40 protein-coding genes and 1 pseudogene (2 of these 41 running past the window's edge) are annotated in these 57,671 nt (G+C 40.4%); 12 read left to right on the top strand and 29 right to left on the bottom strand.

Going from position 1 to position 57,671, the window contains the following annotated elements; translation table 11 throughout:
- The 4 genes from AB3G73_RS22735 to miaA form a co-directional block, all read left to right on the top strand.
- Positions 1–1,148, top strand: the 3' portion of a protein-coding gene (locus AB3G73_RS22735; protein ID WP_148364309.1) for a bifunctional UDP-3-O-[3-hydroxymyristoyl] N-acetylglucosamine deacetylase/3-hydroxyacyl-ACP dehydratase. 238 nt of this gene lie to the left of the window's left edge; the window shows 1,148 of its 1,386 coding nt (coding positions 239–1,386); its start codon lies beyond the left edge, outside the window; it ends in the stop codon at positions 1,146–1,148.
- 19 nt (positions 1,149–1,167) lie between these two features.
- Positions 1,168–1,935 carry an acyl-ACP--UDP-N-acetylglucosamine O-acyltransferase gene (lpxA, locus tag AB3G73_RS22730; protein WP_148364308.1) on the top strand — a complete coding sequence of 256 codons (768 nt, stop codon included), beginning with the start codon at positions 1,168–1,170 and terminating at the stop codon, positions 1,933–1,935.
- A gap of 21 nt (positions 1,936–1,956) precedes the next feature.
- Positions 1,957–2,511, top strand: coding sequence for a plasmid pRiA4b ORF-3 family protein (locus AB3G73_RS22725; RefSeq protein ID WP_148364307.1), 555 nt, complete (start codon positions 1,957–1,959; stop codon positions 2,509–2,511).
- 135 nt (positions 2,512–2,646) lie between these two features.
- On the top strand, positions 2,647–3,549 hold the full coding sequence (gene miaA, locus AB3G73_RS22720; protein WP_004304526.1) for a tRNA (adenosine(37)-N6)-dimethylallyltransferase MiaA: 903 nt from the start codon (positions 2,647–2,649) through the stop codon (positions 3,547–3,549).
- Positions 3,550–3,555: 6 nt separating this feature from the next.
- Here miaA and AB3G73_RS22715 read toward each other — a convergent pair whose 3' ends face one another.
- From AB3G73_RS22715 to AB3G73_RS22705, 3 genes are all read right to left on the bottom strand, one after another.
- Complete coding sequence (locus tag AB3G73_RS22715; RefSeq protein WP_367745657.1) at positions 3,556–5,673, bottom strand: TonB family protein; 2,118 nt, start codon at positions 5,671–5,673, stop codon at positions 3,556–3,558.
- Between the two features lie 23 nt (positions 5,674–5,696).
- Positions 5,697–6,065 (bottom strand): BlaI/MecI/CopY family transcriptional regulator, encoded by a 369-nt coding sequence (locus AB3G73_RS22710; RefSeq protein ID WP_367745656.1) that lies wholly within the window; start codon positions 6,063–6,065, stop codon positions 5,697–5,699.
- Between the two features lie 139 nt (positions 6,066–6,204).
- Positions 6,205–6,507 (bottom strand): hypothetical protein, encoded by a 303-nt coding sequence (locus AB3G73_RS22705; RefSeq protein WP_004304524.1) that lies wholly within the window; start codon positions 6,505–6,507, stop codon positions 6,205–6,207.
- A 154-nt stretch (positions 6,508–6,661) separates the two neighbouring features.
- Here AB3G73_RS22705 and AB3G73_RS22700 point away from each other — a divergent pair, with 154 nt between their 5' ends.
- The 3 genes from AB3G73_RS22700 to AB3G73_RS22690 all read left to right on the top strand — a co-directional run bounded on the left by AB3G73_RS22700 (position 6,662) and on the right by AB3G73_RS22690 (position 10,902).
- Positions 6,662–8,872 carry a S9 family peptidase gene (locus AB3G73_RS22700; RefSeq protein ID WP_195648484.1) on the top strand — a complete coding sequence of 737 codons (2,211 nt, stop codon included), beginning with the start codon at positions 6,662–6,664 and terminating at the stop codon, positions 8,870–8,872.
- Complete coding sequence (gene lipA, locus AB3G73_RS22695; RefSeq protein WP_259022294.1) at positions 8,872–9,720, top strand: lipoyl synthase; 849 nt, start codon at positions 8,872–8,874, stop codon at positions 9,718–9,720. The genes AB3G73_RS22700 and lipA overlap by 1 nt, the downstream gene beginning before the upstream one ends.
- A 63-nt stretch (positions 9,721–9,783) precedes the next feature.
- Positions 9,784–10,902 (top strand): hypothetical protein, encoded by a 1,119-nt coding sequence (locus tag AB3G73_RS22690; protein WP_148364303.1) that lies wholly within the window; start codon positions 9,784–9,786, stop codon positions 10,900–10,902.
- On the opposite strand, the gene AB3G73_RS22685 is transcribed toward AB3G73_RS22690, so the two are convergent.
- Genes AB3G73_RS22685 through AB3G73_RS22675 form a run of 3 tightly spaced genes read right to left on the bottom strand, consistent with a single transcriptional unit; the run spans position 10,868 to position 13,498 of the window.
- Positions 10,868–11,572, bottom strand: a complete 705-nt coding sequence (locus AB3G73_RS22685) for an SAM-dependent methyltransferase (protein ID WP_148364302.1) — start codon at positions 11,570–11,572, stop codon at positions 10,868–10,870. The genes AB3G73_RS22690 and AB3G73_RS22685 overlap by 35 nt on opposite strands.
- 54 nt (positions 11,573–11,626) lie before the next feature.
- Positions 11,627–12,634, bottom strand: a complete 1,008-nt coding sequence (locus AB3G73_RS22680) for a gliding motility lipoprotein GldB (protein ID WP_148364301.1) — start codon at positions 12,632–12,634, stop codon at positions 11,627–11,629.
- A 6-nt stretch (positions 12,635–12,640) separates the two neighbouring features.
- The gene (locus AB3G73_RS22675; protein ID WP_004304518.1) at positions 12,641–13,498 is read right to left on the bottom strand and encodes an enoyl-ACP reductase; all 858 of its coding nucleotides are present in this window, start codon (positions 13,496–13,498) and stop codon (positions 12,641–12,643) included.
- A gap of 216 nt (positions 13,499–13,714) precedes the next feature.
- Here AB3G73_RS22675 and AB3G73_RS22670 point away from each other — a divergent pair.
- The 3 genes and pseudogenes from AB3G73_RS22670 (at position 13,715) to AB3G73_RS22660 (ending at position 18,632) form a co-directional block, all read left to right on the top strand.
- Positions 13,715–15,378 (top strand): annotated as a pseudogene (locus AB3G73_RS22670) (glycoside hydrolase family 28 protein).
- Positions 15,379–15,581: 203 nt separating this feature from the next.
- Positions 15,582–16,808: a DUF4861 domain-containing protein gene (locus tag AB3G73_RS22665; RefSeq protein WP_148364298.1), complete on the top strand. Its 1,227-nt coding sequence runs from the start codon at positions 15,582–15,584 to the stop codon at positions 16,806–16,808.
- Positions 16,809–16,955: 147 nt separating this feature from the next.
- Entirely contained in the window at positions 16,956–18,632 is a 1,677-nt protein-coding gene (locus AB3G73_RS22660; protein ID WP_148364297.1) for a glycoside hydrolase 43 family protein, read from the top strand.
- Between the two features lie 85 nt (positions 18,633–18,717).
- On the opposite strand, the gene AB3G73_RS22655 is transcribed toward AB3G73_RS22660, so the two are convergent.
- Both AB3G73_RS22655 and AB3G73_RS22650 read right to left on the bottom strand, forming a co-directional pair.
- Positions 18,718–19,146 carry a DUF6575 domain-containing protein gene (locus AB3G73_RS22655; protein WP_195648662.1) on the bottom strand — a complete coding sequence of 143 codons (429 nt, stop codon included), beginning with the start codon at positions 19,144–19,146 and terminating at the stop codon, positions 18,718–18,720.
- Positions 19,143–19,517 carry a hypothetical protein gene (locus AB3G73_RS22650; protein WP_217721554.1) on the bottom strand — a complete coding sequence of 125 codons (375 nt, stop codon included), beginning with the start codon at positions 19,515–19,517 and terminating at the stop codon, positions 19,143–19,145. The genes AB3G73_RS22655 and AB3G73_RS22650 overlap by 4 nt, the downstream gene beginning before the upstream one ends.
- Positions 19,518–19,696: 179 nt before the next feature.
- Between AB3G73_RS22650 and AB3G73_RS22645 the strand changes: the two genes are divergently transcribed.
- The gene (locus AB3G73_RS22645; RefSeq protein ID WP_367745655.1) at positions 19,697–20,344 is read left to right on the top strand and encodes an HAD family hydrolase; all 648 of its coding nucleotides are present in this window, start codon (positions 19,697–19,699) and stop codon (positions 20,342–20,344) included.
- A gap of 143 nt (positions 20,345–20,487) precedes the next feature.
- Positions 20,488–21,627 carry a glycoside hydrolase family 88 protein gene (locus AB3G73_RS22640; RefSeq protein WP_148364295.1) on the top strand — a complete coding sequence of 380 codons (1,140 nt, stop codon included), beginning with the start codon at positions 20,488–20,490 and terminating at the stop codon, positions 21,625–21,627.
- A 61-nt stretch (positions 21,628–21,688) separates the two neighbouring features.
- On the opposite strand, the gene AB3G73_RS22635 is transcribed toward AB3G73_RS22640, so the two are convergent.
- The 21 genes from AB3G73_RS22635 to AB3G73_RS22535 all read right to left on the bottom strand — a co-directional run.
- The gene (locus tag AB3G73_RS22635) at positions 21,689–25,975 is read right to left on the bottom strand and encodes a two-component regulator propeller domain-containing protein (RefSeq protein ID WP_367745654.1); all 4,287 of its coding nucleotides are present in this window, start codon (positions 25,973–25,975) and stop codon (positions 21,689–21,691) included.
- Positions 25,976–26,871: 896 nt separating this feature from the next.
- Positions 26,872–28,824 (bottom strand): discoidin domain-containing protein, encoded by a 1,953-nt coding sequence (locus AB3G73_RS22630; RefSeq protein WP_234131872.1) that lies wholly within the window; start codon positions 28,822–28,824, stop codon positions 26,872–26,874.
- A gap of 23 nt (positions 28,825–28,847) precedes the next feature.
- Complete coding sequence (locus tag AB3G73_RS22625) at positions 28,848–30,449, bottom strand: O-antigen ligase family protein (RefSeq protein ID WP_298045816.1); 1,602 nt, start codon at positions 30,447–30,449, stop codon at positions 28,848–28,850.
- Between the two features lie 76 nt (positions 30,450–30,525).
- On the bottom strand, positions 30,526–30,900 hold the full coding sequence (locus AB3G73_RS22620) for a DUF1573 domain-containing protein (protein WP_122135712.1): 375 nt from the start codon (positions 30,898–30,900) through the stop codon (positions 30,526–30,528).
- Positions 30,893–31,726: a DUF4369 domain-containing protein gene (locus AB3G73_RS22615; protein ID WP_122135677.1), complete on the bottom strand. Its 834-nt coding sequence runs from the start codon at positions 31,724–31,726 to the stop codon at positions 30,893–30,895. The genes AB3G73_RS22620 and AB3G73_RS22615 overlap by 8 nt, the downstream gene beginning before the upstream one ends.
- A gap of 26 nt (positions 31,727–31,752) precedes the next feature.
- Entirely contained in the window at positions 31,753–32,568 is an 816-nt protein-coding gene (locus AB3G73_RS22610) for a DUF4369 domain-containing protein (RefSeq protein ID WP_122135676.1), read from the bottom strand.
- A 15-nt stretch (positions 32,569–32,583) separates the two neighbouring features.
- The gene (locus AB3G73_RS22605; protein ID WP_148364291.1) at positions 32,584–33,093 is read right to left on the bottom strand and encodes a DUF4251 domain-containing protein; all 510 of its coding nucleotides are present in this window, start codon (positions 33,091–33,093) and stop codon (positions 32,584–32,586) included.
- 294 nt (positions 33,094–33,387) lie between these two features.
- Complete coding sequence (locus AB3G73_RS22600) at positions 33,388–34,113, bottom strand: DUF4369 domain-containing protein (RefSeq protein ID WP_148364290.1); 726 nt, start codon at positions 34,111–34,113, stop codon at positions 33,388–33,390.
- A 16-nt stretch (positions 34,114–34,129) separates the two neighbouring features.
- Entirely contained in the window at positions 34,130–34,642 is a 513-nt protein-coding gene (locus tag AB3G73_RS22595; RefSeq protein WP_148364289.1) for a DUF4251 domain-containing protein, read from the bottom strand.
- A gap of 43 nt (positions 34,643–34,685) precedes the next feature.
- Positions 34,686–35,396 (bottom strand): hypothetical protein, encoded by a 711-nt coding sequence (locus tag AB3G73_RS22590; RefSeq protein WP_148364288.1) that lies wholly within the window; start codon positions 35,394–35,396, stop codon positions 34,686–34,688.
- 193 nt (positions 35,397–35,589) lie between these two features.
- Positions 35,590–35,925 (bottom strand): hypothetical protein, encoded by a 336-nt coding sequence (locus AB3G73_RS22585; RefSeq protein WP_148364286.1) that lies wholly within the window; start codon positions 35,923–35,925, stop codon positions 35,590–35,592.
- 30 nt (positions 35,926–35,955) lie between these two features.
- The gene (locus AB3G73_RS22580) at positions 35,956–37,365 is read right to left on the bottom strand and encodes a glycoside hydrolase family 28 protein (RefSeq protein WP_259011381.1); all 1,410 of its coding nucleotides are present in this window, start codon (positions 37,363–37,365) and stop codon (positions 35,956–35,958) included.
- Between the two features lie 33 nt (positions 37,366–37,398).
- Positions 37,399–40,662 (bottom strand): DUF4450 domain-containing protein, encoded by a 3,264-nt coding sequence (locus AB3G73_RS22575; protein WP_367745651.1) that lies wholly within the window; start codon positions 40,660–40,662, stop codon positions 37,399–37,401.
- 15 nt (positions 40,663–40,677) lie between these two features.
- Entirely contained in the window at positions 40,678–42,789 is a 2,112-nt protein-coding gene (locus AB3G73_RS22570) for a hypothetical protein (protein WP_367745725.1), read from the bottom strand.
- A gap of 118 nt (positions 42,790–42,907) precedes the next feature.
- Positions 42,908–44,590, bottom strand: coding sequence for a RagB/SusD family nutrient uptake outer membrane protein (locus AB3G73_RS22565; protein WP_148364285.1), 1,683 nt, complete (start codon positions 44,588–44,590; stop codon positions 42,908–42,910).
- Complete coding sequence (locus AB3G73_RS22560) at positions 44,590–47,733, bottom strand: SusC/RagA family TonB-linked outer membrane protein (protein WP_148364284.1); 3,144 nt, start codon at positions 47,731–47,733, stop codon at positions 44,590–44,592. Before AB3G73_RS22560 ends, AB3G73_RS22565 begins: the two co-directional genes overlap by 1 nt.
- Before the next feature lie 21 nt (positions 47,734–47,754).
- Positions 47,755–49,419 carry a hypothetical protein gene (locus tag AB3G73_RS22555; RefSeq protein ID WP_234131866.1) on the bottom strand — a complete coding sequence of 555 codons (1,665 nt, stop codon included), beginning with the start codon at positions 49,417–49,419 and terminating at the stop codon, positions 47,755–47,757.
- A 3-nt stretch (positions 49,420–49,422) separates the two neighbouring features.
- Positions 49,423–51,147 carry a DUF5108 domain-containing protein gene (locus AB3G73_RS22550; RefSeq protein WP_148364568.1) on the bottom strand — a complete coding sequence of 575 codons (1,725 nt, stop codon included), beginning with the start codon at positions 51,145–51,147 and terminating at the stop codon, positions 49,423–49,425.
- 17 nt (positions 51,148–51,164) lie between these two features.
- The gene (locus tag AB3G73_RS22545) at positions 51,165–52,706 is read right to left on the bottom strand and encodes a RagB/SusD family nutrient uptake outer membrane protein (RefSeq protein ID WP_234131864.1); all 1,542 of its coding nucleotides are present in this window, start codon (positions 52,704–52,706) and stop codon (positions 51,165–51,167) included.
- Between the two features lie 13 nt (positions 52,707–52,719).
- On the bottom strand, positions 52,720–55,977 hold the full coding sequence (locus AB3G73_RS22540) for a TonB-dependent receptor (RefSeq protein ID WP_122135667.1): 3,258 nt from the start codon (positions 55,975–55,977) through the stop codon (positions 52,720–52,722).
- A gap of 20 nt (positions 55,978–55,997) precedes the next feature.
- Positions 55,998–57,671, bottom strand: partial view of a fasciclin domain-containing protein gene (locus tag AB3G73_RS22535; protein WP_367745650.1) — the 3' portion only. Its footprint extends 588 nt past the window's final position; 1,674 of the gene's 2,262 nt are visible here — the last part of the coding sequence; its start codon lies off the right edge, out of view — the gene reads right to left on this strand; it ends in the stop codon at positions 55,998–56,000.

Below are 57,671 nucleotides of genomic sequence, written 5' to 3'. Positions count from 1 at the left end.
TGGCAGCCCTCTACGCACTGGGCATTGATAACTGCCTCATCCAGGTTAACGGACCGGAATTTCCTATTTTAGATGGTAGTGCACAATATTATGTACAAGAAATAGAACGTGTAGGAACCGTAGAACAAAATGCCGTCAAAGACTTTTATATTATCAAGTCTAAAATTGAGTTCCGGGATGAAACGACAGGCTCTTCTATCATTGTACTTCCTGACGAGAATTTCAGTCTGAATGTACTGGTTTCTTACGATTCAACCATTATTCCGAATCAGTTTGCTACACTCGAAGATATGCATAATTTCAAAGACGAAGTGGCTGCGAGCCGTACTTTCGTCTTTGTTCGCGAAATAGAACCGCTGCTTTCCGCCGGATTGATTAAAGGGGGTGACCTGGACAATGCAATCGTAATCTACGAGCGTAAGATGTCACAGGAAAGTTTCGACAAGTTGGCAGATGTGATGGGAGTACCTCACATGGACGCTGAACAATTAGGCTATATCAACCACAAGCCGTTGGTTTGGCCCAATGAATGTGCCCGCCACAAGTTGTTGGATGTGATCGGTGACCTTGCTTTAATTGGTAAACCGATTAAAGGTCGTATCATTGCTACCCGTCCCGGACATACTATCAATAATAAGTTTGCACGCCAGATGCGGAAAGAAATCCGTTTGCACGAGATACAGGCGCCAAGTTACGACTGTAGTCGTGAGCCGGTAATGGATGTAAACCGTATCCGCGAATTATTGCCGCACCGCTATCCTTTCCAACTGGTTGACAAAGTGATTGAGATTGGTGCTAACTACATTGTAGGTATCAAAAATATCACGGCTAACGAACCTTTCTTTCAGGGACATTTCCCACAAGAACCTGTGATGCCGGGAGTACTTCAAGTAGAAGCAATGGCACAAGTCGGTGGTTTACTTGTCTTGAATTCAGTAGACGAACCCGAACGTTATTCTACCTATTTCATGAAAATAGATGGAGTGAAATTTCGCCAGAAAGTAGTGCCGGGAGATACTATTATCTTCCGTGTAGAAATGCTGGCACCTATCCGCCGCGGCATTTCTACTATGAAAGGATATGCATTTGTTGGCGAGAAAGTTGTTTGCGAAGCAGAGTTCATGGCACAAATAGTGAAAAATAAGTAATAATTGATATATTAAAAGCATGATAAGTCCTTTAGCGTATATTCATCCCGAAGCTAAAATCGGGGAAAATGTAGAAATTGCGCCTTTTGTATTTATAGATAAGAACGTAGTTATCGGCGACAACAATAAAATTATGGCTAACGCCAATATTTTATATGGTTCACGTATTGGTAACGGAAACACTATTTTTCCGGGTGCTGTTATCGGAGCCGTTCCGCAGGACCTTAAGTTTCGCGGTGAAGAATCGACAGCCGAAATCGGGGATAATAATCTGATTCGTGAAAATGTAACAATCAACCGTGGTACAGCAGCTAAAGGGCGCACGATTGTAGGAAATAACAATCTACTGATGGAGGGTGTACACGTAGCACACGACGCATTGGTTGGTAACGGATGTATCATCGGTAACTCTACCAAGATGGCAGGTGAAATCATCATTGATGATAATGCGATTGTCAGTGCTAATGTATTGATGCACCAATTCTGTCATGTAGGGAGTCATGTAATGATTCAGGGCGGCTGCCGCTTCAGTAAAGATATTCCTCCTTACATCATCGCAGGACGTGAACCGATTGCTTTCAGTGGAATCAATATCATCGGTCTGCGCCGTCGTGGTTTTGCCAATGAAGTGATCGAAAGTATTCACAATGCATATCGTATCATTTATCAAAGTGGTTTGAACACGACAGAAGCATTGAAGAAAATAGAAGATGAATTTGAAAAAAGTCCGGAAATTGACTATATTATTGATTTCATCCGTAATTCAGAACGTGGTATCATTAAATAAACAGTTCAAAATAGTCATATTATGATATACAGATTTACTATCATATCTGATGAAGTTGACGATTTTGTCAGAGAAATACAAATTGATCCGGAAGCTACTTTTTATGACTTCCATGAAGCAATACTGAAATCAGTAGGGTACACAAACGACCAGATGACTTCTTTCTTTATCTGCGATGACGATTGGGAAAAAGGAAAAGAAGTAACCTTGGAAGAAATGGACGACAATCCGGAAATGGATAGCTGGGTAATGAAAGACACCGTTATCAGTGAACTGGTGGAAGATGAAAAACAGAAACTGCTATATGTATTCGATTACATAACAGAACGTTGTTTCTTCATCGAACTATCCGAAATTATCACCGGAAAAGATATGAATGGCGCCAAATGTACCAAGAAATCAGGAGATGCCCCTAAACAAACGGTAGATTTTGAAGAAATGGCTGCTGCCAGCGGTTCTCTTGATCTGGATGAAAACTTCTATGGTGACCAAGATTTCGACATGGAAGACTTCGATCAGGAAGGATTCGACATAGGTGGCGACGCAAGTACTCCATACGAAGAAGAAAAATTTTAAGTATTAAGTATCAAGTATTAGGTATTAATTGCTATGCAGCGCCAAGCAGTTAATACCTAATATTTTTTAGTTCCCCACACATCTTAATACTTAATACTTAATACTTGATACATAATACTTAATACTTAAAGCCCAATGCCTACTCTCATTGTTCTAATAGGTCCTACAGGTGTAGGGAAAACGGAATTGAGCCTGCGCTTAGCAGAAACTTTTCAGACAAGTATTGTATCTGCCGACTCGAGACAGCTTTATGCCGAATTAAAAATAGGCACGGCAGCTCCTACTCCCGATCAACTTAAACGTGTCCCTCATCAATTGGTCGGTACGCTCCACCTTACAGACTATTACAGTGCCGCCCAGTATGAAATAGAAGCGTTGGAAATTCTGGAAAAATTATTTACACAACATGAAGTTGTGATTCTCACAGGTGGCTCAATGATGTATGTAGACGCTATCTGTAAAGGTATCGACGATATTCCTACCGTTGATGCGGAAACCCGTCAACTCATGCTACAGAAATATGAGGAGGAAGGACTTGAACAACTCTGTGCAGAACTTCGCCTGCTAGATCCGGAATATTATCGGATAGTGGATCTGAAGAATCCCAAACGTGTAATTCATGCATTGGAAATTTGCTATATGACCGGACGCACTTATACTTCTTTTCGCACCCAACAAAAAAAGCAACGTCCTTTCCGTATTCTAAAAATCGGTCTGACTCGCGACCGGGAAGAGTTGTATGACCGTATTAACCGTCGGGTAGATCAGATGATGGAGGAAGGATTACTGGAAGAAGTACGCTCGGTACTTCCCTATCGCCACCTCAATTCGCTCAACACAGTAGGTTATAAAGAACTGTTCAAGTATCTGGATGGAGAATGGGAACTCCCCTTTGCCATAGATAAAATCAAGCAAAACTCCCGTATTTATTCGCGTAAACAGATGACTTGGTTCAAAAGAGATGAAGAAATACAATGGTTCCATCCGGAACAAGAAACGGAGATACTAGCGTACCTCCGTCAACAAATCAATGCATGATTTCTTCTATTTCTTGTTCTGACGAGTCTGATATTCCTCATCCGTCAACATTTCTACAATAATTACCCCATTCTTTCCTTTATCGCCATAAACGGCCTGTGCTGATTTATCTTTCAGCACAGAAATACTCTTTATATGGTCCGGTACGAGCTTGGATAAGGCATCTTTATCCATAGCTTCTTTCCCGTCAATTATGACCAAAGGCTGTTCACCTTTTATCCCATATATAGATACACCATTAACACCCTTAGTTCCGGAACTTACATTTAGCGCACTGCCTGAAAGTTCAGGGAACAGTTTAACGACCTCCTGCTCCATCCGTATATTCATCGTAGAAGTTACAGGAGCTTTTACAGGCTTATATCCGATAAACGAGAACCACAGATTGCCGTCTTTTATTGCTTTTAGACTAAAATGTCCATTTATATCCGTTATCGTACCATGATTTGTATTAGGTACAATAATACTTACCCCAGCTTTTGGACGTCCCTCTTCGTCAACAACAGTTCCACTGACAGGGAAATCGGGTATAGCATCCGCATTAGTTGCTTTCTTAGAAAAACTGATTTCTATATTGTGTTTTTTATCCTTACTGCCTCTTTGAGTATTCACAAGTATCACCCCGTTTGCTCCACGTTTACCGTACACTTTTATTGAAGCAGAGTCTTTCAACACAGATAGACTTTCGATTGTTGACGGGTCTAACTTTTCCATAGCTTCCATGCTAATCTCCTTGCCATCAGACAAAATCAAAGGCGGTTTATTCTCTGCAAATCTGAAACTTCCGAATCTTACAGGGATAGTATATTTCACCGGCACAGGTCTGCCACGTTGCTTTCCGGGAATCCAATCCGGCATTTCACTGACAATTCTTTCTGCTTCCCGATTCAATGCCTCCTCATCCGACTGAAGTACATGTACATCCTTTATCTTCCCTGTTTCAGCTACCGTAAAACCAACCATCACTCTGCCACCTGCTTTACCTTTCATAGGAGAATTGGTTATTTTATCCATCAGATACTTTTGCAATGCATTCATACCACCAGGATATTCCGGCATCTGCTCCACAACTTCAAAGACGATAATTTCTTCTTCCGCTTTAGACTTCACTCCAGACACCACTACGGCATCTTTCTTCTCATCTTTTGATACTTTCACTGTATCTTGCAGCACCTTTTCTTGCACAATTTCCGCCAAATCATTAACTTTGACAGCAGAAATCTCTTCCATTTTTTCAGAGATTTCAGGACGGGCAAAAGCAGTTACTGCAATAGCTGCCAACGGAAGTACATACAAATACTTCAACCGTGCCCACGGATTCGATTTTTCTTTTAACATCATAGTGATACGTTTTTTAAGTTTACTGTGATTAAAGCTGTTGGCCATAGAGTAGAGCCTTGTGCCAACAGCTTTTTTTATTAATAATAGTTGATATTCCTTCGCGTTTACACCCTCATTGATTACAGTCTCATCCGCTTCGTACTCATGAATATTCTGCAACTCCTGTTTCAACAACCACGCACCAGGGTTGAACCATTGGAAAAAGATGCAAATATCCGCCACCAATAAGTCAACTGAATGACGATGGTGAATATGAGCCATTTCATGAATAAGGATTTCCCTCCCGTTTTCCTTCAGGTCTTTCCGGCTGATGACAATATACTTCATCCAACTGAACGGAGCTATCTCCTGATTGTGCACCACAAGTGTACCCCCCTTTTCCAACTTCTCATGTTTACCGGAATGTATCAACCGAAAGAGACAAATCAAAGAATAGATATTGCGACAGGCAAGAAACAGAATACCCGCCAAATAAACCAGCAGAACCACCTGTACCCAAGATATAGCCGACGTCTCCTGCACTACATCAGCATCAACAGGGGTAGCTTCCAACTCTGCCATCAGTAGCAACTGCTCGATGGAAAGCATAGCCTGTTGCACCTCAACCTGATGCCGGGTAGTTACTTCGATACAAGGAATGAGTAATGAAAAGAACAACACTCCCAATAAAGCCATTCGATTGAAACGATGAAAAGTTTCCTTGCTAAGTAATAACCTGAAAAACAGGTAAAACAAAACAAGACAAACTGACGATTTTAATATATAGATGAAGAAAACTCCCATAGCATAGATTTTCGTTAAAAAGATTAGTGTTTCTTATCAGCCTGTTCCACTTCGTGAATGAGGTGTTTCAATTCATCCAACGAAATATCTTCCTCTTTAACCAAAGAAGAAACAGCATTCAGATAAGAATTATTAAAATACTTGCTAATCACATTCCGCAACGTTCCTTTACGAAAATCCTCTTCACTGACTACGGGATAGTATTGATAAGTATTCCCAAAAGTATAGTGAGCTAAAAAACCTTTTTCTTCCAGCCCACGCACAATCGTAGATAATGTATTAAAATGAGGCTTGGGCTCTTCATAGAAAGCCAACATTTCTTTCACAAACAAGGGGCCTTTTTCCCAGAAAAAGCCCATGATTTCTTCTTCTTTTGCTGTTAATCCTTTCATATCTGCAACTTTGTTTGCTGCAAATAACGAAAAGTTTTAGTTCATAAACTAATTTATCTAGTTAAAGTAAACTAAAAGCTATAGTTAAGAAGAAAATCTTACTATTAAATACCTGTGAAACAGAATTTCGACTAATCCTTTAGCCCCACAGTTTATTCACAATAAAGTTGCCGATATAGAATAAGTCGCCCATAAAAACAATACTGAATACCAGAAAAGTGAAACAAGTACTCCATCGGGCTCCTCCATCCTCTTCGCCGCGTTTGATACGGAGCAAGGAACTATGCAAACAATCACCTGCTATGAACAGCACAAACAAACTCGGTATCAAGTCACCCCACGATACCAACCACAGATTATCCCCCTTCCCTAACAGGAATGTCAATGCTACGGCCAATAAGAAGACAGAAGCATATTGCAAATCTTTTCTTTTTGAATTCATAGTGGTAATGTTTAAAGTCCTTTTCACAAAGATATTGAATCTCACCCAATAATCCTTATCAAATCTATATAAAAATCGGTCAGGCTTTGTTGAATCTAAGTTTATTGTTACTTTTGCAAGTACGAATTAAAACCAAAACCGATTATAAAAGCAGATGAAAAAGATCAGCATCACTTTATTACTCTGCCTTCTCTGTCTGACCGGAATGGCACAAGGACAAAAGGCACTCGATTTAAAAGATATCACCTCCGGACGTTTCCGCCCGGAAAATATCCAGGGAGTAATCCCCATGCCTGATGGCGAACACTACACGCAGATGAACGCTGACGGCACGCAAATCATTAAATACTCTTTCAAAACAGGCGAGAAAGTAGAAGTGATTTTCGATGTAAGCACTACACGCGAATGTGACTTCAAGAACTTCGACAGTTACCAGTTCTCGCCCGACGGTCAGAAATTGCTGATTGCTACTAAAACGACACCTATATATAGGCATTCATACACAGCTGTACATTACATTTACCCTTTGAAACGAAATGATAAGGGCGTTACGACAAACAACATTATTGAACGGCTGTCTGACGGTGGACCTCAACAGGTCCCCGTCTTTTCTCCAGACGGTACAATGATTGCTTTTGTCCGCAACAATAACATATTTCTTGTTAAGCTGCTTTATGGCAACAGTGAAAGCCAAATCACGGAGGATGGCAAACAGAACTCTGTAATCAACGGCATCCCCGACTGGGTGTATGAAGAAGAGTTCGGTTTCGACCGTGCTTTGGAATTCAGCGCTGACAATACACTGATCGCTTTCATCCGCTTCGATGAGTCAGAAGTTCCCTCCTATTCTTTTCCGGTATTTGCCGGGCAAGCACCCCACATTGATGCTTTAAAAGATTATCCGGGTGAATATACCTACAAGTATCCGAAAGCCGGATACCCGAATTCGAAAGTAGAAGTACGCACGTATGACATCAAGTCACATGTCACCCGTACGATGAAACTCCCGCTGGATGCAGATGGATACATTCCGCGTATCCGTTTCACAAAGGATGCCAACAAATTGGCTATCATGACATTGAACCGTCATCAAGACCGTTTCGATCTCTACTTTGCCGATCCTCGTTCAACACTTTGCAAACTAATACTCCGTGATGAATCTCCTTATTACATAAAGGAGAATATTTTCGATAACATTCAGTTCTATCCGGAATATTTCAGCCTGCTTAGCGAACGTGACGGTTACAGTCATCTCTATTGGTATAGCATGGGAGGTAACCTGATTAAAAAGGTTACTAATGGTAAGTTCGAAGTGAAAGATTTCCTGGGATATGATGAAGAAGACGGCTCTTTCTATTATACCAGCAACGAAGAGAGTCCTCTGCGCAAGGCTGTCTATAAAACAGACAAGAAAGGCAAAAAGACCAAATTGTCTCAACAGGCAGGAACCAATACACCGCTTTTCAGCAAATCGATGAAGTATTATATGAACAAGTTCTCCAGCCTGGATACTCCTTTGTTAGTTACCTTGAACGATAATTCGGGCAAAACGCTCAAAACGCTTATTACAAATGATGCGTTGAAACAAACATTGTCCGGATATGCAGTACCACAAAAAGAGTTCTTTACTTTCCAGACTACAGATGGCGTGAAGTTGAACGGCTGGATGATGAAACCGGTTAATTTCTCCGCATCCAAAAAATATCCGGTACTGATGTATCAATATAGTGGCCCGGGTTCCCAACAGGTATTGGATACTTGGGGAATCAGCTGGGAGACATACATGGCAAGCCTCGGTTATATCGTGGTATGTGTAGATGGTCGTGGCACTGGAGGCCGTGGAGAAGCTTTTGAGAAATGTACCTATTTGAAAATCGGAGTCAAAGAAGCCAAAGACCAGGTGGAAACAGCGCTTTACCTAGGCAAACAAGCGTATGTGGACAAAAACCGCATCGGTATCTGGGGTTGGAGTTATGGCGGATACATGACTCTTATGAGCATGAGCGAAGGAACTCCCGTATTCAAAGCCGGAGTAGCAGTAGCCGCACCGACCGACTGGCGTTTCTATGATACGATTTATACCGAACGTTTCATGCGCACTCCCAAAGAAAATGCGGAAGGATATAAGGAATCATCAGCCTTCACCCGTGCCGATAAACTTCATGGAAATTTATTGCTGGTACATGGTATGGCAGATGACAATGTTCACTTCCAGAACTGCGCAGAATATGCCGAACAGTTAGTCCAGCTTGGAAAACAATTTGATATGCAAGTGTACACGAATCGTAATCATGGAATATATGGTGGCAATACCCGCCAACACTTGTACACACGGTTAACCAACTTCTTCTTGAACAACTTATAATGACGGATAGAGTACGTAAGCCCGAATGGCTGAAAATTAATATCGGTGCCAACGAACGATACACCGAAACAAAGCGAATTGTCGACTCCCACTGCTTGCACACTATATGCAGCAGTGGGCGTTGCCCTAATATGGGGGAATGCTGGGGAAAAGGAACTGCCACCTTCATGATTGGCGGTGATATCTGCACACGTAGCTGTAAATTTTGTAACACACAGACAGGACGTCCCCATCCGTTAGATGTAAACGAACCGACGCACGTAGCAGAGTCCATCGCACTGATGAAACTGGATCATGCCGTCATCACCTCTGTAGACCGGGATGATTTACCTGATTTGGGAGCAGCACATTGGGCACGTACCATCCGGGAAATAAAACGGTTGAATCCACAGACAACCATTGAAGTACTGATTCCGGATTTTCAAGGCAGAATGGAGTTGGTAGATTTAGTAATTGACGCCCGCCCCGACATCATATCACACAATATGGAAACTGTGCGCCGCATTAGTCCACTAGTGCGCAGTGCAGCAAATTATGATACAAGCTTACAGGTTATCAGGCACATTTCCGAAAAGGGAGTCAAATCTAAAAGCGGCATTATGGTCGGACTGGGTGAAACTCCGGAGGAAGTCGAAACATTGATGGACGATCTGTTAGCAACCGGTTGCCAGATCCTTACCATAGGTCAATACCTGCAACCGAGTCACCGGCATTATCCTGTTGCGGCATACATCACTCCGGTGCAATTCGCGAAATATAAAACAGTTGGTTTAGAGAAAGGGTTCAACATCGTAGAGAGTGCTCCCCTTGTTCGTTCCTCCTACCATGCAGAGAAACATATTCGTTAGAAAACAAAACACATACACTATTTGTTTTATAGATAGAACCGACAAATAAACATAAATATAGAGATGGACCATAAAGGAATACTTTCTTCCGCATTTAACATGTCGCTGGGTTTTATCCCCGTTATTATTTCCATTTTGTTGTGTGAACTTATAACGCAAGACACGGCTATTTACATCGGTACAGGTATAGGTATTATAGGAATATACCTTTCTTATCGACGTAAAGGATTGTTAATTCCTAATTTTATCCTCTATATAGCGACCGGAGTGTTGGCACTATTATCCGTAGCAGCTCTCATTCCCGGTGATTATGTTCCCCCCGGTGCGCTACCACTGACTCTGGAAGTCAGTATTCTCATTCCGATGCTAAGTCTTTATATGCATAAGAAAAGGTTTATCAACCACTTCTTAAAACAGATAGGTTCTTGCAACAAACGTTTATATGCTCAGGGAGCAGAAGCCGCCGTTGTATCTGCCCGCATTGCCCTGATTTTTGGAATACTGCATTTCATTATAATCAGCATCACTGTCATTTTGCAGGACCCACTTAGTAAGACAAGTCTGTTTGTACTCTATAAAGTATTACCTCCTACGGTCTTTCTCATGAGCATCCTGTTCAACCAGATCGCTATCCGTTTCTTCAATCACTTAATGTCTCACACAGAATATGTTCCTATTGTGAATACAAAAGGAGACGTAATCGGGAAGACCCCTGCGATAGAGGCTGTTAATTATAAGAACGCATACATCAATCCGGTGATAAGAATTGCCATATCCACTCACGGAATGCTATTCCTTTGCGACAGATCGTCAACAGCAATTTTGGACAAAGGAAAAGTGGATATTCCCATGGAATGTTATCTCCGTTACGGAGAATCTTTGGAGGCAGGTGCCACTCGTTTGATAAACAATGCTTTCCCGCATGAGAAAGATATCAAACCAGAATTCAACATCGTTTATCACTTTGAAAATGAAGTAACCAACCGTCTTATCTACTTATTCATCGTTGATATCAAGGATGATTCCATCCTTTGTACCCCTCGCTTTAAAAACAGTAAGCTATGGAGTTTCAAACAGATAGAGGAAAACTTGGGAAAAGGCTTCTTCAGTAGCTGTTTCGAAGATGAATATGAACACCTGAAAGGCGTTATTTATATAAGAGAAAAATACAGGGAATCTTAGACAGTTCAGGCACATGTCCCTTCCAGTCCTTCACTGTACGCGTCTGTATATACTCTCCTTCACACGTAATATCGGCAGCAATACAAAGCTTTGTTTGAGGACGGCAGTTTAATAAAATATCTTCTATCATCTTATGATTCCGGTAAGGCGTCTCAATGAAAAGTTGTGTCTGATTTTCAGCATACACACGCTGCTCCAATGTTTTCAGTTTCTTGGCACGTTCCCCCGGTTCAATCGGCAGATAACCATGAAACGCAAAGCTCTGCCCGTTAAAGCCCGAAGCCATCACGGAAAGAATAATCGAAGAGGGTCCGACCAAAGGAACGACCTTCAGTTTTTTACGTTGTGCGATGGCAACCACATCCGCTCCCGGATCAGCTACCGCCGGACAACCGGCTTCGGAGATAACTCCCATTGAAGCTCCGCCTACCAAAGGTTGCAGATAACCGGAAATATCTTCAGGTGAAGTATGTTTGTTCAACGGATAAAATGTCAACGCATCAATATCAATCTCCCGGTCCACCTTTTTCAGGAAACGACGGGCAGAACGAACATCTTCGACTATAAAATACCGGATACCGGAAATAATTTCCTTATTATAGGAAGGCAATACCTTTTCAATCGATGTATCGCCTAAAGTCACGGGCAACAAATAAAGGGCAGTTTCCACTTATTAAATTGAGAATTGAAAATTAAAAATTGAGAAATAAGAAAGAGAAACGATTCAGGAAGCCAGGTAGTTGGATTCACTTAACATTTCGTGGTAATCAGTAAATTCCAGAAGATCTTTCAGCTTCATATCCTTATGCTTTTTCATGTAAGAAGCAATGATTCTTGCTCCCACCCACGTACCTATCAATGCCGGAGCTTGAGCACCCAACATATCAACAGCAGGAGCAGGCTTCATATAATAGCGAATCACCATCGGGTCACGAGCATGCAGATGATCGTTGGTACAGATATAATTCCATATCTCCTTTTCATTATCCTTGCACCAGTCGCTTTCCTCCTTGGAATACCCCATTGCTTCACCTATATCACTATATCCCAATAAGTTCTGCACTACGTAATTGATCTTCCCCGTATGCATCATCAAGTCAATCAGACAAGTACCTTCATGATAGTTCATACCGTAGCGGCTCAAAAGATAAAAAACAAAACAATCCGGCACAATCCGTTCCGGACGCATCGAGCGACACTGATAATCGTAATAGAAACGCTTATAAAGAGGATAATCTTCCCCCATATATTTATCAAGACTGATTCCCAATAAAGAATCCACCAAAATAATAGATTCGTTGAAAGCGGATACTTGCGAATAGATAAACGGCACTTTCGTATCAGGCACTTCCTTTTTCAGTTTCCGAAATCCTTTGCTAAGTCCTTTTTCCACTTCATCCAAATTAGGATATTTTGCTTCTACATCGCTAAGCAAACGAACCAAAGTCGTATCCGAATAGAATTTTTGCAGACGTTGCGAGATGGTATCATCTTTCACCGTGCCGATAGACAATACATCCTCAATCAGGATCTTCGTCGGCATACGGTAGTCCATCGTCAACTTCTGCATGGCAGAAAAGCTGTTGGAGCGAACATATTCACTCAACAGCTTATCATATCTCAGAACAGAAATCTCTTCTTCCTTCTGCTCCATACCCTTTCCTGTGCTTATCCCGCAGGAGGTGAAAAGCATACTCATTAATATAATAAGAAGAGAGATCCGTAGTTTCATAATCTTTTATCCGTAAATGATGTTACCATTTTCGTCCATGTACTCATCGAGTCCTTTTTCGTAAGTAGCCATGGCACGAAGACTCATACCTACGCTGGAGAATCCACCGTCATGGAATAAGTTCTGCATAGTCACCTTACGGGTAAGATCGGAGAACATCACGATGCAATAATCGGCACATTCGTCAGCCGTTGCATTTCCGAGCGGAGACATACGGTTGGAGAAGTCGAACAATTTGTCCATACCCTTCACGCCCGAACCGGCAGTAGTAAATGTAGGCGACTGTGAAATCGTGTTCACACGTACGCTATGTTCGCGTCCGTAAATGTAACCGAAGCTGCGAGCAATAGACTCCAACAAAGCCTTTGCATCTGCCATATCATTATAGCCATAGAAAGTACGCTGTGCGGCTACGTAGCTCAAAGCAACGATAGAACCATAATCAGCAATAGCATTCAGTTTCTTGGCCGACTGAATCATTTTGTGGAATGAAACAGCTGAAATATCCAATGTCTTATCCAACATCCCATAGTCAAGGTCATCGTAAGTACGTTTCTTGCGCACGTTGGGAGACATACCGATAGAGTGGAGTACAAAATCAATTTGTCCACCCAGTATATCCATGGAGGTCTTGAATACATTCTCCAAATCTTCTACGCTAGTGGCGTCTGCCGGAACAACCTGGCAATTTAATTTTTCGGCCAAAGCATCGACTTCTCCCATACGGATAGCCATCGGAGTATTTGATAATGTAATGGTTGCACCTTCTTCTACGGCACGCTCTGCCACTTTCCAGGCAATAGACTGATCGTTCAAAGCACCGAAGATAACACCTCTTTTTCCTTTCAACAAGTTGTAACTCATATCTTTTAATAGTTAAATTTTGTGCAAAGATAGGAACTTTCTGCATAAAAACACGAGAAGTGTGCAAATAATAGACAGAAATGACAAAAAATACACGTAATCTATCAATTAGTCCACATCGCCTTAGGCTTTCCCACCTATCTTTGCAATCGATAATTAAGAGGTTTTTTCAAGAAAAACAATAGATGTATAACCCTATAGAAATTAAGTTACTAAATGAACACATTGACAAAAAGACTCTTCTGGATAGCCGTATGCTGTTTACCGTTTATTGCATCGGGATGTAAACAAAGCAAGACTGCTGTAAAAGAAAGCTCAATCAGTGACGCTCTTTACCAGAATTTACCTTTTGAAATGCCGAAAGTACAGCAACCGGTTTTTCCTGCTTACGAAGTAAACATTGAGAAATTCGGAGCCAAAGGAGACGGTCTGTTCCTGAATACCAAAGCTATCAACGATGCTATTAAAGACGTGAATCAACACGGAGGGGGTAAAGTGATTATCCCGGAAGGTGTCTGGTTGACTGGTCCGATCGAGCTGTTGAGCAATGTAAATCTATATACGGAACAAAATGCGCTGGTACTTTTTACCGGTGATTTTGAAGCATATCCTATCATTGCCACTTCTTTCGAAGGACTTGAGACTCGTCGTTGCCAATCGCCGATTTCAGCACGCAATGCAGAAAATATCGCTATCACCGGACATGGTACATTTGACGGAAACGGTGACTGCTGGCGTCCGGTGAAAAAAGGAAAGCTGACTGCTTCACAATGGAAAAAGCTGGTAAATTCAGGAGGTGTTCTCGACGAGAAACAAGAGATATGGTATCCTACTGCCGGCTCACTGAAAGGTGCAATGGCTTGCAAAGACTTCAATGTACCCGAAGGTATCAACACAGATGAAGAATGGGCAGAAATCCGTCCGTGGTTGCGTCCGGTACTGTTGAGTATCGTCAAAAGTAAAAAGGTACTGCTGGAAGGCGTTACTTTCAAAAACTCACCAAGCTGGTGTCTGCACCCCTTGTCATGCGAAGATTTCACAGTAAATAATATCATGGTCATCAACCCCTGGTATTCTCAAAACGGTGATGCTATCGACTTGGAATCCTGTAAAAACGCTCTGATTATCAATAGTGTGTTTGATGCGGGAGATGATGCCATCTGTATCAAATCCGGTAAAGACGAAGATGGACGCCGTCGTGGAGAACCTTGCCAGAACGTGATCGTGAAAAACAATACAGTATTGCACGGACACGGTGGATTCGTGGTAGGTAGTGAAATGTCCGGCGGTGTGAAGAATATCTATGTAGAGGACTGCACATTTATGGGTACAGATGTAGGTTTGCGTTTCAAGAGTACCCGCGGACGTGGCGGTGTGGTAGAAAACATCTACATTAACAATATCAACATGATTAATATCCCGAATGAACCTTTATTGTTCGACTTGTTCTACGGTGGAAAAGGTGCCGGTGAAGAATCGGAAGAAGATCTGTTGAACCGTATGAAGACTGCCATTCCTCCGGTGACGGAAGAAACACCTGCTTTCCGCAATATTCATATTTCCAATATTGTTTGCAGAGGTTCGGGACGTGCCATGTTCTTCAACGGACTGCCGGAAATGCCCATCAGCAATATTACCGTTAAAAACGTTGTGATGACGGAAGCTACGGATGGAGTCGTTATCAGCCAGGTGGACGGAGTTACTCTGGAAAATATTTATGTAGAATCTTCTAAAGGCAACAACATATTAAATGTTAAGAATGCCAAGAATCTGACTATAGACGGAAAGGTTTATGAGGAATTAGGAGCAAAAGAGGAGATTTTAAGTCTCAAATAAGGTTCACCACAGAGGACACGGAGGACACAGAGGATTCTGTTTAATAAAATAAAATCCATTTACTGCATATTTATTCCTCTGTGTCCTCCGTGTCCTCTGTGGTGAAAGAAAAGAAAACCACAATATCATTATATAGAGTAAAAAGCTCAAATAGCAGACTATAATCTCCTCAAAAGAGACACAGTCTGCTATTTTTTCTGCTATTTTTGCAAGGAGAAATACGACGTATAATTTCAGCCTTAGAAACATGAAGAAGAATCTTTTTATTATTACTTTCTTTTTAGGAGCTTTCAGTCTGTCTGCCCAAGCGCAGAAACAGGAGAAAACCATCACAGTTGAAGTGCAGAACAACTGGAATCAGGCAAAAACGGATGCTCCGATTGTCATCAATTTGCATGAACTGCATACTGGTTTCAAAGTAAAATCTGCCATTGTCATGGAAGGGAGCAAAGAAATAGCTTCCCAGTTGGACGATCTGAACAGAGACCGTAAGATGGACGAACTGGCTTTTGTTGCCGATCTTCCTGCTCATGGTAGAAAAACATTCCAGATTACACTTTCTTCAGAAAAGAGTACAAAGACTTATCCTGAACGAGTTTATGCCGACATGTTTATCGTAGACAACCGGAAAGGAAAGCATCAGCGGGTACAAGCTATCACTGTTCCCGGCACTAGTAATATATACAGTATGGTACGTCCTCACGGTCCGGTATTGGAATCGGAACTGGTAGGATACCGCCTTTATTTCAATGAGAAACAGACGCCGGATATTTATGGCAAGTTCAACAAAGGGCTGGAAATCAAAGAATCGCAGTTCTATCCGACGGATGAGCAGTTAGCTAAAGGATTCGGAGATGACGTGCTCCGTGTGTTCGACAGCTGCGGACCGGGTGCGTTGAAAGGTTGGGACGGACAGCAAGCTACACACATCACTCCGGTAGATACCCGCACGGAACGTATCATCTCTTACGGACCGGTACGCGTGATTGCTGAAATTGAAGTGACCGGATGGAAATATCAGGATACGGAACTGAATATGATGACACGTTATACGCTCTATGCAGGACATCGCGATCTTCATATTGAAGCATTCTTTGACGAACCGCTCAATAAGGAAGTTTTCTGCACAGGTGTACAAGACATAGTAGGTACTTCCAAGTCTTTCTCCGATCATAAAGGGCTTGTAGGAAGCTGGGGAACGGACTGGCCTGTAAACGACACAGTGAAATATGCTAAAGAAACCGTAGGACTGGGCACTTGCATTCCTCAACGTTATGTGAAATCGGAAGAAAAGGATAAAGCTAACTTCCTTTATACGATTACCGCTCCGGGAAATAAATATTTCCAGTATCATACGACTTTTACTTCGATGAAAGAAACTTTCGGATATAAAACACCGGAAGCATGGTTTGCCTATCTTCGTGAATGGAAAGAAGAGTTGGCTCACCCGGTAACCGTAAAGGTGATAAGGTAGATACATATACAACTAAACAAAAATTACGAGGTTTCTACCAATTTTTCTATGACTCTGCACAAATATTCCTCCTAGTGCAGAGTCTTTTTTTCTACCTTTGTCACCGGATAAAACCAGCAAATCACTTATATAATTATAATCTATAACATGAAACGATTGACACAGACTTTAGCTTTTTGCCTATTAACGGTCTTCACCGCAGTAGCACAAAAAAACTATGTATCTGAGGTATGGGTTTCCGACCTCGGAAACGGTAAATACAAAAATCCGGTACTTTATGCCGATTACTCCGATCCTGACGCTTGCCGCGTAGGAGATGATTTCTATATGACTTCATCCAGTTTCAACTGTTTACCCGGATTACAAATCCTACATTCCAAGGACTTGGTGAACTGGACGATTATCGGTGCCGCCGTCCCCAATGCCCTCCCTCCCATCGAAACTCCGGAACGGCCGGAACATGGCAACCGTGTCTGGGCCCCAGCCATTCGCCATCATAACGGAGAGTTCTATATCTTTTGGGGGGATCCTGACCAGGGAGCTTTTATGGTGAAAGCCAAAGACCCGAAAGGTCCGTGGAGCGAACCAGTCTTGGTGAAACCGGGAAAAGGAATTATTGACACCTGCCCGTTTTGGGATGAAGACGGGAAAGTGTATATGGTACATGCATACGCAGGAAGTCGTGCCGGACTGAAAAGTGTAATCACCATCTGCGAACTAAATGCAGAAGCAACAAAAGCCATCACTCCTTCACGCATAATCTTCGATGGTCATGAAGCACATCAGACTTGTGAAGGTCCTAAAATGTATAAAAGAAATGACTATTATTATATCTTCCATCCGGCCGGTGGCGTACCAACAGGCTGGCAGGTTGTACTACGTTCTAAAAACATCTATGGTCCCTACGAATGGAAAACCGTACTTGCGCAAGGCAACTCTCCTGTCAACGGTCCTCATCAGGGTGCATGGGTAGATACTCCTACCGGAGAAGATTGGTTCCTTCACTTTCAGGATGTGGGTGCTTACGGACGTATCATGCATCTTCAGCCTATGAAATGGGTAAACGACTGGCCTGTGATCGGCATAGACAAAGACGGTGACGGCTGTGGCGAACCTGTTCTGACTTATAAAAAGCCGAATGTAGGTAAAACATATCCTATCTGCACTCCGCAGGAAAGTGACGAGTTCGACGGATATACCCTCTCTCCACAATGGCAATGGCATGCCAACATCAATGAAAAATGGGCATACTATGCAGGTGATAAGAGCTATGTAAGATTATACTCCTATCCGGTTTTGAATGACTATAAAAATCTGTGGGATGTAGCCAACCTGCTTCTACAGAAAACGCCTTCTGACAATTTCACTGCAACAATGAAACTTACGTTTACCCCTAATCCTAAAAATAAAGGTGAACGCACCGGACTGGTTGTAATGGGTAGAGATTATGCCGGAATCATTCTGGAAAATACAGATAAAGGTCTGGTCCTGTCTCAAGTTGAATGTAAAAAAGCAGATAAAGGAAAACCGGAACAGGCAAATGCTTCTGTGGATCTTTCTCAAAATACTGTTTATCTGAAAGTTCGTTTCAGCTATGACGGCAAGAAGATCAAAGGCAGCGAAGGCGGACACGATCTCATTGTGATGTGTAACTTCAGCTACAGCCTTGACGGAAAGAAATATCAGCCACTAGGCAATCCTTTCCAGGCAAGAGAAGGACAATGGATTGGCACAAAGGTCGGAATGTTCTGCACACGACCGGCTATCGTCACTAACGACGGAGGATGGGCAGATGTAGACTGGTTCCGGATTACTAAGAAGTAATCAATGTATATATAATGATGAAGAAGAAGATTGTCCCACTACTTTCCAACAGAAGTAGGACAATCTTCTTTATCATTATATAAACTCACATACAAGCCCAACCAAATTTGCGAACAAGCTCCGCTAGCAGGCTACGGTCTTTCATTGGCAAATTAATAACCACATTCTCTCGCTTCTCTCCAGACAAAACATATCCCTCAGCCGGCAATTTATCTTCCGACAAGGCACTTTCCTTTAATAGCGTTTTCTGATATTCACCCGATTGAAACACAACATCGTAATACTCATGTTCACTTTCAGGCTGCAGATAGAGCAAACGCAAATCCGCTTCACCCACTAAAAAAGATTCAAGCCTATGTGTAGAGATACGAATTCCCGTATAGCGACAAACCGTCTCATCATCGTACAAAAGGCAAAGATACAGTGTATCAAAGGCATCTCTTGCCACAAAAAGTTGCGGCACATCACAGAAATCCAATATCCTGTCTATCCTTAATACATCTTCCATAATCAGACTATTTTAGCTTGTAAAACATTAAATTCCTTCGTTCTCCACCAAGAATAATGTGCTATACCGAAGGTTTTCTTTAACACTCCATCTTTTGGTTCTAAGGTGACTAAAGCAATACTTGCCTTCTTAAACTTAGGAAGTTTCAATCTTTTCTCCGCTTCTTCCCTTTCCGAAAATAGAGAGACTGCCCTTGTTACGCATTCATCTATTCCTAATCCTTTAAAGACTTTATCCGGCTGCATTTTTCTTTGTGAAAAGAAATCTTCTGTTGTAGCAGGATTACCATTTGCAATTCTATAATAATAGCCTTCGCACTGCTTCGCATCTGTAGGAGGGCATTGTTCGGGCAGTGTCTCAAACCATTCTGCATTCATTATTCTTTAGTTTTTCGCAAAGTTAAGTCAATCCGGTAAAATAACAAATATATTTCCAGCTTTGTTTGTCATTGGATATTCTCTAAACTATTGCTCCACTCTTCCCTATCTCACTTTTTTAGTATACCTTTGCAAATCGGGAGATTTAAGTATAAGATTAACAATAAACCAAAGACTCAATGAAGAAACTAGTTATATTTGACCTGGATGGAACATTGCTGAATACCATCGCCGACCTTGCCCACAGCACCAATTATGCTTTAAATAAATTAGGATACCCCACTCATGAAATAGAAAAGTACAACTTCATGGTAGGCAATGGTATCAATAAACTCTTTGAACGCGCATTGCCCGAAGGTGAAAAGACGGAAGAAAATGTACTTCGTGTACGCAATGAGTTCGTTCCTTATTACGATATTCACAATGCAGATGATAGCCGACCTTATCCGGGCATTCCGGAACTGTTATCCTATCTGCAGTCTGCAGGCATCCAAATTGCCGTAGCATCCAACAAATATCAGGCTGCCACAGAAAAGCTGGTTGCCCATTACTTTCCCGGTATTCACTTTACAGCAGTTTTCGGCCAACGGGAAGGAATAAATGTCAAACCCGATCCGGCAGTTGTTTTTGATATATTAAAACTGGCCAATGTACAAAAGGAAGATGTCCTTTATGTAGGCGATTCCGGTGTAGATATGCAAACGGCTGCCAATGCAGGAGTTACCGCTTGCGGAGTGACTTGGGGATTTCGTCCACGCACGGAGCTGGAAAAGTTTGCTCCTCAACACATCACAGATACTGCTGAAGAGATAAAACAGTTCCTCTAGGCCGGTAAAGTCTAATATTACATATTTTCCGTACAAATTTCAATATTACTTTCCTTACAATGCATTTTCTTTGCAACAGGTAAAGAAAGGTTCACTTTTGTGCACCTAAATCTAAGAACAGTAGTAATTTAATTTATTATACAATGAAAAAGCATCTTATACTATTTTTTATCGGAGTAATATTGAGTTATGGGAACATAAAAGCACAGACAGTTCCCGATAAAAAAGAAATTCTCAAAGTAACCCTCCAGGTGAACGACTATTTTATGAAGAAATATGCTGATTATCGCACTCCTTCTTTTGTCAAAAAAGTGGTTCGTCCTAGTAATATCTGGACACGGAGTGTGTATTACGAGGGTCTAATGGCACTCTATTCCATCTATCCTGCAGACGAATATTACCTCTATGCCAAGGAATGGGCAGATTATCACCAATGGGGATTCCACCGGGGAACAACCACCCGTAATGCTGATAACTACTGCGCCAGCCAAATCTATCTCGATTTATACAACATTTGCCCTGATCCTGAAAAAATACGGAAAACGAAAGCCAATATGGATATGCTGATCAACACTCCACAAGTAAATGACTGGTGGTGGATAGATGCCATCCAGATGGGGATGCCGATATTTGCCAAAATGGGAAAACTTACGGGCGAACAGAAATACTTTGATAAGATGTGGGACATGTATGAATATACCCGCAACCAGCATGGAGAAAACGGAATGTTCAACCCCAAAGACGGTTTATGGTGGCGAGATCATAATTTCGATCCTCCGTACAAAGAACCGAATGGTAAAGACTGTTACTGGAGCCGTGGAAACGGATGGGTATATGCAGCTTTAGTACGAGTTATGAATGAAATTCCATCCGATGAAAAACATCGTCAGGATTACATCAATGATTTTCTGACTATGAGCAAAGCACTGAAACAATGTCAGCGTGAAGACGGCTTTTGGAATGTCAGCCTCCACGACCCGACAAACTTTGGAGGCAAAGAAACTTCCGGTACAGCCCTTTTCGTATACGGCATGTCCTGGGGGGTACGTAACGGGCTATTGGATAAAAAGACATATCTGCCTGTAATCATAAAAGCATGGAATGCCATGGTGAAAGATGCAGTTCACCCGAATGGTTTTCTTGGCTATGTACAGGGAACCGGCAAAGAACCGAAAGACAGTCAGCCTGTCACTTATGATAAAGTTCCTGATTTTGAAGATTTCGGTACAGGCTGCTTCCTGCTTGCCGGAAGTGAAATCTACAAATTAGACCTCCATATATAGTTGATAAACAATCTTACGTTGAATCTGGTCAACTTTTCATAGACCGGATTCAACGTAAACTCTAAGCTTTATTTCTTTCTCCTTTCTGGTAAGCAGAAGGAGATACTCCAAACTGTGCCTTAAAGCATTTACTGAAATAAAGGGGATCGTTAATACCAACTTTATAAGAGACTTCCGCAACAGTCAGATTCCTTTCGGTTAAAAACAATTCGGCAGCCTTCTTCATTCGGACAACACGTAAATACTCATTCGGTGAGTATCCTGTCACTCCGCGTAATTTCTTATAAAACACAGTTCGTCCCATCCCCATCATTTGCGCAAATTCATCAATAGAAATATTGTATTGAGAATAAATCTTTTCGACTACAGCTACCAACTGGTCTGCAAATTCCTTGTCCCGGTCCGTGTTACATAAAGCAGGACGTACTATTCCCGGTTCACTGGAGAATTTCTTCCGCAACTTTTCACATTGCTCTATCAGCCGGAACACTTGCGCAAGCAAAAGCTTAAAGCTAAATGGCTTCGCAATATAAATATCCGCTCCCGCCTCAAGACCTTCCAGATGTTTATCCGGCGAAGTCAATGCAGTCAGTAAAATAATGGGAATATGGCTTGTCGCAAAGTCTGCTTTCAATTTCCTGGTTACTTCAAAACCGGTCATTCCGGGCATCAACACATCACAGATAATCAGATCAGCATCATAGTTGCATGCCTTTTCAAATCCGGATATTCCATCTGCTGCCACTTCTACTTCAAAATAAGCACTTAGTTCCTCTTGCAAGAATCCACGAATATCATTATCGTCTTCAATTACTAATATTTTATGTTTTCTCGATGAAGTAACAGCCTTCTCATGTTCCTGATATTCTTCTGAAAGTTCCTGCAAATGGTGAGCTTGCATATTCGCTTCTTCCAACAGAACATTGCCGGGCACCAGAAAATCTTTTTCCGAATAAACCGTTTTATCGGTTGGAATACATACGATAAATACAGAACCTCCTCCTTCATTATCTTCATATTCAATGGTTCCTTTATGTACCTGCACCAATTCATGGCTCAAATGAAGCCCTACCCCAATGCTATCTCCGGAGAAACTGCTTTGCATAAAGCGCTCAAACAGTTCACTCTGCTTCTCTTTAGGGATGCCTACTCCCGTATCGGCTACCTGAATCTGCAAGCACTTCTTTGCCTCATCCACATTTACAGAGAACAGAATTGTTCCACCCGAAGGAGTATATTTAAAAGCATTTGAGAGCAAGTTATAAACCACTTTATCCAGGTTTCCTTTATCAATAAACATTTTGTAGGATGGCACTGACGGCAAAAAGCGGAAATCCATATTTTTCTGTTCTGCCACGTCACTGAAACTTAGATATATTTCATACAGGAAAGCAACTACATCTGTTTCCTGCAGAGAAAGAGCCAATTTGTTATTCTGCATCTTCCTGAATTCCAGCAACTGATTAATCAGCCTCAACATGCGCTGGGTACTTTTATCCATCACCTTCAAAGGATGCAATAATGCCTGAGGAATATCGTCTATCCGGTACATTTTCTCCAATGCTCCCTGAATCAACGTAAGCGGAGTACGGAATTCATGAGAGATATTCGTAAAAAATATCAGTTTATATTCCGTCAATTGCTTTTCAACGTTGATGCGGTTGCGCAGTCTATTGAAATTAATGATGATACGATATGTGAAATACAAGGCTATTAATATCAAGATGAAATATCCAAGCATAGCCCAACTTGTTTTCCAGAACGGCGGTACGATGACAATCTTCAAAGTTGTTTCGGTATCATTCCAAATGCCGGCGCCATCACAGTATTTCACATGGAATATATAAGTGCCCGGCTCAAGATATTTATAAGAAGCAAAGCTCAAAGAAGATGGAACATTCCATCCTTTATCATAGTTCTCCAGCCAGTACATATACTTGATTTGTCCATTATCCGAATAATCGAGAGTAGAAAAATCAAGCATGAAAGAGTTTTGGAAATATTTCAATGTGATCTTATCCGAATAAGCCAAAGATTCCTGCAAAGGAGAACCCGGCATATTAGGCTTCACCTGAATTCCATTGACAGACAGTCCGGTAATAACAATCGGGGAAAGCAGTCTCTCGGTTGGAATCTTTTTCGGGTCAATAATGGTTAATCCATAGTTTGTTCCAAAAATGAGTTTCCCGTCTGCTCCCATACATGCACTGTTTTCGCTATACACATTTCCCAATGTATAGGATGAGAAGAAATAGTTTTCAAAAGAATGACTATTCGGGTTGAATCTTGAAATCCCATATTCCGTGGCAATCCATAATTGCCCCGAATGATCTTCCTGAATAGCCTGAACCATATTATTGACCAGTCCTTCTGATATTCCATAATGCGTATATTTCAAAGATTGGCAATCATCTGTCAATTCACATAGATTCAAACCGGCCCCCGAGGTTCCTACCCACATACGCCCTTTACTGTCACGAAACAAGCAGCGAATCTCATTGCTACAAAAGTTGCCATCCGTATAGCTAAACAAACGATAGTTGTCTTCATCAGCTATCAATGAATCCGGATGGAAAATACAAATTCCTTCACTTGTACCCATCCATATCATTCCTTTTTCATCTTCTGCCATCACCCGGACTATCCGCAAACCATATTTTTTTTGTTGGAAGAAACGACGGAACTTATATTGTCCGCCCGCAGTTTGTTCGGCCAGATCTAATCCGCCTCCAAATGTTCCCACCCACATACGGTTCTTTTTATCACGAAGAATGGAATAAATATTAGAATGAGACAAAGCAAAAGGATTAGACGGATCCGGTTTATACCAAGTGTCTCCTACTTTTAGTCCGTCTCCCCGGGTTCCTATCCATATATTCTCCTGACTATCTTCTGAAATCGCATAAATATTATAGGGCAAATAATGATTATCTATCTTAGTTTTCAGATGAGAATCATAATTATACAATCCACCTCTTCGCGTTCCTACCCATATATCTCCATTCGACATTTTAGTCAGTAACCGAATTGTATTCGAACGGTCAAAAACATCCGGTGATTCTGGATAGACATGCGTAATGCCTTTATTTGAAATGGAAATATGAGACAAACCGGAATATTCGGAGCTTACCCATATTCCTCCTGTCCTGTCTTTCATCAAACATAACAAGAAATCTGACCCTATAGGTCCTGCATTCTTCCCTTCGGAAACAAAGTGTTCCAACCGGTCTTCCTGAATATCATAAGTGAAAAGTCCGTTCCCATAAGTCGAAATCCACACTATTCCCCGATCATCACGAACCACATGATAGCGTTCATAATCTATATATTTCATCTTCTCTTCCGGGATCAACTGGAAGTCCTTTATTTCTCCGCTCTTCACGTTTATATAATAAATCCGTCCCGTATTATTGTAAGCCCAACAATCTCCGTAATTGTCATGAATAACTTTCCCATTATTTATTTTCAACTTCCGATAAGGAGTTATTTGGATAGTTTGAAAATCAAACTCATACACTCCCTCGTTTGACGTAAATATAACCCATTTGTCTTTTATCAATGAATGTGCACTGACGGATGTATTACCGGCAATCGTAGAAAGAGATGCTAAACAATCTATCTTTTTCGAGCCATTGACACAGCGATATACATCTCCACCCTTTGTCAAAAAATACATATCCCCTCCATGAGGAAAAGAAGAGGAAAAATTCAGTTCCCTATCTACAATCTCAACTTTCCCTTTATAAACCGATGCAAGTCCATGCATGGTACCAATCCATATTCTGCCACTGGAATCTTCATTGATAAATTTAATTCGATCGTCCGGCAAGCTTCCTGATTCTGCACGGAACTTCACAGAAGTCATGGTACGATTCTCCTTACAAACGATTTGGCGCACTCCACTTGCTCTGTGCCAAAGCCACACATCTCCATTAGAGGACATATATATTTCCGAGTAACTCTCTCCATCATCTCCGGTACCGGTAAAATCGACAAAACAAGCTTTTTGCAAGTCATAACAACTGAACAATTCCGGTACTGTCTTTATCCATAGGAAACCATTTTTATCCTCCGCTACCTGTTTTATTCTATTGTCTGCCAAAGAGACCTGATCGTGTTTGCCGGTTTCCAACTGATAGGTAAGAAAAGAATTACCATCATAGCGGGTCAATCCATCTAAAGTGCCCAACCATAAAAATCCTTTACTATCCTGATACATACATCGCACAGAATTACTGGGTAGTCCGTCACTGGTCCTCATTTGTTTGGAACTAAGTTCGATATCGGCATAACTTTCCGACACAAATAAAAACAACAAAGCGAAGAGGGATAATAATTTATTTTTCATACAGTCCTTTAGGTTATTTTGATTGCTGGTTACAAAGATACGTCTTTCCCACTGCAATAAAGAGTACAGCATTATGAAATAATAGAAATTCCATATAAGTTTGTTCCTAATATAATCAGACGACAAACGGACTGGATACACGTTTAGCAAATGACTCTTTTGAAATCTATGTGAACAAAACTAGTTAAAAAGTAAATAAAGTACAAAAAAAGATTCCTACAAATTCCGAATAAGGATTATTATCCATATTTATGTCATTTTTTCCATATACCGAGCTGTACTTTACATGAGCTCAACTCCGGTACAGAAGTAAGCAAACTAATTAGTTTTCTCTAATACCAGCAGTAGTATCTCCCCAAAAAAGAAAGAGTGCCGAAAAACGCTTCACCCTTCACCTTCTCCTGTTCATCGGTGTTATCGGGTGAAGGGCCGCCTTTCACCGAGAGTTCACTTCCGATTTCATTATAGCAAATCTAATTTTCACTATAGCAAATCAGAATATGCTTATAGCTAAATTTATTATGCTCCCGGCAACCAGTTTTTTTCTTCCTAAGATTTGAAACAAACATTAGGATATTCCAAGTGAAAGATGCTAAATGATTGAAACAAACTCTTTGATCTTTAAAAAGCACTGCTTTAAGCAGGCTAAAGCTATGCTTTACTACTTCTAAAGCTTAGCTTTGGATTAAAAAAAACGTATAATATGAAAGCATAGGTGAAAGGCAGCTTCTTCACCCTGTATCGCTTTATTCATCAGCTTTTGCAATGAAAGGTGAAGGGGGAATGAGAATGTGGAAACTACAGTGTTGGGGCATAATCGTATTATTATATCGCTGTCGATTCCATTTCATAAGATGATTCATATTCCAATTCTACATATGTATTTTACCGATGAATTAATACCACACCTGTTTAATATCTCGATATAAGAAAATTCGTTCGTCTTTTCCTCTACTTCGATTTTTTAATAACAGCAAAGCATTTTGCGGGACATTATGGAATGTCAGTTCAAAATCATCCGCTACTTTTTTCTGTATTGAATGCCAACCATCCATATCCCAATAAAACAACTCGTATGTATCACCAATACGAACATTGTTGTCATCATTACGTGTCATATAGCCTATTCTTCCAACAGATTCCGGTCTGCCCAAATCCAATCCAACCCAGCCATCCCTCAACGTTTTAGATGCAAAAAAAGTCAACGGATTCAAGTCAAAAGCTGCAGAACGGCTATAGTGAGGATTTTTGCTTCGTTCTTCAGAACCTATAATTGTTCCTGTCAATTTCTTATTGCCTTTATCAAAGAACATTAATTCTGCAATATTACAGCGATATGGTTTAGGACAGATATAACGCCAATAACGATACTTTGTGGTATCGCTTATATTCACGCTACCCGATACGCTATACTCTTTAAACGTATGCACTGTAACAGCATCGCTAAAATCCTCTTTTTGGGCAGCTTGAAACATGCTGTACTTTAAACGGAGTGCTGCGGTAAACGCTTTACGTGTTAAAGGATATTTCCGTTTTAGACTAATGCTTCTTTTATGTGCGCTGTCAGGTTTCAAGAACTCCAGTTCACCTTTCTCATTCAACAAAGCGGGATAATTGAACGGACGAACCCTTCCGTTTATATAATATACCGGCAGATAGACTGCTCCTTTCTCTACTTTATCAAAGGTAACCCGCTTACTTTCTTTTATTTCAGAAAAGCAAATAGGAATCCATTTTTCATTATCAAATACTGCCAGATACGCATATTTTTCTCTGCGTTCTCTTTCCCCGGAAAGTACAGGAAAAGCAGGGTTAATAGTCGTCCCATATTCATCTGTAACGTCTTTCATAAACACATTACGCAACGTTTTCGGAACACTGCCAGCTTCCTCATTCAACCGGACCAAGCCCTGATTGGGAGAATACGTTCTTCGATATACTTTTCCTTTGCATTCGCCTGGTCGTAGGAAAGCTAAGAAAGGTTCATGTCCTCCTTCACATACCATTCGGCGATCGTGATCTATCAGAATACTTAGCCACGAATGCGCATGCGCTTTTGTAGGCCACTGCAAAACGAAATCATACGAAACCGCAAAACCTTTACTACGCATGATAGCTAAAGCTGTATTTGTCCTTGTCTCGCAAGAGTTGGAAGGAATATTGCACCAAAACGGAACCTTATATAACGCATGCCACTTCAGAGGCTTTTTCAAATCGACAATAACGGTATCACGCAATTTGATATTAATAGCTTCTGCCGCATAATAAGGTGTTTTATTCCAGATATCGTTATAAAAATAATCAGATAACGTGTCATTAGCTATCGGTTTCAACACATTGCGCCAATCATCAAAAACCTGAAACTCTACGCACTTATAAGGAAGCATATATTCACAAAATTCATCGAATGCAATGCCTCTTGCCCAACTCCCTTGTTGCCAATCCTCAAAAGCCGCGTCTATACTTTTTATCAGATAGTTGGCCTTTATGATAGAGTAATCTTCCTTAAATTCAAAATCATCTGATGGAAACTCTAACAACAAATTATTTAATTCATTCACCTGTTCATCAATCTTTCTGTCGGAAAAGATTATCTTTTCAGCTTCGACATAATATTCCTCAATATCTTTCCCTATATACGACTGGTGTCCGGGCATATTCATTATCAAAAATTTGGCAGCTCTAAGTTTCAAACTATCGGCTTCATCTTCTTTATAATGCTCCAACACTTTTTCGAGTTCCGAACGATTGTTGCCTGACAGTGTCAGCACCTTTTCCAACTGTTTTTCTTCAGAGCTTTGACAACTGAAAAGCAAAACAAGAAAAAGAAAGATGAATGTAGCTTTCATTTTGTATGATTGTTAGTTTATAATTAAATATTCTTTTTGCGCAAATAGTTTCTGGCCTCTTCCTGTATGATAGCAACAGTGTAAGATGGTATCTTTATCCGTTTATTGATTATTTCTAAAGCAACCCGTTCGGCAAGTATACAGTTATCAGATTTTACATAGATCCTCAAAAGTCCTTGTAATGGAAGAAAACGGCTAGGACACATAAATTGTGCCAGCTTATAGCGTCTTTCAGCCTCTTCCCAACACCCCATCTGATAGTAATTATCAGCTAATTGCATTTGCAGGTCATATGTATTGATATAAGATTCGCAATGCAAGAATATGTTGACGCTTTGTTTGTACAATTCCACATTCTTCAATTCTGATGCATAATTGTACAAGAAATAGGGATTGCCATTCCACTCATCATATAGCTTGGTAAATACAGATAATTCGTTATCCAGCAAACCATTGTTCTTTTCTGCAACCAACGAAATTCGTTTCCATGTACGCTCGAAAAGAATATTCTTAATCGAAAAAAAACAGAGTATAAAAAGAATAATCAATAAAAATGGCTTGTTGAAACATATTGTTCGTAGAGCAACCTCCCGTTGATTAAGTGAAGCGAGGCAGTAGATAGTCATGAACCAAACAAAAGCATATTTGAATGGATAAGAAAAGCAGGAAAATATAGCAATAGAAACAATTGCTAGTAAGGCTGGAGTATCAAATGACACATTACTTCGAAAAACAGCAACCAACAACAATAAGAATAAAGCGATTCCTATAAGTCCTTGTTCAATCAGCAACAACAAATACTCGTTAAATGGATGATTCGTATTCCCTGCTAACATTCTTTCACTTTCAACAGCATGAAAAGAAGACAAATATTTGGCTTGTTCCGGCATGTAATCCGCCTTAAAAGAGCCAAGTCCATTTCCTCGAATCATATTTTCCTTACACAATCCGGCAGATACTTTCCAAATCAGAACACGACCGGAAGCGGAAGCTGGTTTCAGATAAATCAGTCCAATGAATAAACCTATTAGCAACAAAGTGCCTCCGCTGATAAAAAAGATGCGCCTTCTATGAATTAACTTCCGATAGCGGAGAGCGTAAAAAAGAAGTGTTACTACGCATAAAGTAAGTATCCCTGTTCTCGAACCGGATAAGATAACGACTATAAAGAGGAGAAGACACGCCATAAACTTGAGCGTTTTTCTTTTTCCATTAGAAGTCTGGCACAAAAGAAAAGGATAACAGAGAACGATGCTTGCTGCAAATCCGGCGGGATTATCAAAAGAACCAGTAACAGAAAAATAAGATTGAGTTTCTATACACCCTACATATTGCAGCAAGCCATACAAGGCCGACAAAACTCCAACGACAGCTAAAATGCTATTAAATGTTTCTGTAGGATTTTTTCCATTACGCATCAACACAAAAAGAATCCATCCAGATACGATGTATACACTGTGTATATATTGTGATGTAAAGAGACTGCAAACGAAAACATATCCCATAAAAACAGTAAAAGACACAAATAGAAAATCAACAAACAGGCTAATTTTTCGCTTCCAGTTCCCTATGCAAATACCTCCCCATACTATGATGCCGACAACGAAACTTATATTTTTAGGCATAAAATACCTATCCATAAACCAATCAGCCGATAAGTATAAGGTGGTGATAAGTAAAAAAGAAAACGTAAAAACATTATCACTGAATAATTGCCTTAACTTGCAGAATATAAAAGAGGGAGTCTGTATTTGCATTGATAATAATTAATTCTTCTTTCGCTCCCAATCCCTTTCCTTTCGGATTGAAAGAAAAATGAAGCGAGCACGATTCATCAGGATTTAATTCATACTTCTCCACCGATGCTTGTGTACATCCACATCCAGTTTCGATCTCTCCTATTTCCAACCTGGCATTGCCAACATTGGTGATTGTAATGCTATCACGACAAATTATATCAGAACTAATTATTCCGAAATCGTGTGTATAGGAAGACAGGGACATCTCTGCCTTCCTTTTTGGATTGCAAGAAACGCAAATCAGCAGAATAACAATAAAACCAAGGATTTTACTCATTTTTTATAGTTGTTGATGATGAACTACTCGGAATAGTCTCGATGAAACGGGGTGGATCACCGATCAAACTATCTAATATCATTCGGCTCTTCTTTTTAAATTCTCGTTCTTTCATAATATAATCCCACCATGATAAAAAAGCATCTCGATCCGCTTGGGGCATTAAATCGATAATGCGTAAATATTGAGAGAGTTCAGGCTCCCTAATCGGGTATTTTGTCCTTAAATCACGAGCCAACATGACTCGGATGACATTCGGATATTTTGCATATTTTTCAAGAAAAGTAAACCGACCTTCTGAACGCTGTTCAGTTTCTGATATATCCAATAGCTTACAATTCTCTATATTAGTACTATCTTTCGCCATTTTTCTACGTTCTCTATTCCAATATACAGCATTCCATTGAGCTTCTCGCTCAAGAATATAAGTATCATAATCTTCATTGATGGAAGTGCCCGATACATTAGCGTTATCGTCCCAATCAACCATACGAATATAGATATTACCCGGTTCCACAAAAAGATTAATATCAGTCCCTTTATGGAACGGTGGTCCATCATAGGATATTTGTGCAAAAAAAGGCTTTCGTGTGACAGTTCCTTCGTAAAAAAATTCCTTGCCAATCACCTTTATTTTTATGCTGTTGCCGTATGCTTGTTTTTGTCCTTCCCTTTCTTCAAGAAGATACGATTTATCTATTAATAACACATATTTACCATCTAAAGAATTATCAGGGAATTCACCCCGAATCGTAAATTTCTCTTGCCCCAAAAGCAATTGAGCAGAAAATACGAATATAATGAGAAAAAACAGTTTCTCTTTCATATTAATTACACTTTAACTCTATAAAATCATTTTACAGTTATATCAAGCATATTATTTACCCGTCTTTCAATAAAACGAGGAGCATTACGATTAAGACTATCGGTCAACGCTCTTCTCTTTGCCCAATACTCCTCTCTCTTCATTGTATACTCTCGCCACTCTATCAAAATATCTCGATCCGCTTTGGGCATTAAGTCAAGAATACGTAAATATTTAGCATCCACCAATCTTTTATTTAATTCCTTAACTTCCAAATAGCGAGATAACATTACTCGGATAACATCCGGATATTTGGCATATTTCTCAAAGAAAGCCAATTCACCTTCTTCGAAGCATTCAAATGCAGAATTAAAAGAATGGAAATTATCATCCTTTTGAGTCTGCCCTTCTAACCTAATAGTTCGCAAAACTCTATTTACCAAATTTCTCCGTTCAATGACACAAGTGGCATAGTCTTTATTGATAGGAGTACCCGATACGTTTCCTTCCTCATACCAATCAGTTATATGGATATGGATATTCCCAGGTTCTATTACAAAAGAAGTCGCACTTGTCTGACCACTGAATGTTGGTCTATCATAATAGATTTGCGCCAAAAAAGGTTTACGCATAGTTACCCCTTCATAATAGATTTTTTTATCAGTTACCAATATTTTTACTTCATCATCAGATGCTTTCCATTTACGTTTGTACTCATCAGGAAGAAAAGATTTATCGGTCAGTATTATATATTTTCCATCCAGCGAATTATCAGGAAATTCACCTTGAATCGTGTATTTCTCTTGCCCGTAAAATAGTTGGGCTATAGATACAAACATAAATATGAATAGATATTTTCTCATGATAATAATTAAGTGTTACAGAGACTCCGTTTCTTCTCTTCGCATATTTAATTCTCCTAAAAAATTGATACTTTTCCCCTGCTGCAAGGTGATATAAATGCTCGCACTTCCATTGGAATATACCTTAATATAAAAGTTGCAATTACCTATTGTTGCATTTGCTGAAAACTTGATGTGAGCATTTTTCTTTTTATCTATATCCATAGTATATTTTTTCAAAGGAGCCTGAAAGTAAAGTTCAGCTCCTCTCCTATATGGTATATCAGCTTGACCGAGATAAAGAAGATCAGAAAAAATAGAATCATTTTTAATTTCTATTGAATAATCAGACTCATTCAATAATATAGGATCTTTACATGGAAGAATGCAAATACCTACATTTATCTTGTAGACTTTTGATGTAACAATCTTTCCGACAACTTCCGCCTTTTGTTTCTTTTGTTCTTTTTTGCTTTGGGCAGAAAGAATCGGAATTTCTACCAGCATTGTCAAAAATAGAACAAGAATTTGCTTTTTTACTTTCATATTAGATTATAACTTAAATATGGATGTATAAAAAGCCTAATGAAATACGGTTATAGGACACGTACCATTGCTACTCTCACAATTGCCTATTCCGATTTGCAAATAATCATCATTCGATTGACAACTAAGCATAGATATGGCTATTAAAAAGGTTAACACAACCATATTCAAGAAAGCTTTGTTTTTTTCATAAAACTATTTTTAAGGTAGTAACATATAGGGCACTTATTCTCCCGCTGATTGTCAACTTCATAATCAAAAACACGTCACACAAATCACAATAAGACTAAAATTCTACTTATTTTTCATCGTTGTTGATGATGAATTACTCGGAATAGTCTCGATGAAACGAGGGGCATTGTTACGTATACTGTCCAATAATGGTTTGGTTTTTTTTTCATATTCATACTTTTTAATAGTATAGTCCAGCCAAGCCAAAAGAATATCCCGATCTGCTTTAGGCATTCGGTCGAGAATCTGTAGATATTTTGGAAAATTAGGATCCCTTGACATTCTTCGTCCGTTCAATAAAAAAGATAAGTGGAATCGTACGACATCCGGGTATTGGGCATATTTTTCTAAAAAAAGTAATTGATTTTCCATACTTCTCTTTGTGCCAATCATATAGGTACTGTAATCTTCATTAATAGGAGTACCTGATACCACCCCCTCATCTGCCCAATTAGCAATACGGATATGAATATTACCAGGCTCAACTATAAAATACAGGCCGAAATTCAACATATTTCTTCCTGTCCTTGCACTTGAAAGATACGCTAAGAATGGCTTTTGTGAAAGTACACCTTCATAATGGAATTTCCCGTCAACCACCAATATACTATCAATAAATAAATGTTTAATACGTTCACTCTCTTCACCAAGAGCTGAACTATTAGTCAAACGCAAATAACTATTATCTAACGAATGGTCGGGTAATTCACCCTGGATAGTGTATTTTTCTTGTCCATAGAATAGCTGGACTATAGATACGAAAATAAAAATGAATAGATATTTTTTCATAATAATATATTAAGTGCTACAAAGACTCCGTTTCTTCTCTTCGCATATTTAATTCTCCTAAAAAATTAACACTCTTCCCCTGCTGCAAGGTGACATAAATGCTCGCACTTCCATTGGGATACACCTTAATATAAAAGTTACAATCACCTATTGCTGCATCTACTGAAAACTTGATGTGAGTATTTTTCTTTTTATCTATATCCATTGTATATTTTTTCAAAGGAGCTTGAAAGAAAAGTTCAGCTCCTCTCCTACCGTATGGTATATCAACTTGACCGAGATAAAGAAGAGTAGAAAAGACAGAATCATTTCTAATTTCAATCGAATTATCGGACTCATCCAATAGTATGGGATCTCTATCCGGATGTATATAAGTATCCGCGTCGATCCTATAGTTTCTTGATACAATGATATTTTTGATAACTTCCACCTTTTGTTTTTTTTGTTCTTTTTTGTTTTGGGCAGAAAGAATAGGGATTCCTACCAGCATTGTCAAAAATAGAACAAAAATTTGCTTTTTTACTTTCATATTAAATTATAACTTAAACATAAATGTATTACAATTTAAAAGCTTAATGAAATGCCGTAATAGGACACGTACCATTGCTACTCTCACAATTGCTTATTCCGGTTTGCAAATAATCATCAACCGCTTGGGTACATTGATCACATTCCCGTCTATACTGTTCTTCTAGTATTGCAACTTGAGTCCAAGATACAAAAGGTATATCCATTACTTTTATATCATAATCATTAAGGCAATCCTCTGTTCTCCACTCTGCTATTTCAGAAAAGGCTGCAATACAGTCTCGGATCGCCTCCTCATCTTTTTCAACACGAGTGATAACAACTTGACGCATTTTACGCTTTTGCCGAGCCTTCATCAATTCTAATCTGGTAAAATCTGTCCCTTCATAAACTTTTCTAGCTAAATTGGAGATCCGATCTAAGCTGGCATAATAATCGTATCCAAGCAATTTATTCCATTGTATTTTCGCTTCTGCACGAGTTTCCATATTAAGTAAATCTTTTCTAAGTTGCTGATACTGTTCCATTTCTTCTCTCGAGAATTTGGAAATGGCATTTTGCTTTTTTCTCAAACTCTTTCTGATTTCTTTTTCCAAATTCTGATGTGCTTCCGAAGTAATAAAGAGATCGGCCGCAGTCACCTCTGCTACCTGTTGAGAGTAATCGCCATCATCATTTGTCTGGCAACTAAGTACAGAAATACTGATTAGAAAAGCTAATCCAACCATCATAAAACCAAGATTCCACTTTTTCATAAGAACAACTCTGAGAGATTAATAATATTGATTTTTTTTCAAAGCGATACCATAATAGTAGTACGGATAAAAGTTTATCACTCTTGTTATGACAAAGGACGACATTTATAAATTGAAATACAAATTTCAACCGTATACAAATGCGTATACACAGCCAATGTATACGCATTTAAATATGTTTTTTAAAGAAAGATCATTCTAAACACAATGATTTAATAAAATCGGTAATAGATTCACAAGAAACATTCATTTTCTTTTTCAATCTGCTACGGCGTATTCGAAAAGAACTTCCTAGAATATGGAACAACTCTGAAATCTGTGCATTACTAAAGTCGATACGTAACAAAAGAATGATATGTATATCATCTTCAGAAAGTATAGGATAATAATGCCTCAATTTATAGATAAAACCATTCTGATGAAGATTTATCCAGAATTCTAACTTATTCCAATTACAATCACTTATTGCAGATAAAGATGTAACATAGATTTGTACGTCATAGACAGTCTTCCATTCTTCTTCATTCATAGCCGGATTTTTATCTATTAAAATTATATCCTATTTCACCAATTCGCCATTGATATAAAGGTTCTTAAAAGTGACATCTTTCGCCCCTTTAATATCATTTCCTCCTTTGGCTACATTATTAAAATGAGAATCCTCTACACTGATGTTATATACATGTTTATCATCCTCCAATCCGATAATAAGCACACCTAATTTACTCTTCTCACAAGTCACATTTTTCAAATGCACGTTACGGACAATCGGATCAAAACCTCTCTTGCATTTTTCCCGATTCTCATATTGTAGATTGATACGAAGTACTGCTTCACGACATTGTCCTACCGTTACATTGCGCACATATACATTTTCTATAAGCCCTCCCCGGCAAGTACTGGTCTTAATACGAATGACACGATCCAGATTCGGACTATCCATCCGGCAGTCTTCTACAAACAAGTTACGGTAACCACCGGAAATCTCACTGCCAATCACTACTCCTCCATGTCCATTCCTCATCATGCAACCACGTACGATAATGTTCTCACTGGGAATATTCCATTTACGTCCGTCTTCATTACGTCCTGATTTAATGGCAATGCAATCATCCCCCGTATCAAATGTACAATTCTCTATCAACACATTCTTACAAGATTCAGGATCACATCCGTCTCCGTTAGGTCCACGATTATAAACAGTCACTCCACTGACAATCAGGCTCTCACAGAAAAGAGGATGAATCACCCAAAATGGAGAGTTTAACAAAGTAACACCTTCAATCAAGATGGTGTGGCAGGAATGTAAGTTCAATAGCTGCGGACGCATACCATCTTCCGGCTTCATCAGACGCTTGTAGACAGGAGTCGATGTTTCACCATACATCAACAGACGTTCACGACCTCCATTGCGTTGAGCCACCATGCCTTCTTTCCAACCATACTTTACGGCTCCACACATCGGCCACCAAGTTTCCATGCTACCTTGTCCGTCAATAATGCCTTTTCCAGTTATGGCAATATTGCTTTCACCATAAGCATAAATCAAGGGGTGAGCATTATAGCAATCAATTCCTTCCCAACGAGTTAAAACTGCAGGAAAATAAAGGCTTTGATCTGTAGAGAATTTCAAAACAGCTCCCTCTTCGAGATGGAAATTCACATTGCTCTTTAGAGTAATAGGTCCGGTATAAAAAGTGCCTTTAGGAACAATTACTGTGCCACCTCCTGACAGACTGCACTGTAGAATAGCCTGATTAATGGCTTCATGGCAAGGATTAGCCTCATCATCCGTTTTTGCTCCAAAATCAGTTATAAGAAATGTTCGTTTCGGAAAAGAGGTCCGTTTAATTTGTTTTTCGATACGGGCACTTTCTTTAAACGCCTTATCAAAATCAACAGTATTCGCAGATGTTACCTCTGCCACAAATAGCAGTATAAGTAGTAAATAAATAGTTCTTCTCATCATAATGCATCTCTTTTTAATCATTTATTTTTTGTTTTATTGAATTGTAATTCCCATCAGGCCGATAACAACATCGTTCGAAAGTGTTTCCAACGTCAGATGGCTTAATTCTTTAGAAGGATTCAAAGGCATATCCAAAAGTATGCCCGCTCCCCCCTCAATGGAACGTCCATAAACACCCTTTATTCCTAAGTCTTTTCCCAAGTCATTACTTACCATACCTGTCTTGAAATGAATACGATAAGGACGAGGAGAAGATACAGTGAATGCCTGACCATCGACATAGAAATCCTGCTCAATAGGACACCAGTTATCCGGATTCACTAATTCCAGCACATCGGAAGTGCCATCCGTATAGAATACACGAATGATACCATTAGCAATGCGGCACTGCATGTGGTTAGTACTACCTGCCATCATCAAATAGGCATGAGAAGCTCTACCGGAAAGCGGAATACTCAAACTATCCGGATAATTATCCCACAAAGAAGTGAAAGCTATATTCTTTCCTTGAGCCAATGTTCGGAATGAAACACCCAATTGGGTAGTCAACACCTCATCATGCACCAACGCACGCAAACCCGTATCGTCAATATCGGCTGTTAGTTTCGGGTGACACCACTCACCAATGCCCTGAACAGGAAGCTGTAGAGTGGTAAATGGTGAACGGGGAGTGAGATACTTATTCCGGAAAATATCAGTAACATTCGCATTGAACAGAGAATCCATATTTATCATCCGGCACTCTAATGTATTCACCTGTGAGAAAGGGAGAACGACCGATGATTTTTCTAATTCTGATATTTGTATATTCACAGGCTGCCACCATTCCATTTGTCCCTGTTTCATGCGAACAAAGAAAGTATGATGTCCTAAATGATCGTTGACTTTACTTCTAATAGATGTATCACTAACGTTCGGCTGTACCAAAACTCCCTGTGGATCATATATTTCACCGAATACTGCCCCTGAAGTTGAAGGGATATTGATCTCCGCTAAAGCATTCGCCTGTATTTCAGGCAGCGCCGAACTCAAACTTTTTCCTCCCCATACAATTTCGACTGTTGATTTCTTTGCAGAAGAGGCAGGGATGATAATCACCGGATAACCGGAAGCCGCTTCTGCAAAACTCCAGTCAACCTCTCTCCCATTCACTTTCACCGAATGAATTTCTTCTCTCCCAGCATTCACTTGTAATGTCAATGCCAAAGGAGTCTCAAAACGTTGCTCTATTTGGTAGGTATCCACATCTTTTTCCCGAACAAAGCTATAAGTCATATCCGGCAAAGAAATAGAAGCTTTTGACCATTCTGCGGGAAATCCCGGACGAATCACCATCTTACCGTTCAAAACATCCGGTAAAATACCATACAAGCCTTGTACCAGCAATCGGGAAGCTACCCCAATCGGATCTCCGAAGTCACGATAGCATTCTCCACGGGCAGCATCATAAAAACTGACTTGTCCAAAATTGCCCGGACTGTTCCCTAGATACATACCATCCAGAAAGGAGCTTTTCATCAGTCGGCATCCTTCCTCCGGACGTCCTGCCTGAAAATAAGCCAAAGCTGTATGCATCACCTCTGCGAAAGCCACATTATTGATACTCCAGGAATAAGGTAACCAATTGGTAGTGGCAATCGTTGCATACCCCTCTTTCAGTCCATCGGCATATACAGGAATATGAGGTATTTCCGTATCGACATAGCGCGTAGCCTGATAAGCCTGAAAAGGATCAGCAACTTCACTATCAAGTGCATGATATATAGTCCACAATCCCGGACTTTCATGAAGCCGACGATGTCCCATGAAATCCTGATACTCCGCCCAGCAACCTTTACTCTGCATCCAAAGGCGTTTATTCATCGCTTTCAATATTTGTTCGGCTTCCTTCTGATAAGGTACAGAATCTTCACCTATCAAGGAAGCTAGAAAAGCTGCCATTTTATTGGAACGATAGTTGTAAGCCGATGAATGGGTGACAGCACCACTATTGTAATAAAGTGCATCGCTTGCCCAGATACAAGCATAAGCATCATATAAGCCATCATTGTCCGGATCATAATTTAATTTTTCCCAAGCAAGATGACGGGTAATTACAGGCCACATTTTACGGACATACGCCGTATCTCCCGTCCAGTTGAAATGCCATAAGAGTTCATCCATATAACAAAGATTCATGTCATAATGATGCATTTGATTATTCCGCCCCGGATTCCGGCAAATATAACCGTTACTATATTGAGGAGTTCCCCAACGTTTTTCCGAACGTGCCAGATTCATTGTGGAGTCCTGTGCCGGATGCGGAATTGTATTCGGAACATCAGTCACCTGACTGGCCGCATAAGCATCAAAATGAGTACGTGCCCGATCATGCCATCCTAAAGCATCACCGGTGTACCCGGCTCTCCACCCACTCAACGGCATACGCCAGCCAATAGCACCGTGCAACCAGACTTGCCCATCCCAAATTCCATCGGCAGCAGCAACTAACGCTCCTCCCAAGGTATTCAAATAAGGGTCCGGAGTTTCTATTTTCAAACGGGAGGCTAATGCCAAAGAAGCCGCCTCCGCTTTTTGATAGAGTTTATGGGCATTAGATTGTTCAGGCACTTCCCCACGTACTAAGTATGCTTCTTTCTGCAAGGGAAGTTCACCTGTGACAAGATCGGTAACTTCGGCCGGAAGTTCGAAACAATCAGCCGGATCGACTCCCATATCTCCATTACGACTCAAACGTTTCCCGGTAGCACCTCCATGCTGCCAACGAAGTATAGCCCCTTTAGGCATATTCGAAGCGGAAAAACGCCAGATAGCTCCATCCATATCGGCTAATGCCAATACTACAATACGCAGTTCTCCTTTTCCCCAGGAAGGGTCTGTCAGATAATAGGTACGCTTTCCTGCCGAGTAGCGGGATTCACAATATCCGGTACGGTCAAGTGCAACTTCTGTTCCATCACGAAGAATGATTTTGAAACTTATATTTCCTGCACGTCCATTATTATAAAACGCAAAAACCGGCCGGTCACTTGTTTCTACACGAAAAGGGCTATGGCTACCATACAAAGCACGGGTATAGCGGTTCTTACCGTTGATACAAACAAATTCATCTCCATCAGGATGGTATTGCAACGTCCGTTTTGCCCCTCGCAAATGCTCGTTTAAGGAGATGGATTCTTTAAAGTCACCGATCTGTTTTGCCTCTCTTTGAGCATTTAATTGCATTGCCGGCAACATAAAAAGACAATAAGCAGTAAGCCCTCCTTTTAAAATAAGATTCAGACGAAAATATTTCATATTTTTTGTGTTTGATTATGGTAATGGCTTTAATCCTTCCCAACGAACATTCCATGTCCCGTCTTTCGGGAATCCCGGATTAGTTTCGGTACATCCGTCCCAACCTGCACACATCATTGCAATAGCAGTCAACAAGCCACCATTACCCGGTAAATAAACGCGCAAACGACCATCCTGATAATTATGACCATTTATCAGGTATGTATTTGTGCGTTTATCCATCAGTAAAGCTCCAACAGCCTTTTCCGGTTCGCCCAGACGGGCAGCATTCATGGCTGTCATCGGATAATCCCATCCCCAGGTTTTACCCCAATTCCAGTTATCCCAAATCCAGTGCAATGTATTTTTCATATAATCTTCCCGGATAAGTTTATTCATCGGAAGGATACCGACTGAACCCAGCACTGCCATGTGATCGGAAGTATAACGAATGTCTTTATAAGTGTCTGTAGCTGTTTCAGCAGCCAGATAAAGTCCATCTGCATTATAAGCTAGAGGTGAAAGTTTGTCGAGCATTTCATCCCATTCCAGATTACGCTGTTGCCCCATGCGCTCACGCCATTGTTGGGCGGTCTGCATTGCAAAATGCCAGTAAGAAAGTTCGAAAGGAGGATTAACAGTTTCTGCTGCACGTAACGTTTCTTGTGCGGGGATGGCACCTTTCAACACATAGCGTCCTTCCAGTTCATCATAGGTAGCAAAGGAATACATAAATTCAGCTGTCTCTTGTACTAAACGATTATATTTCTCTAGTACTTCTTTAGTCGGATCGGCACGATAAAGCAATTCTGCCAGATAAATTAAATGGGGTTGTTGCCAGATCAGAAAACTTCCTACTTTAGAGGGAGCTTCTGTTCCTGACGGGTCGGTCATTTTCATCCAACGAACACCGTCAAATCCTTGTCTCTGTGCTATTTGGCGTGCCATAGGTTCTGCTTTTTCATACCAAGCAAGTGTACGGTCGAGTAAATTGCTACGGTTCCAGAGAGCAAATTGGGCTTCGTGCCACCAGATCATTTCAAGATGAAATTTACCAAACCATGAATTATAAGTAAGCCCCGTTTCTTGCGGAGGAGTAGTACCCGCGCTTTGAATAGCAAGCAGATATTGACTAAGTACCACACGTCGTTCCAATTCTTTGGCGCGTGAATCCGTACATGACGAGAAATCAACAGCTGCACCTTCTTTCCAGAAAGAGTTCCAATAGTTTTTTGCTTCTTCCTGAGTCTGTTCCACGGTGACAGTCTGCGTAGAAGGAGCTTCACTAGTAAAAGCACAGGTAAAAGCCAGTTTGTCGTCTATCGGGGTCAGTACAAAATAATGCTTTGCTTTTTCATTCAAAGTCGCTTTCCCTTCCCAATGCAAAGTTATATAATACTCTGTACTATCTAAAGTGTGCTTCAGGACTGCAGAAGATTCATTTTGAGTAACAATCGTCGTCGTATGTTTATCAATGGCTTCCCAATTACAAGCATCATCACAGTGTCCTCCTGTAGGATACGGAAAGCGAAAACAAATTCCGGTATGTGCCTTGGAGGTTATATGAGCAGCAATCATATCACTGGAAGGATGGCAGACAGTCTCCACCTGATAATCTTCACCATTTAATTTAAACCTGCTCTCAATTTTTCCATTCCACAAACAAAGTTTCTGATGAATATCAGTCACTTGTTCAATATCCGTATCTTCTTTCACGTCGAAACCGACAATCCCTAAATGAAGACGGTGTGGATTGACACGAAACCAGTTAGCGGCATCTTGCTGTCTGCCTTTCTCTTTGAACTGTGTGGCATAAAGTTCTTTCTTCCCTCGCCCAAAATCGTACTCTTTCAAGGTTTCTTCCGGAGTGAGATGTTCCGGATTGGCAAAGCTATGCCATCCCCACTGGCTTTGCGTTCCTAATGGAACACCTTTGCTGTAATTGTCCGGAAATGTCTGCAAACCGGTTATATCTACCGTATAAGCAAACTCTCCATTTCCTACAGAAAGGGAAGCCAATGAATCGAATGCCGTAACAACGGGACTATTTCTTTCTACCAGCGCCTCACGGTCAATAACGGACTGTTTTCCGTCTCCGCAAGCTGTCCAAACAAGAAGTGCTGCAATATATGCTGCTAATGTTTTCATCATTCTTTGTTATTGTTATTTGCAAAAGTATTTATATTTGAAACAATGACGCGGATTCTCTTTCAAAAATCCGCGTCACCCCAACCTAATCCACATCAAAGGATGATTTGAGGATTTTTTATTTTAACTTCCATTTAATGAAATAATCTCCACTCATTATTTTGGAACGGATGGCTGCAGCATTACCAGTACTTTCATACTTTTCCGAAATATATTTCGCCATGAAACTATTATCTTTATAACGTTTCGCCATACGAATCATAGCCGGATAAACTTTTCCTTCGCACGCCATTTCCAACATCATTTCTTTCAATATTTCTTCGTCATTGTTTTGCACATTAGATGTGAAGGTACGTGCTCCTAGGTTACTATAGCTTACTTCTACTCCACGAATCCCTCTGTCACCATATTTACGACTACCAATACCTGTTGTCCCGTTTGAATAATAATATACAGTACTGTTATTCGTCCAATGAGGAGTAATACCATACCAATTCCCGGAATAAGTACCTTCTTCATCAATATCAAACTCACTAGAGTAAGCATTGACCCCTACATTAATCAGTGCGTCTACTACAGATCTTCTGCCCAATTGATTGAATGCTTCCGCCAACATAAAATAAAGGTCTGCACCGCGGTAAGTATATACGAATACATCATCGCGATAAGCGTTACGTACAGGTTTAGAAGTTGGACGGAATTTACTGATAACCCATTTACCATTGTATTCAGATACCGTATAACCCATTCTGAAATCTTTATCTTTATTGCCCAACGGACCGAATTCATTATTTCTGAAACGTTCTACAGCAACCTCTGCTGGTGCCAGCCAATATTTATTCGGATAATCAGAGTCGAAATGCTTCAGCAGGCTGTTCGTCTGCCTGTTTTGATAGTCATACATAATTGCAGATGCCGATTCATAATCATACGGAGTCTCGTTATTAAAGAAATTGGTATAATGGCTGAACAACATATCATTACGTAAGAAAGCAATAGATTGATTCGTGGTACTTTGATATATACTATTCATTTTATTAAGTATCAGGTTGATACATTGCTGGTATCTGCCTAACCACAAACAAATCTCTGCATATATAGCATAGTAAGGAGGAGTCATCATATCCCAACGACGATATTCACTATTTGCCAGTTCTGTATCCGGGTCCACCCAGTCTTTCCATGCTGTTTCGTAAGTCCCGTCAATGTTGTCATAACCAATATCTAACAGATTCTTGCAAGCTACCATCGTTTCGTCAAGATTCAATATGTCAAACTGTGACAGGTCTCTCAACGAAGTCATTGGTTTGTCCACCCATGCCACTTCTCCGTAGATTTTAGCGATTGTCATAAACATCCATGCTTTGATACGCAGCGTACTACTAACTAATGCTTTATAGTGGCTTTCATTTATAGAGTTCTTTTCTTCGTATGCTTTCAATTTCCGAAGATAATCGTTACAAGCATTTACTACTTCGTAGAATCCAGAAGGGTCTGCGTATGAATTACCGCTTAAATCATCATCGTAATTGTACAAATTGTAGAGTTCTGTGGGTGCCGTTGCAGTCGGCACCACCATTTCTCCTCGAAGTTCATTCAAATAAATCACTTTGTCTCCAATGGCTTGCATTTTGGTCATGATACCAATGTAGCCGGAGTACATCTCACTTTCTTCTGATATATAATCCTCATTATCCAGTGTAACATCTGTATCAGGATTGAAGAAGTCATCGCATCCTCCCAATAAGGTAACCGCCAGAATGAAAGCGGCGTTTAATAATATCTTTTTCATCTGCATCATTAGAATTTCAAGTTAATACCCAGTTTGACTGATTTCGGTTGCATCACTTTCGCATAATCAAATCCCTGTGTGGCACTGTTACCGGATGAATAGGCAAATTCAGGGTCCATTCCTAAATATTTGGTAGCAGTAAGCAAGTTTTCTCCTGTCACATACAGTGTGCCGGAACGGAAAAACTTCCAAATCGGTTTGTCGAAACTATAGCTCAACGTAACGCTTTTCATACGTAGAAAAGAAGCATCTTCAATCCAACGGGAAGAGAAATTATTATTTCCAATAGCATCTCCATAGCTGGCACGCGGGATATTAGTCACTTGTCCTTCTACATTCCAACGATTAGTCACTGCTACACTTTGGTTAGAGAAAGAAGAAACTGATTCCAATGTCCTTCTTACCGCATTGTATGCTTCATTTCCTTTTGAATAAGAGAATTCGGCCGCCAGTGAGAAATGCTTATAACGAATATTGGTATAGAACCCTCCAAAGTAATCAGGAGTGGCACTACCCAATGATACATAATCTTTAGAATCAATACGTCCGTCATTATTCTGGTCTACATAACGTACATCACCAGCACTGTATGCCTGATTACTGCTGTTGATCAATGCGGCTTCACTCGCTTCCGCTTGGGTAGAGTAGACACCGTTTGCTTGCAATCCGTAGAATTCATATGGATTTCCACCTACACGACTTACTATCATCGAACCGTCACTATATTGAACTGTTTCCTGATTGTTTCCGCCCAATGATTTAATCTTACTCTCCATGAAAGAGATATTACCTCCTACAATCCATTCAAAGTCACGCATACGGATAAGGGAAGCTTGCAATGAAAGCTCCACTCCATTGTTATCAATTTTTCCGACATTTGCATAATAAGCAGATGTTCCATAGATAGCAGATTTTCCAATGTTCATGATTACATCTTTGCTTCTGCCACGATAATAATCTACTCCCAGACTAATACGGTTTCTCAAGAAAGAGGCATCCAAACTTAAATTCATCTGGGAAGTTATCTCCGGTTTCAAATGCGTATTCGGGATTTGGGTACGCATAATACCCGATACAGCCATATAGGGTGAACTACTATAATAAGATTTTCCATAATTGGAAGAAAAGCGACTGTTTCCTGTCAGGCTGTATTCTGCACGCAAATCCAGACGGGTGATCCAATCCTTGTCTATAAGGAAAGACATATTCTTCGCCATCCATGTGATTCCGCCTGATGGATAAACCCGAAAATGGTTGGTGTATCTTCCGTTTGCGGAAGAACCGTCGATAGACATATTCAATGCAGCATTCAATACATGATTATAAGTATAGTCAACGTGACCATAAATATTAGCCCAGTTCCATTTATTCTGATAACCGTCGAAATAACGACCTATAGCATCAGCCGAACCCAGTACCTGATAGAAGTCATTGGTTGTGTTGCGAGCGTATGCCCCGTCGTATTCCTGCAGAGTAGTCAATATTTGCACTCCTGCCATAGCATTCAAAGCATGACGGCTACTGAATTGCTTGCTGTAGCGTGCGTTTAGGTTATAAAAATAATTAGTCGTTTCGTTTACACCTTCCCGTATCGTATTTTCTTCAGTACCATATGTATCTGTAGTAGGAACGATAGTAAGATCTGTTCTGCCTGGAACGAAAATATGCTCCTTATTATAGTTATAATAAAGCCCGAAGACACCATTAAGAGAAAAACCGGGAAATATTTTATAATTGAAACCTGCCTTAATATTCACATCATATTGGCGACTGTTCGCATCCAAGTCATTGACAATGGCTAACGGGTTACTTACAGCAAAGTCCATATTTTTGCTGATTCCATAATAGTAGTCGGAGTAAATCGGAGTAAATTCTCCGTTATCAGCCTTCTGATAGGGAGCAAGCAGCGGAGACTGCGCATAAGCGGCGAGCAAAGGATTGGTACGCACATTCATCCCTTGTTCTTGATAATTACCGTTGATATATGCCAATCCGACAGTAGCATAGACTTCAAAATTCTTACTTACTAAGAAGTTTCCGTTCAACTGTGTATGATAGCGGTTCTGCTGAGTACTTTTCAGTATTCCGTCTTCTTTAGAGTAGCCCAAAGACAAGTCATATTTGGCGATAGCATCACCACCTTCTACTCGAAACAGATTTTCTGTCACAAATCCGCTCCGGTAGATTTCATCTTGCCAGTTCGTATTGTTATTGTAATAGTTGGCGTATCTACTATTAGTTGGGTCGCTCATGAAAGGGAATTCGGTAAAGAACTCATCCATGTTTCCGAAATAACTCATTCCCATGTCTGATAGATAAGAACGGTAATCTATACCATTCAGCAAGGGCATACGTTTGTTATTCCAATTAACACCAAACTGACCGTAATAACTGATTTCCGTGTTCATATTCTCCGATGTAGCACCATCTGTTTCAATCAGAATGACACCGTTAGCACCCATAGAGCCATATAAAGCCGCTTCCGCACCTTTCAAAACGGTGATATTTTGAATATCATTGAGGTTGTAAGCCTGAAAGATATTACGGCTCAATCCGTTAATCAATGGTGAATCATTTACGTCCGGTATATAAGGAATGCCGTTGATGACTACTAATGGAGCATTATTACCCACAAAAGAACGTGTTCCGCGAAGATTGATGAAACTTCCCTCTCCTGGCATACCACTGCCACGGGTCACTTGCAAACCCGCAATCTGTCCAGCCAAGGCGCGATCTATCTTCATACCAGCAGGTACGAAATCTTTTTTAGTGATATTCTCTGCAGAAGTAGTCACTTCATTCGTTTCAATACGGAAGGGCAGCACTGTTGTTTCATTATACTTATATTCCGATTCAGGAATCATTATGATCGTCATCTCCTTACGGTTGTCCACTGCTTGAAGCACCGTATAATATCCGGCAGCCCAGACAGAAATAGTGGCTTTCTGTAGATTCTTGCATTCAATTTGAAAAACTCCGCTCTTATCCGTAGTGACATTTTCGCTTCCGGTGACGGATATTACCGCACCCTCAATCGGAACATTCAGGGTGGATAATACTTTACCGCTTATTTTGCCTTGTTCCTGTGCATACAGATTGACAGCGACCAAGCAAAGTAACAGGGTGAAAAATAAAACTTGTATCTTTTTCATGTTGTCTTTATTTTCATAAGATTAATAACAGTCCGCAGTTGGTCTTAAACACCAGTGGTATAGTGCTGCTTCAGATAGATTGGAACCTGATCCACTAAGACGTATCATAATTTCGCTGGCTTCGTCTCCCGGAATAGTGACTGTACCTACAGCACCTCCATCACGATCATATTTTGATTTATTTTTAAATCCTTGTGCAACAGCTTCATCTATTCCTTCCGGATATCCGCCTCCGCCACGATCATAGTGGTAAGCAGATGCATTATTAAGCACCGACTGAGAAAGAGTGGCTACAGGAATTTCTTCTCCATTCTTGATAATTGAAACGGCAATCGCTCCTAAAGTTTTCTTTTGTCTGAACCCCATGGTGAGCGTATATGTTCCAGGAGGAACCTTATAAGGAGTAGCCACATAGCGAGTTCCCACAGTTTCACCTCTAAATGGTGTATAATCAAGCGTATATATTTGATTATCAGGATCTGTCAAGTTAAAATAGAGAACTCTGTAATATATCGTAGGGAATCCTAATGCTGCCCATCCTGCGCAGTTCGCTTCATCCGTTTCACTAATCTTGTTAAATGAGAGATTGGTAGTCTTGAAATACGTATCTTTATCATCGGCACTCAAATATTCGTAGTTTCTGAAAAGCTCTTTAAGGCGATATATCAATACGTTAGTAGGTATCTTCATTTCAGTGACATGGTAAGCTACTCCGTTACTCATGGATATCGGATTGTCAAGATCCACTTTCTGCACGGTCGTGCGCCATTGTTTACTGAATACAGAAGTTAAGTCCTCATTGCTTTCAAAACTGGCTTTATCATAAATCTTATTAAAGAAAGCCGATTGAAATATCCAGTTTTCCAGAATGCTGTCTGCACGTGTCATATTCCAGTTCTCCAGATTCTTCCGTGCTACGCTTAATGCGTTATTGATTACGTCATTGGACGGGATTAGCATGGTAGCACTGAGATTTTCGGACATGATGTCAAACTTTACCTTTTCAAAATAAGGAGCTCTTACGGTAAATACCGAATCGTATACGGTATTTCCCGTATTGTCTACTCCTACCACTTTACTCGCGTCTCTGTCAAATGTCAAAACATTACGTGACAAGATCATTTCACGGAAGATAGAATAATCGTCACCCAAATTTTCTATGATCTCATACATGCTGCGCGGAGCATTGATAGCCTGATCTAACAAATACAAATATCCATTGGTCAGTTTAACTACCCGAGTTACGGTTGCATTATTAAATTGAATACTAGAAGTATTATTTTCCCCATCGGTTTTACTGATATTCAAATATTTACCGCTCCACATCAAAAGACGTTGTCCGCCTTCCAGATTTGAAGGTGAGATAGAGGCATCAGAGATATAGGTCTGAGCGGTGTATATAGGATCATCCCCCGCTGCAATGCTTGACTCCACTGCCAGAATGGTGTACATTTGTTCTTTCGCCAATAATTGTTCCACCATGCCTGTTTCGCTGAACAGCTGGTACATATTACTTAAAGAGGATTCTTGAGCCAAATAATCGGTAAGGGATTCATTGACAATGGAAATCTCCGTATTATTAACCGTACTGGCGTTTTGAGCATAATGCTCATCCCATGTGTTAGTACAACCGCTTCCTATCAATCCGATAAGGGCAATGCCGAGTATATATTTTTTTGCTTTCATGGTTTATTCGTCAAATATGGGTTCAAATTCTAAATAATCTAAGTATATACGATAATCGGATTTATCACTAGCAGCAGGGTCCGTCAATACCAGTCTGAATGTGTGAGTAGAGTTTTCTGTAAATTCTATCTCATCATAAATCACATCTTCATAACATCCCAACTTGTTGCTTTTGAGAGTAGTGGTTGAACTGGTATACGGTGCACGTGTGACAGAATGATCTCCATCAAAGCTGAAAATCATTTGTCCTCCGTTACTTCCGCCACTTTTTGTTCTGATAAAATCCATAGATGTAGCATAACCAAAGTGTAATGTTACTTTGTACTTTCCCTTGATGATAGACGGTGTTTCCATTGAGATCCAACCTGTATTACCAATGTTCAACATTAGAAAGTCATAATTACGGGCAGTTTTCCAGTCATTATTCGTCCGGGTAGTAAAATAGGTAATATTATAATATTTATCAAAAGCTCCTGATGGATTCTTTAGTTCATATTCATAACAATTAAGTTCTGAGATGTCGCATTTCTTTTCTGCCGTTCCAAATGATTCCTGAAATTTAATGCCCTCCTCTCCATGACCGTCTGCAATCCAGTCTTTGATAACAGAGAAATTACATACATCAAACAATACAGTTTCCGGTTTTACATCCGCAATCGGCAGGTAAGTGGAAACTTGATGAATATAGCCATTCTTAGCTTGCAAATTACAAGCGTCTTCCACAAAGACAGCTTTGTTTGCTTCGTCCTGATAGTTCAAGTAAAATTTTCTATCTTCCTCTTGGCTTATTCTTACCACATTTCCTTTGCACGATGTGTTCCATATCTTAGAAGTCGCATTTTCACTGTCAAAACTCTGCAAGTCGTTCAAATCATAACTTCCGGTCAGGATGTGATAGGCTACATATTTATACAATGCATTCTCCGGATTACTATAGTCACTGCTTGCTCCCAACAGTTGTGCTAAATCAGCCAGACTATTGATACCTGCATCATGAAAAACATCATCCGTTACAGCTAACAGTGTGTAATTGCGTTTCTGCTTGATAGTTTGTCCCTGATCATTTTTCAGTTCATCATAGATAATGTCCAACTCAGCTCCCCATCCCGTCGCATCTAAAGCGGACTTCAAGAGGGCGTAAGGACGTCCGCTTTCGGATATCCGGGCATATACGCTTTCAGTAAGCGGAGTTAACGTATTTCCTAACACATATACATAACCGTTGGATACCGGATTTGCAAATTCAAGCACATGGGCTTCACTGTTCAGATAAACGGACCGCATACCACCACCGCCATTTTCCGCACTTCCGAATGATACCATCAAAATATCGTCAGAAACAGTTTTCTTAGCCAATGCACCTTCCTTCTCAATAAAAGTTGCTTGATTAATGGTGTCTTGTATAATATGATAAGACACCAAATTACGTGCATATTCCGTTCCCAATTCTTCGATGGAAGAAACCCCTCTCCGAGTGTAAAACTCCTGTACAGCTGTATTGTTGGGAACGAAAAGAGTGAAGCGCTGGGTAGCCTGATTCACCGCATTGTATAAGTCCGCATATTTCATGATGTGAATCCATTCGGAAAAGTCTTCCGACCTGCTGGATAAATAAGTTGCAGCAGGCTGTGTATCAAAGACCACAAAAGTGTCTCCATCATACGGATCATTACAAGCTGCACATAAAACGATGAGCAGCATCCAGTAATATTTTTTTAGTTTTTTCATCATATATCGTTATTTAATTATTCGTAATAAGGATTTTGTGTCAATAACGAGTTGTTGAATATATCTTCAGCAGGAATTGGCAGATACCAAGCATTATCGTTATCCAAAACAGAACTCAGCCATTTATTTTCCGCAGTAAGGTTATTCTCCATAATGATTGCTTTAAAGCGGGCTTTATACTTGAAGTTTTGCTGCTTACCGTAGCGCAATAGGTCATACCAACGCTTGCCTTCTGCTGCAAACTCCATGTCGCGTTCGTCCAATAGCATTTCCAATAACATTTCTTCAGTAGCTTCGTTAATATTGTCCGCACTGACTTCACTTCGTGGGTTTAGCTCTGAACGTTCGCGTATCTGATTAATTATAGCCAATGCTTCTGTCCAGTTGGCAGAACCGCCGATACGAATCAGTGCTTCCGCTTTCATCAACATTACGTCTGCCATACGATAGATGATATAATTGGCATCCAGAATGGTGCGTACAGCTTCCCGGTCGGCGACTCCCATTCCTGAATATTTCCAGATAATGCCGTTGTCCGGATAGTTAGCATAAACAGTACCGGCGAACGAGCCATAATAGGTGCGACTTATTTCATCTCCTCTATGTTGTGTGTATTCATCTATTAAGCGAAGAGTCATCGGCTCAGAATACATATAAGAGTCTATTGTAACATCAGTGCCATAAGGGAAAACCTTGGACGGGCTTCCACTTCCCTGCGCATAATTGGTTTCATCATATTGTATTTCAAAGATAGATTCGTTACTGTTACCGGGATAGAACATATTGAACCATTGTCCGGGTGTCGACATAAATACTGGTCGCATAGCGGCTGTAGCGTTGATCAGGTAATCAGCATAGGTGACACACTCTTCGTAATCTTCTGCCCAAAGGCAAGTTTCCGCCATCAGTGCGTACAATGCCCATTTGGTAGCACGTCCTTTGGTAGCCCATGTTCCGTCAAATGTTTCTTTGGCAGCATTAGTTGCCAACGCTGCATGTACATCACTTCTTATCAGCTCCAGAATTTCCGTTTCGGATGACTTGGCTACATCATTAGGCATGGCATCGTCTACATAGGGTTCGGTAATCAAGGGAACCTCTCGAAAGTTACGTACCAGATACAGGTATGACAGTCCGCGTAGAAAATAGGCTTCTGTCAGATGTGAGTTCATTCTCGATTCATAATAACTCGCATCTTTGTCCATCACGGTTGGTGCATATTTCAACACAGCATTCGCCATACCGATCACTTGGTAGAAGGTACCCCATTGAACTGTTGATGTACTGGGCAACACCTGAAAGTTCTGAATTAGACCGGTTTTTGTTCCTCTGCCAGGGACGATGACAGAACTTCCTCTCAACTCTCCCCAATTGATGATATAGGGAACACAAGTACGTAAACGACTGTATCCCTGAGCGAGAATGGCTTCCACATCTTCGGAAGACTCCCAGTACATATCGGTGGATTGCTTATCTTTGGGCAGAACATCGAGCCAATCGCTGCATCCACTCACCAACAAACTTCCGGACAGTAACAATATAGTAAATATCTTTTTCATGTTCGTAGATCTTTTAAAAACTTAAATTAAAGCCGGCAACAAGTTGAATAGAAGCCGGTGTAGTAGCACTATCTGTGGCATATGTATTTTCGGTCTTCACTTCCGGATCCTGACCGGTGTATTTAGTCCAAGTAAAGAGGTTGTATCCAGTGACATATACATCAATATTGCTAAATCCCCAACGCTGAATTATTTTTTTCGGCAAGCGATAGTTGAACGACAACGATTTCAAACGCAGGTAAGAAGCATCTTCCACAAAGCGGTCGGAACCCAGTGTGTTGTATCCTTCTCCATAAAGTGCACGCGGAATATCTGTCTGATCGCCTTCATTACGCCAACGTCTAAGGACAGCCGTACTTTGATTGTCAATTCCACGCATGGATTCATTATTCAGACGGGTAGAGTTGACTACGTCCTGTCCATAACGTCCGTAAAAAATAGCCGACAGCTTAAATTGCTTATAGCTGACGTTGACACCAGCACCTCCGGTGAATCTCGGATTAGAGTTACCTAAATAGACAATATCATATTGATTGATGACACCATCATGGTTTATATCCTCGTAGAGAGCATCTCCGGGAGCTATGGTAGCTGTTCCATTCCGCATAACAATCGCGTTACCGGAAATATCTTTCATCACGTTGCCATCTGCATCACGTGCATACGTAGCATCTTTATTCTGGCAAACACCTTTGTAGCGATAGCCGTAGAAAGAACCCATCGGACGTCCTTCTTCTCTACGGTATGCATAGATGCCATTACCGAAGGTATAGTTTTCTTCGGTATAGTTATCCGGCATTTCCGTAATCTTGTTCTCGTTGTGAGCGATGTTAAAGTAGAACCCTACACGCCAGTCTTTATTTTCAAACGGGACGGCATCAACACGGAATTCCCAACCTTTATTCGTCATCTTTCCGGAATTCATGTAGCTGACTTCATAGCCATTTCCATAACCAATACTAGTTGGCATTTTAACTTTCTTTTGCAACAGATCTTTGATATATTTCTGATAGACATCGACCGTGAAGCGAAGTTTCCCTTTTAAGAAAGAAGCGTCCAGCCCTGTATTATATTCAGTGGTTGTTTCCCATTTCAGGCGATTGAGCTGCATGCTGCTCGGGGTAATGGCGCTCATATCCATGTAATTGTCTCCGGAGGCGTACGAACCCAGATAGAGCGAAGCGCCAGAGGCAGCATTCCCCGTCTGTCCTAAACTAAAACGAAGTTTAAACTCATCCATCCAATCGTTCGAAAAGTCCATGAATTTCTCATCTGCCAAATGCCAAGCGACACCGACAGTAGGGAACATTCCTAAACGTTCCGATTTACCCATAGTTGAGTTGCTCTCTAATCCCAAAGAAGCATTGACGATATAGCGGTTCAACAGAGTATAGTTCATTAAAGCCACACCGTTGATGCTACGCGTCTTAGAATCTCCAGAACTAATTTTACGTACGGCACTTCCGATAGTAGGATCGGCAAGACCGGAAGAAGCGTTACCGGAAGTTTCACTTCCATAACTGGATTTAGTCGTTTCCACAGTACGGAAGACACCGGTCGCAATAATGCTATGCTTATCATTCCAATTTTTACGATAGATCAACTTGTTCTCGGTATTGATGGTCAATTGGTCAGAAGAAGTATCTGTACTGCGGTTTGCATTACTGTCAGTCCAGGCAAGTCCGGTAGCTACTTGCGGCAAAAACATGCGTCCTTTCGTATTACGGATATTCATGTTGACATTACCCCAATAAGTTAGCCCATTCAATATGTTGTATTCAATGTTGAAATTCATCTTACTTTCCCGCTGGATAGTTTTGTTGACACTCTCATTCGCCATAGCAATAGGATTGTAATATCGACTTTTTTTGCTGTCAAAGGCCGGATCTAATGTGGAATTTTCATTGTGATTGAAATACTGTGAAGTATAATTTCCAGTCGCATCGTCGATATAGTAAGGAGATTTGTTTGGTGCTTTGCGGAAAGCCTCTGTACGTACATTGTAATAATTATTATTTCTCGTAGACTGAACAAAAGAGAATTGCGTTGTAAAAATTAACTTGTCAGAAAACTTGTAACGTACGTTTAACGAGGAGTTCAAACGACTGAAATCGGTTCCGACAGTCGTACCGCCTTCATCCAGATAACCTAAAGAGAAACGATAAGTTGCTCTTTCTCCTCCACCACTCATAGAAAAAGTATTTTCCCATGATTGCGTATTTCTACGTACTTCAGACAGCCAATCTGTATTCTGGTTATATTCGTCAAAATAAGTCCAGTCCGGCTGATAACCGATCTCCGGTGAATTGTAAAGCATCTGCAAATAGCTGGCAGAGTTAGCAAGACCAATGTAATTGGCACTATTCCACAGAGCATCGGAAATTAAGGCCGAATATTGATTACCATCCAGCATCGGAATACTTTCCGGTTCAAACTTGGCGGAGAACTTGGAAGAAAAACTGAAACGCGTTTTTCCCTGCACTCCTTGTTTTGTTTTGATGACCAACACACCATTAGCACCTTTGGTACCCCAAACAGCAGTAGCCGCCGCATCTTTCAAAACCTCAATGGATTCAATATCTTGCGGTGAAATATTTAGCAAGGCACCCAAGTCATCATTGTTGATGGTCGAAAAATCCGTATTATCATCAATCTCAGCCGGATAAGGTACACCGTCGACTACGATCAACGGCTCGGAATTGGCGTTCAGCGTACTTCCACCACGAATCTGGATAGAGGCACGTGCACCGGGGTCACCACCGCCTAATACAATGTCGACACCACCCAACTGCCCCTGCAGGGCATCTTCAATAGAAGTAACCGGAGCAATAGCTACCAAATCTTCCATATTGACTTTCTGTGTGGCAGAAGATTGCTCTCTGGAACTGATACCCATATCGTTGCGTTCAATTCGTTTTCCCGAGATTACCACCTCATTGATTGACTGTGTATCGTCTTTCATGGTAACATTCAGCCTGGTCTGACCATTATACTTGATTCGTTGGGTTTTCATTCCAATATAAGAAAACACAATGGTCAGATTATTTTCATTTGGTACTTTCAAGTTGTAGATACCGTCCATATTTGTGATAGTACCGCCTAATGAACGGTTTTGGGAATTAAGGATGTTAACGTTTACTCCCACCATAGGCTCTGCTGTCGCGCCAAACATCTCGGTCACTTTACCGGACAGGACTTTAGCTTGTCCAAAAGCTTCGCCGGCAGTTGTCGCGAATACGATAGCAATCAGTATGTATTTTAATAATTTCATAATCTCTATTTTTCTGTTAATCAAAAGACGTCATCAATCAGGTGGAAACAACCCTCTTCGTATGCGAACGGAAAGTAGTAATAGTCTGGAATCACATGACATTTTTTGTATCCTTCCAACTGGATACTCAGTGAAGTCCCGTTATCTGTATAAATCAGTTGTGGCACAGTCGCTCCTTCAGTTTCTGCTGTACGTTCACTCCAATAACGTCCACTCTTGAAATCAGATCCAATATAAGGATAAGAAGCTATCACATTTTGTTTGGCAGTCATAAAGTATGAGTTCAGATAGTTTGCCAATTTTGCTTTATCAAAGTCACCAGTCAACTCACCATTGGCATCAAATGAGGCATTGGTTGCTCCCGGAATCCTATTATCCAATAAGGCTTGTTTGATAGCTTCATTGGTAGGAATAAATGCGACAAACCGTCCTTTTAAGAAAATATTCATCAGTACTTGATTAGATATAATATCTGTTTGACGCAGTAATTGGGTAAAGCAGTAATACGGATAATTCCTGTCCGCACAAATAGCAAGATTGTAATTCAAGTCACCACTTTCTGCCATAAATAGCTGATTACAATCAAAGCTGTAGGCACTGCCGTTAGAGCCGTCTTTCAGTTTCGTAAATGGGAAGAAGACCTCTCCATTGAATTGAGGATTCAATTGCTGATTGAAAATAGCATTACAAGTAATTTCTCCGTCCTTAACAAACCAGAAGTTCCAACTGGACTGTGTAGGGATTACTTTCATTCCATCCTCCGGTAATTTACTATCCTGGCCACTAGGAATGCTGGCAGAGTGTAAATACATAATATTCTGTTTGGCAGAACTGCTGATTTCTGACCAACCATCATCCCCCATTTCTTCCAATCCTTGAGTACTATAAACGGTTCTGATACCTGAAGCATCGAATTGGTCCGCAGTGGGAACAAGCATAATATATTTCACTAAATTAGATGTGTAAGAGGATATCAGGGAAGACCCTCCCAATGCATAAAGGAAAGAACGTGCATCCCGATATTGGAACAAAGGTCCTACTACAGACGCGAATGCACTCGGTTCCTGAATCTCGTTCATTCCATAAAGTGCACCGTTCACACACATGATTTTTTCGTTCAACATTGCCGGATTAATATTGATTGGCGAACCGAGCAAGGATTCCAGTTTTCCTGTTCCTATTTCTTCGGGAAATACCAATGAGCCACCATAGATAAACTGGTATAGAAAATAGTTAAGAGCCAATGGATCAACCTCTCCCAATGAAGAATAACCTCCGACTTTCCAAAAATTGTCGAAGAAATGATTAATGGCAGTGTTTGACGGTGCAAAGATGCTGTAAGCGGTAGCAGTCAATAACGTGAAATTTAGATAGCTGCTTGTAGGCCATTCGCAAGCAATATTCGGCAGACTGTTGTGCTGATATTGATAAAGTGTATCTACTCCGTATGCCGCAGCATAAGAGTTACTTAATGTATTATCGGCAATATATTCACCGAAAGAATCATATAAATTGAAAAAGATAGAATATTCATCTTGTTTCTTCAATTCGGTATAAATTGTTTCCAATGGTTCAATCACCCGGTCAACCGTATGAATATAGCCATTATTAGCAATTATTCCGTATTCTTTTACTGATGCATTAGATACATTGAAGCCATTGTCTCCTGTCCAAGTAGAGTTGGGATAAAAAGC

It is taken from the genome of Bacteroides sp. L008, assembly GCF_040812255.1.
GTDB classification, from domain to species: domain Bacteria; phylum Bacteroidota; class Bacteroidia; order Bacteroidales; family Bacteroidaceae; genus Bacteroides; species Bacteroides vicugnae.
This window is presented reverse-complemented; position numbering and strand designations above follow the sequence as displayed.

Bases quoted from the DNA above. Each gene is read 5' to 3' on its own strand.
- lpxA (WP_148364308.1), top strand. From the start codon at position 1,168: ATGATAAGTCCTTTAGCGTATATTCATCCCGAAGCTAAAATCGGGGAA.
- AB3G73_RS22725 (WP_148364307.1), top strand. From the start codon at position 1,957: ATGATATACAGATTTACTATCATATCTGATGAAGTTGACGATTTTGTC.
- miaA (WP_004304526.1), top strand. From the start codon at position 2,647: ATGCCTACTCTCATTGTTCTAATAGGTCCTACAGGTGTAGGGAAAACG.
- AB3G73_RS22715 (WP_367745657.1), bottom strand. From the start codon at position 5,673: ATGGGAGTTTTCTTCATCTATATATTAAAATCGTCAGTTTGTCTTGTT.
- AB3G73_RS22710 (WP_367745656.1), bottom strand. From the start codon at position 6,065: ATGAAAGGATTAACAGCAAAAGAAGAAGAAATCATGGGCTTTTTCTGG.
- AB3G73_RS22705 (WP_004304524.1), bottom strand. From the start codon at position 6,507: ATGAATTCAAAAAGAAAAGATTTGCAATATGCTTCTGTCTTCTTATTG.
- AB3G73_RS22700 (WP_195648484.1), top strand. From the start codon at position 6,662: ATGAAAAAGATCAGCATCACTTTATTACTCTGCCTTCTCTGTCTGACC.
- lipA (WP_259022294.1), top strand. From the start codon at position 8,872: ATGACGGATAGAGTACGTAAGCCCGAATGGCTGAAAATTAATATCGGT.
- AB3G73_RS22690 (WP_148364303.1), top strand. From the start codon at position 9,784: ATGGACCATAAAGGAATACTTTCTTCCGCATTTAACATGTCGCTGGGT.
- AB3G73_RS22680 (WP_148364301.1), bottom strand. From the start codon at position 12,634: ATGAAACTACGGATCTCTCTTCTTATTATATTAATGAGTATGCTTTTC.
- AB3G73_RS22675 (WP_004304518.1), bottom strand. From the start codon at position 13,498: ATGAGTTACAACTTGTTGAAAGGAAAAAGAGGTGTTATCTTCGGTGCT.
- AB3G73_RS22665 (WP_148364298.1), top strand. From the start codon at position 15,582: ATGAAGAAGAATCTTTTTATTATTACTTTCTTTTTAGGAGCTTTCAGT.
- AB3G73_RS22660 (WP_148364297.1), top strand. From the start codon at position 16,956: ATGAAACGATTGACACAGACTTTAGCTTTTTGCCTATTAACGGTCTTC.
- AB3G73_RS22650 (WP_217721554.1), bottom strand. From the start codon at position 19,517: ATGAATGCAGAATGGTTTGAGACACTGCCCGAACAATGCCCTCCTACA.
- AB3G73_RS22645 (WP_367745655.1), top strand. From the start codon at position 19,697: ATGAAGAAACTAGTTATATTTGACCTGGATGGAACATTGCTGAATACC.
- AB3G73_RS22640 (WP_148364295.1), top strand. From the start codon at position 20,488: ATGAAAAAGCATCTTATACTATTTTTTATCGGAGTAATATTGAGTTAT.
- AB3G73_RS22635 (WP_367745654.1), bottom strand. From the start codon at position 25,975: ATGAAAAATAAATTATTATCCCTCTTCGCTTTGTTGTTTTTATTTGTG.
- AB3G73_RS22630 (WP_234131872.1), bottom strand. From the start codon at position 28,824: ATGAAAGCTACATTCATCTTTCTTTTTCTTGTTTTGCTTTTCAGTTGT.
- AB3G73_RS22625 (WP_298045816.1), bottom strand. From the start codon at position 30,449: ATGCCTAAAAATATAAGTTTCGTTGTCGGCATCATAGTATGGGGAGGT.
- AB3G73_RS22620 (WP_122135712.1), bottom strand. From the start codon at position 30,900: ATGAGTAAAATCCTTGGTTTTATTGTTATTCTGCTGATTTGCGTTTCT.
- AB3G73_RS22615 (WP_122135677.1), bottom strand. From the start codon at position 31,726: ATGAAAGAGAAACTGTTTTTTCTCATTATATTCGTATTTTCTGCTCAA.
- AB3G73_RS22610 (WP_122135676.1), bottom strand. From the start codon at position 32,568: ATGAGAAAATATCTATTCATATTTATGTTTGTATCTATAGCCCAACTA.
- AB3G73_RS22605 (WP_148364291.1), bottom strand. From the start codon at position 33,093: ATGAAAGTAAAAAAGCAAATTCTTGTTCTATTTTTGACAATGCTGGTA.
- AB3G73_RS22600 (WP_148364290.1), bottom strand. From the start codon at position 34,113: ATGAAAAAATATCTATTCATTTTTATTTTCGTATCTATAGTCCAGCTA.
- AB3G73_RS22595 (WP_148364289.1), bottom strand. From the start codon at position 34,642: ATGAAAGTAAAAAAGCAAATTTTTGTTCTATTTTTGACAATGCTGGTA.
- AB3G73_RS22590 (WP_148364288.1), bottom strand. From the start codon at position 35,396: ATGAAAAAGTGGAATCTTGGTTTTATGATGGTTGGATTAGCTTTTCTA.
- AB3G73_RS22585 (WP_148364286.1), bottom strand. From the start codon at position 35,925: ATGAATGAAGAAGAATGGAAGACTGTCTATGACGTACAAATCTATGTT.
- AB3G73_RS22580 (WP_259011381.1), bottom strand. From the start codon at position 37,365: ATGATGAGAAGAACTATTTATTTACTACTTATACTGCTATTTGTGGCA.
- AB3G73_RS22575 (WP_367745651.1), bottom strand. From the start codon at position 40,662: ATGAAATATTTTCGTCTGAATCTTATTTTAAAAGGAGGGCTTACTGCT.
- AB3G73_RS22570 (WP_367745725.1), bottom strand. From the start codon at position 42,789: ATGAAAACATTAGCAGCATATATTGCAGCACTTCTTGTTTGGACAGCT.
- AB3G73_RS22565 (WP_148364285.1), bottom strand. From the start codon at position 44,590: ATGATGCAGATGAAAAAGATATTATTAAACGCCGCTTTCATTCTGGCG.
- AB3G73_RS22560 (WP_148364284.1), bottom strand. From the start codon at position 47,733: ATGAAAAAGATACAAGTTTTATTTTTCACCCTGTTACTTTGCTTGGTC.
- AB3G73_RS22555 (WP_234131866.1), bottom strand. From the start codon at position 49,419: ATGAAAGCAAAAAAATATATACTCGGCATTGCCCTTATCGGATTGATA.
- AB3G73_RS22550 (WP_148364568.1), bottom strand. From the start codon at position 51,147: ATGAAAAAACTAAAAAAATATTACTGGATGCTGCTCATCGTTTTATGT.
- AB3G73_RS22545 (WP_234131864.1), bottom strand. From the start codon at position 52,706: ATGAAAAAGATATTTACTATATTGTTACTGTCCGGAAGTTTGTTGGTG.
- AB3G73_RS22540 (WP_122135667.1), bottom strand. From the start codon at position 55,977: ATGAAATTATTAAAATACATACTGATTGCTATCGTATTCGCGACAACT.